Origin of the sequence: Clostridium boliviensis (assembly GCF_033342255.1) — a bacterium.
GTDB lineage: Bacteria > Bacillota > Clostridia > Lachnospirales > Lachnospiraceae > Lacrimispora > Lacrimispora boliviensis.
Genome location: NZ_JAWONS010000278.1, coordinates 57,672 through 111,273, shown reverse-complemented (window position 1 = coordinate 111,273; position 53,602 = coordinate 57,672). Strand labels below are relative to the sequence as shown.

The 53,602-nt window shown below is 43.5% G+C and carries 50 protein-coding genes (1 of these 50 running past the window's edge); 49 read left to right on the top strand and 1 reads right to left on the bottom strand.

Annotated features, from left to right (window positions below):
- Nucleotides 1-112: 112 nt before the first annotated feature.
- A complete protein-coding gene (gene pgeF / locus RZO55_RS18665; protein WP_318065765.1) occupies nt 113-967 on the top strand; it encodes a peptidoglycan editing factor PgeF in 855 nt (284 codons plus the stop codon).
- A gap of 62 nt (nt 968-1,029) precedes the next feature.
- Here the strand turns inward: pgeF and RZO55_RS18660 are convergent, their stop codons facing one another.
- Nucleotides 1,030-2,208 carry a ribose-phosphate pyrophosphokinase gene (locus RZO55_RS18660; protein WP_318065764.1) on the bottom strand — a complete coding sequence of 393 codons (1,179 nt, stop codon included), beginning with the start codon at nt 2,206-2,208 and terminating at the stop codon, nt 1,030-1,032.
- 202 nt (nt 2,209-2,410) lie between these two features.
- On the opposite strand from RZO55_RS18660, the gene RZO55_RS18655 reads away from it, so the two are divergent.
- The 48 genes from RZO55_RS18655 to RZO55_RS18420 all read left to right on the top strand — a co-directional run.
- Complete coding sequence (locus RZO55_RS18655) at nt 2,411-3,769, top strand: DUF512 domain-containing protein (protein ID WP_318065763.1); 1,359 nt, start codon at nt 2,411-2,413, stop codon at nt 3,767-3,769.
- Nucleotides 3,770-3,772: 3 nt separating this feature from the next.
- A complete protein-coding gene (der, locus tag RZO55_RS18650; RefSeq protein ID WP_318065762.1) occupies nt 3,773-5,101 on the top strand; it encodes a ribosome biogenesis GTPase Der in 1,329 nt (442 codons plus the stop codon).
- 2 nt (nt 5,102-5,103) lie between these two features.
- Nucleotides 5,104-5,748, top strand: coding sequence for a glycerol-3-phosphate 1-O-acyltransferase PlsY (plsY, locus tag RZO55_RS18645; RefSeq protein WP_318065761.1), 645 nt, complete (start codon nt 5,104-5,106; stop codon nt 5,746-5,748).
- 10 nt (nt 5,749-5,758) lie between these two features.
- A complete protein-coding gene (locus tag RZO55_RS18640; RefSeq protein WP_318065760.1) occupies nt 5,759-6,766 on the top strand; it encodes an NAD(P)H-dependent glycerol-3-phosphate dehydrogenase in 1,008 nt (335 codons plus the stop codon).
- Nucleotides 6,767-6,905: 139 nt separating this feature from the next.
- Complete coding sequence (locus RZO55_RS18635; RefSeq protein WP_318065759.1) at nt 6,906-8,132, top strand: ABC transporter substrate-binding protein; 1,227 nt, start codon at nt 6,906-6,908, stop codon at nt 8,130-8,132.
- Between the two features lie 87 nt (nt 8,133-8,219).
- On the top strand, nt 8,220-9,101 hold the full coding sequence (locus tag RZO55_RS18630) for a branched-chain amino acid ABC transporter permease (protein ID WP_318065772.1): 882 nt from the start codon (nt 8,220-8,222) through the stop codon (nt 9,099-9,101).
- Nucleotides 9,102-9,110: 9 nt separating this feature from the next.
- On the top strand, nt 9,111-10,187 hold the full coding sequence (locus tag RZO55_RS18625) for a branched-chain amino acid ABC transporter permease (RefSeq protein WP_318065758.1): 1,077 nt from the start codon (nt 9,111-9,113) through the stop codon (nt 10,185-10,187).
- Nucleotides 10,188-10,189: 2 nt separating this feature from the next.
- Nucleotides 10,190-10,948 (top strand): ABC transporter ATP-binding protein, encoded by a 759-nt coding sequence (locus RZO55_RS18620; protein WP_318065757.1) that lies wholly within the window; start codon nt 10,190-10,192, stop codon nt 10,946-10,948.
- Nucleotides 10,949-10,961: 13 nt separating this feature from the next.
- Nucleotides 10,962-11,672, top strand: a complete 711-nt coding sequence (locus tag RZO55_RS18615) for an ABC transporter ATP-binding protein (protein ID WP_318065756.1) — start codon at nt 10,962-10,964, stop codon at nt 11,670-11,672.
- A gap of 166 nt (nt 11,673-11,838) precedes the next feature.
- Nucleotides 11,839-13,314 (top strand): stage IV sporulation protein A, encoded by a 1,476-nt coding sequence (spoIVA, locus tag RZO55_RS18610; protein WP_318065755.1) that lies wholly within the window; start codon nt 11,839-11,841, stop codon nt 13,312-13,314.
- 44 nt (nt 13,315-13,358) lie between these two features.
- A complete protein-coding gene (locus RZO55_RS18605; protein WP_318065754.1) occupies nt 13,359-14,960 on the top strand; it encodes an MBL fold metallo-hydrolase RNA specificity domain-containing protein in 1,602 nt (533 codons plus the stop codon).
- Nucleotides 14,961-14,981: 21 nt separating this feature from the next.
- A complete protein-coding gene (rnhA, locus tag RZO55_RS18600) occupies nt 14,982-15,461 on the top strand; it encodes a ribonuclease HI (RefSeq protein ID WP_318065753.1) in 480 nt (159 codons plus the stop codon).
- A gap of 125 nt (nt 15,462-15,586) precedes the next feature.
- Nucleotides 15,587-16,423, top strand: a complete 837-nt coding sequence (locus RZO55_RS18595) for a lysozyme inhibitor LprI family protein (RefSeq protein ID WP_318065752.1) — start codon at nt 15,587-15,589, stop codon at nt 16,421-16,423.
- A gap of 141 nt (nt 16,424-16,564) precedes the next feature.
- Nucleotides 16,565-16,714 (top strand): hypothetical protein, encoded by a 150-nt coding sequence (locus RZO55_RS18590; protein ID WP_318065751.1) that lies wholly within the window; start codon nt 16,565-16,567, stop codon nt 16,712-16,714.
- A 51-nt stretch (nt 16,715-16,765) separates the two neighbouring features.
- Nucleotides 16,766-19,372, top strand: a complete 2,607-nt coding sequence (alaS, locus tag RZO55_RS18585; protein WP_318065771.1) for an alanine--tRNA ligase — start codon at nt 16,766-16,768, stop codon at nt 19,370-19,372.
- A 139-nt stretch (nt 19,373-19,511) separates the two neighbouring features.
- Entirely contained in the window at nt 19,512-19,688 is a 177-nt protein-coding gene (gene rpsU / locus RZO55_RS18580; RefSeq protein WP_003504099.1) for a 30S ribosomal protein S21, read from the top strand.
- 131 nt (nt 19,689-19,819) lie between these two features.
- Complete coding sequence (locus tag RZO55_RS18575) at nt 19,820-20,086, top strand: YabP/YqfC family sporulation protein (protein WP_318065748.1); 267 nt, start codon at nt 19,820-19,822, stop codon at nt 20,084-20,086.
- A 26-nt stretch (nt 20,087-20,112) separates the two neighbouring features.
- Nucleotides 20,113-21,357, top strand: a complete 1,245-nt coding sequence (gene yqfD, locus RZO55_RS18570) for a sporulation protein YqfD (protein ID WP_318065747.1) — start codon at nt 20,113-20,115, stop codon at nt 21,355-21,357.
- Nucleotides 21,344-22,342: a PhoH family protein gene (locus tag RZO55_RS18565; RefSeq protein ID WP_318065746.1), complete on the top strand. Its 999-nt coding sequence runs from the start codon at nt 21,344-21,346 to the stop codon at nt 22,340-22,342. Before yqfD ends, RZO55_RS18565 begins: the two co-directional genes overlap by 14 nt.
- Nucleotides 22,332-22,829: an rRNA maturation RNase YbeY gene (gene ybeY / locus RZO55_RS18560; protein WP_318065745.1), complete on the top strand. Its 498-nt coding sequence runs from the start codon at nt 22,332-22,334 to the stop codon at nt 22,827-22,829. Before RZO55_RS18565 ends, ybeY begins: the two co-directional genes overlap by 11 nt.
- Nucleotides 22,826-23,980, top strand: a complete 1,155-nt coding sequence (locus RZO55_RS18555; RefSeq protein ID WP_318065744.1) for a DUF3048 domain-containing protein — start codon at nt 22,826-22,828, stop codon at nt 23,978-23,980. Before ybeY ends, RZO55_RS18555 begins: the two co-directional genes overlap by 4 nt.
- Nucleotides 23,967-25,643, top strand: a complete 1,677-nt coding sequence (locus tag RZO55_RS18550) for a putative polysaccharide biosynthesis protein (RefSeq protein WP_318065743.1) — start codon at nt 23,967-23,969, stop codon at nt 25,641-25,643. The genes RZO55_RS18555 and RZO55_RS18550 overlap by 14 nt, the downstream gene beginning before the upstream one ends.
- 54 nt (nt 25,644-25,697) lie before the next feature.
- Nucleotides 25,698-26,084 carry a hypothetical protein gene (locus tag RZO55_RS18545; protein ID WP_318065742.1) on the top strand — a complete coding sequence of 129 codons (387 nt, stop codon included), beginning with the start codon at nt 25,698-25,700 and terminating at the stop codon, nt 26,082-26,084.
- Nucleotides 26,085-26,126: 42 nt separating this feature from the next.
- Nucleotides 26,127-27,347 carry a BaiN/RdsA family NAD(P)/FAD-dependent oxidoreductase gene (locus RZO55_RS18540; protein WP_318065741.1) on the top strand — a complete coding sequence of 407 codons (1,221 nt, stop codon included), beginning with the start codon at nt 26,127-26,129 and terminating at the stop codon, nt 27,345-27,347.
- Entirely contained in the window at nt 27,344-28,939 is a 1,596-nt protein-coding gene (locus RZO55_RS18535) for an NAD(P)/FAD-dependent oxidoreductase (RefSeq protein WP_318065740.1), read from the top strand. Before RZO55_RS18540 ends, RZO55_RS18535 begins: the two co-directional genes overlap by 4 nt.
- 59 nt (nt 28,940-28,998) lie before the next feature.
- Nucleotides 28,999-29,871 (top strand): glutamate 5-kinase, encoded by an 873-nt coding sequence (proB, locus tag RZO55_RS18530; RefSeq protein WP_439100062.1) that lies wholly within the window; start codon nt 28,999-29,001, stop codon nt 29,869-29,871.
- A 10-nt stretch (nt 29,872-29,881) separates the two neighbouring features.
- On the top strand, nt 29,882-30,103 hold the full coding sequence (locus RZO55_RS18525; protein WP_318065739.1) for a DUF896 domain-containing protein: 222 nt from the start codon (nt 29,882-29,884) through the stop codon (nt 30,101-30,103).
- On the top strand, nt 30,081-30,623 hold the full coding sequence (locus RZO55_RS18520; RefSeq protein WP_318065738.1) for a 5-formyltetrahydrofolate cyclo-ligase: 543 nt from the start codon (nt 30,081-30,083) through the stop codon (nt 30,621-30,623). Before RZO55_RS18525 ends, RZO55_RS18520 begins: the two co-directional genes overlap by 23 nt.
- 16 nt (nt 30,624-30,639) lie before the next feature.
- On the top strand, nt 30,640-31,884 hold the full coding sequence (locus RZO55_RS18515; protein WP_318065737.1) for a glutamate-5-semialdehyde dehydrogenase: 1,245 nt from the start codon (nt 30,640-30,642) through the stop codon (nt 31,882-31,884).
- 295 nt (nt 31,885-32,179) lie between these two features.
- Nucleotides 32,180-33,694: a ribosomal protection-like ABC-F family protein gene (gene abc-f / locus RZO55_RS18510; RefSeq protein ID WP_318065736.1), complete on the top strand. Its 1,515-nt coding sequence runs from the start codon at nt 32,180-32,182 to the stop codon at nt 33,692-33,694.
- Between the two features lie 76 nt (nt 33,695-33,770).
- Entirely contained in the window at nt 33,771-35,213 is a 1,443-nt protein-coding gene (gene miaB, locus RZO55_RS18505; RefSeq protein ID WP_318065735.1) for a tRNA (N6-isopentenyl adenosine(37)-C2)-methylthiotransferase MiaB, read from the top strand.
- A 27-nt stretch (nt 35,214-35,240) separates the two neighbouring features.
- The gene (gene mutS / locus RZO55_RS18500; RefSeq protein ID WP_318065734.1) at nt 35,241-37,895 is read left to right on the top strand and encodes a DNA mismatch repair protein MutS; all 2,655 of its coding nucleotides are present in this window, start codon (nt 35,241-35,243) and stop codon (nt 37,893-37,895) included.
- An 18-nt stretch (nt 37,896-37,913) separates the two neighbouring features.
- A complete protein-coding gene (gene mutL / locus RZO55_RS18495; protein WP_318065733.1) occupies nt 37,914-39,860 on the top strand; it encodes a DNA mismatch repair endonuclease MutL in 1,947 nt (648 codons plus the stop codon).
- Nucleotides 39,860-40,807: a tRNA (adenosine(37)-N6)-dimethylallyltransferase MiaA gene (gene miaA / locus RZO55_RS18490; protein ID WP_369293232.1), complete on the top strand. Its 948-nt coding sequence runs from the start codon at nt 39,860-39,862 to the stop codon at nt 40,805-40,807. Before mutL ends, miaA begins: the two co-directional genes overlap by 1 nt.
- 5 nt (nt 40,808-40,812) lie before the next feature.
- Entirely contained in the window at nt 40,813-42,093 is a 1,281-nt protein-coding gene (locus RZO55_RS18485; protein ID WP_318065732.1) for a methionine gamma-lyase family protein, read from the top strand.
- 90 nt (nt 42,094-42,183) lie between these two features.
- Nucleotides 42,184-42,435, top strand: coding sequence for a DUF4321 domain-containing protein (locus RZO55_RS18480; protein WP_318065731.1), 252 nt, complete (start codon nt 42,184-42,186; stop codon nt 42,433-42,435).
- A gap of 50 nt (nt 42,436-42,485) precedes the next feature.
- Nucleotides 42,486-43,181: a RadC family protein gene (gene radC / locus RZO55_RS18475; protein WP_318065730.1), complete on the top strand. Its 696-nt coding sequence runs from the start codon at nt 42,486-42,488 to the stop codon at nt 43,179-43,181.
- Nucleotides 43,182-44,066 carry a rod shape-determining protein MreC gene (gene mreC, locus RZO55_RS18470; RefSeq protein WP_318065729.1) on the top strand — a complete coding sequence of 295 codons (885 nt, stop codon included), beginning with the start codon at nt 43,182-43,184 and terminating at the stop codon, nt 44,064-44,066.
- An 11-nt stretch (nt 44,067-44,077) separates the two neighbouring features.
- Entirely contained in the window at nt 44,078-44,596 is a 519-nt protein-coding gene (mreD, locus tag RZO55_RS18465; protein ID WP_318065728.1) for a rod shape-determining protein MreD, read from the top strand.
- Complete coding sequence (locus RZO55_RS18460; protein ID WP_336624334.1) at nt 44,577-47,429, top strand: penicillin-binding transpeptidase domain-containing protein; 2,853 nt, start codon at nt 44,577-44,579, stop codon at nt 47,427-47,429. The genes mreD and RZO55_RS18460 overlap by 20 nt, the downstream gene beginning before the upstream one ends.
- 17 nt (nt 47,430-47,446) lie before the next feature.
- Nucleotides 47,447-48,115, top strand: coding sequence for a septum site-determining protein MinC (locus tag RZO55_RS18455; RefSeq protein ID WP_336624333.1), 669 nt, complete (start codon nt 47,447-47,449; stop codon nt 48,113-48,115).
- A gap of 34 nt (nt 48,116-48,149) precedes the next feature.
- The gene (minD, locus tag RZO55_RS18450; protein WP_318065727.1) at nt 48,150-48,941 is read left to right on the top strand and encodes a septum site-determining protein MinD; all 792 of its coding nucleotides are present in this window, start codon (nt 48,150-48,152) and stop codon (nt 48,939-48,941) included.
- An 11-nt stretch (nt 48,942-48,952) separates the two neighbouring features.
- On the top strand, nt 48,953-49,231 hold the full coding sequence (gene minE / locus RZO55_RS18445) for a cell division topological specificity factor MinE (protein ID WP_117415488.1): 279 nt from the start codon (nt 48,953-48,955) through the stop codon (nt 49,229-49,231).
- Between the two features lie 2 nt (nt 49,232-49,233).
- Nucleotides 49,234-50,358, top strand: a complete 1,125-nt coding sequence (locus RZO55_RS18440; protein WP_318065726.1) for an FtsW/RodA/SpoVE family cell cycle protein — start codon at nt 49,234-49,236, stop codon at nt 50,356-50,358.
- A 16-nt stretch (nt 50,359-50,374) separates the two neighbouring features.
- Nucleotides 50,375-50,770: a methylglyoxal synthase gene (gene mgsA / locus RZO55_RS18435; protein ID WP_097004165.1), complete on the top strand. Its 396-nt coding sequence runs from the start codon at nt 50,375-50,377 to the stop codon at nt 50,768-50,770.
- A 15-nt stretch (nt 50,771-50,785) separates the two neighbouring features.
- On the top strand, nt 50,786-51,754 hold the full coding sequence (locus RZO55_RS18430) for a D-alanyl-D-alanine carboxypeptidase family protein (protein ID WP_318065725.1): 969 nt from the start codon (nt 50,786-50,788) through the stop codon (nt 51,752-51,754).
- An 89-nt stretch (nt 51,755-51,843) separates the two neighbouring features.
- Nucleotides 51,844-52,263, top strand: a complete 420-nt coding sequence (locus RZO55_RS18425; protein ID WP_104437445.1) for a twitching motility protein PilT — start codon at nt 51,844-51,846, stop codon at nt 52,261-52,263.
- 141 nt (nt 52,264-52,404) lie between these two features.
- A protein-coding gene (locus tag RZO55_RS18420; protein ID WP_336624332.1) for a biotin/lipoyl attachment domain-containing protein crosses the window boundary here: on the top strand, nt 52,405-53,602 show its 5' portion. 242 nt of this gene lie beyond the right edge of the window; the window shows 1,198 of its 1,440 coding nt (coding positions 1-1,198); it begins with the start codon at nt 52,405-52,407; its stop codon lies off the right edge, out of view.

Genomic DNA, 53,602 nt, shown 5'->3' with positions numbered 1-53,602 from the left:
ATTTATACAGACACCGGCTGGGGGAGTCAGTTCCATGCAGGTTTGATGTGGTTGCCATTTTAGGTCAGCAAATCCGGCTGATTTCGGATGCATTTTAAAAGGAGGTACTGCAATGAGTGTTATATGGAATCGCAAAAATAAAGAGCAGGGTATGGATTATATTGAGACAGCTCCGGTGCCTTATTTATCCTTTCCGCTGCTTGAAAAGACAGGACTGGTAGCCCAGGGATTTTCTACAAAGCTTGGAGGAGTCAGCCAGGGTAAATTTGCAACGCTTAATTTTACATTTACCAGAGGGGACAATCCGGATCATGTATTAGAAAATTACAAAAGAATGGCTGCTGTTCTGGGAGTAGAAAAGAAACGCATGGTGCTGTCTTATCAGACGCATACGACCAATGTCCGGCTGGTAACAGAGGATGATGCAGGCAAGGGAATTGTAAAGGAAAGAGATTTTAAGGATATTGATGGGCTCATTACTAATGTTCCCGGAATCACCCTGGTTACCTTTTATGCAGACTGTGTTCCCTTATATTTTCTGGACCCGGTGCACAAAGCCATCGGACTAAGCCATTCGGGCTGGAGAGGCACAGTAAAACGAATGGGAGCAGTCACAGTCCAGAAAATGAAGGAAGCATATAATACCAAAGCAGAAGATTTAATCGCCTGCATTGGCCCCAGTATCTGTAAGGACTGTTATGAAGTCGGGGAAGAAGTGGCCCTGGAATTTAAAAAAGCCTTTGCCTGGAAAGACTGGAATAAGATTTTACAGGAGAAAGATAATGGAAAGTTTCAGTTGGATTTATGGAAAGCGAATGAGATCATACTGGCAGATGCCGGAATAAGACCGGAGAACATACAGACAACAGATATCTGTACCCACTGCAATTCCGATTATCTTTTCTCCCACCGCACCTGCGGCAATGAAAGGGGCAATCTGGCAGCATTTCTGGGATTAAAAGAATAAGGCAGAAAAAAGGTCCGGAAGAATGATTTAGATTCTTCCGGACCTTTTTATCAGGCAGGTGGTTATGCTTTGTATTTTTTCAGTAACTGCTGAATCTTGTCCGTTGAGGAAAGTGCCGTACTGATGGAGACATCATGATTTAAGGAATTTACGATTGCAGCAATATATTTGCTGATATCGGCTTCCACATACCACTCTCTGCTAAAAATTTCATTGGGGCGGTAATTTAAGTTTGTAGTCACAACTCTGTCAATGTATCCTTTGCTGTAAAAGTCGTCAAACTTTTCGAGACCATTGGTAAACAGTCCGAACGTACAGCATACAATGACCTTGTCCGCCTTGCGTTCTTTTAATTCTCTGGCGGTATCAAGCATGCTTTCCCCAGAAGAAATCATGTCGTCTACGATCAGAACCGTTTTACCTTCTACGGAAGCACCGAGAAACTCATGAGCTACGATGGGGTTGCGTCCGCCTACAATCTTGGAATAATCTCTTCTTTTGTAGAACATACCCATATCCACACTTAAGTTATTGGCAAGGTAAACGGCACGGTCCATGGCACCTTCGTCAGGGCTGATGACCATCATGTGTTCTTTGTCAATCTTCAAATCAGGAAATTGTCTTAGGACTGCTTTAGTAAACTGGTAAGTCGGCATAAAATTGTCAAAACCGTTTAATGGGATTGCATTCTGTACTCTGGGATCATGGGCATCAAAGGTAATAATATTGCTTACTCCCATATTCACCAGTTCTTCCAAAGCCATAGCACAGTCAAGGGATTCCCGCTTGGTTCTCTTGTGCTGGCGGCTTTCATATAGAAATGGCATAATCACGCTGACCCTGTGTGCTGTGGCTGTACATGCACCGAGAATACGTTTTAAATCCTGAAAGTGATCGTCTGGAGACATGTGGTTTGTATATCCGTTCACTGTATAGGATATGCTGTAATTCGTAACATCTACCATTGCGAAAACATCGGTGCCCCGGACAGATTCCTTGACGATTCCTTTTGCTTCGCCGCTTCCAAAGCGAGGACACTCGCACTTAAGAAGATAAGAGTCGATATCATAACCGCGGTAGTGAAGATCTGCCTCACGACGTTTTAACTCCTCGATATCGTTTCTGCGAAAACCGACAATATGGTCATTTACCTTTCTGGCCAGTTGCCCGCAGCTTTCCAGTGCTGCGATCTTAAGGGGCGCAACAGGTAGCTGGTCGTTAAATACATAATCATTTGCCATGACAAAGATTCCTCCATAATAAATGAACAGCCAGTCGTAAGACTGCCTGTTTTATAATCTTACATCTTTTTATACCATTGAAAGACAGAATGCGTCAATAGTCTTTCCTGTATTTCAGTGAAAAAAACAAAAAAGGCTTCCTTTACAAAGAGTAACAATCTTGTTATTATATAAAAGATAGTTGCAGAAAGGTAAAATAGAAATGAGCAAAAGAGGACATGTTATTAAAGCGGTAGACAGTGGTTCGATTGCAGAAGAACTGGAACTGGAACCAGGAGATGAAGTCCTTTCCATTGACGGACATGAACTGGAAGACATCTTTGATTATGAGTATTACGTAAACAGTGAATCCATTCTTATGGTCGTAAAGAAAAAAAACGGAGAAGAATGGGAATTAGAAATAGAGAATCAATATGAAGATTTGGGGCTTACCTTTGAAAACGGACTGATGAGTGAGTACAGGACCTGCAGGAATAACTGTATTTTCTGTTTTATCGATCAGATGCCGCCTGGAATGAGAGAAACCCTCTACTTTAAAGATGATGATTCCAGACTCTCTTTTTTACAGGGAAACTATGTCACTTTAACCAATATGAGTGAGCATGATATTGAGCGGATTATTGAGTTTAAGCTGGCTCCTATTAATATCTCTGTTCATACCACAAATCCTGAATTGAGATGTGATATGCTTCACAACCGGTTTGCCGGTGAATCTCTTAAAAAGATAGACCGTCTATACGAGGCGGGGATATCCATGAACGGGCAGATTGTCCTCTGTAAAGGTGTGAATGATAAAGAAGAACTGGAGCGGACCATCAGGGATTTATCTAAGTATCTGCCTTATATGGAAAGCGTATCAGTGGTACCTGTAGGTGTATCGAAGTACCGGAACGGCTTATATCCGTTAAGCCCTGTAACAAAAGAGGATGCCATATCGGTTCTCGAGATTGTGGAACGGTGGCAGAATACGCTTTTTAAAGAGCACGGCTGTCATTTTATCCATGCCAGTGATGAGTTTTATATTTTGGCTGAGAGATCTATGCCGGAGGAAACACGCTATGACGGTTATATTCAGCTGGAAAACGGCGTGGGAATGCTGCGTCTTTTAGATACTGAGATAGAGACGGCGTTGAAAGAAGAAGAGGGAAATGATGCCGTTGAGGAGATTTCCATTGCTACCGGAACGCTTGCGGCACCATTTATTGAGAACAATGCAAAGCTGGTTCATGATAAATTCCCGGGCCGTACTATTCACGTTTATCCAATTGTAAATCATTTTTTTGGCGAACAGATAACGGTTGCCGGTCTGATTACCGGACAGGATTTAATAGCCCAGTTAAAAGAAAAGCCTCTTGGAAAGAGACTTCTGCTTCCTGAGTGCATGTTTCGGAGCGGGGAAGAGGTATTTCTTGACGACTTGACCCGGCAGGATGTACAAAATGCTTTACAAGTACAGGTAGATATTGTAAAATCAAGCGGTCAGGATTTCGTTAACACAGTTTTAGGACACGTAAAAGAAAAGAAACCTTCTTATGACGGATATGAATTAAAGGAGATATAATATATGAGTAAACCAGTAGTTGCCATCGTAGGCCGCCCCAATGTGGGGAAGTCTACGCTGTTTAATGTTTTGGCCGGTGAAACTATTTCGATTGTTAAGGATACACCGGGAGTAACAAGAGACCGTATTTATGCTGACTGTTCCTGGCTGGATATGAATTTCACCCTGATTGATACAGGCGGAATTGAGCCGGACAGCAGCGATGTTATTCTTTCCCAGATGAGGGAACAAGCGGAGATTGCCATTGCTACCGCAGATGTCATTGTATTTATTGTAGACGTCCGCCAGGGACTGGTAGATGCCGATTCAAAAGTTGCCGACATGCTGCGCAAGTCGAAAAAACCAGTTGTTCTTGCAGTGAATAAGGTAGACAGCTTCCAGAAATTCGGCAATGATGTATATGAATTTTATAATCTGGGAATTGGAGATCCCGTTCCGGTTTCAGCAGCTTCCAGACTGGGGCTGGGTGATCTGTTAGATGAAGTTGCCAAACATTTCGGAAATTTCCAGACAGATGAGGAAGAGGATGACCGTCCAAGAATTGCAATTGTAGGAAAACCCAATGTGGGAAAATCTTCCATTATAAATCAGCTTCTGGGTGAAAACCGCGTAATTGTATCCAATATAGCAGGAACCACCAGAGATGCGGTAGATACGGAAATTGTTCATGACGGTACAGAATATGTATTTATTGATACAGCCGGACTCAGAAGAAAGAGTAAAATTAAAGAAGAACTGGAGCGATACAGCATTATCCGTACAGTCACTGCCGTAGAACGGGCCGATGTGGTAGTAGTGGTAATTGATGCGGAAGAAGGCGTAACTGAGCAGGATGCCAAGATTGCAGGAATTGCCCATGAACGGGGCAAGGGGATTATTGTGGCTGTGAATAAGTGGGATGCCATTGAAAAAAATGACAAAACCATTTATGAATACACAAAGAAGATAAAAGATACCTTATCCTTTATGTCATATGCGGAATTTATATTTATATCCGCAAAGACCGGACAGAGAATGAATAAGCTGTTTGAATTGATTGATATGGTACGTGAGAATCAGACACTTCGTGTTGCAACCGGAGTCTTGAACGAAATCATGACAGAAGCAGTTGCTCTTCAGCAGCCGCCGTCAGATAAGGGTAAGCGGCTGCGCCTTTATTATATCACTCAGGTGGCTGTGAAACCGCCTACCTTTGTTATCTTTATCAATGACAAAGAACTCACACATTTTTCTTACACAAGGTATATTGAGAATAAAATCAGGGATGCATTTGGTTTTAAGGGAACTTCCTTAAAGTTTATTTACAGAGAACGGAGCGGAAAGGAACAATAATTATGGAAAGAATCATCTGTCTTATTGCAGGATATCTTTGCGGACTGTTGCAATCTGGTTATTTTTACGGTAAAACACACCATATTGACATCAGAAACCACGGAAGCGGTAATTCAGGAACAACCAATGCACTTCGGGTCATGGGACCGAAGGCCGGAGCTATCGTTTTCTTTGGCGATTTCTTAAAGTCCCTTCTGCCCTGCCTGGCAGTCCGCCTGGTGTTTCAAAATCAGCCTGGGATGATTTATCTGCTGATTCTCTATACCGGCTTTGGTGTGATTCTTGGACATAATTATCCATTTTATCTGCAGTTTAAGGGCGGTAAGGGAATTGCCGCAACTGCAGGTCTTATTATGGCGGCAGATTTACGAATGACACTGTTATGCCTGGCATCATTTGTTCTAATCGTAGCGGTGACAAGATATGTATCCCTGGGATCACTGATTGTGGCTACTATATTCGTTGTCTGGATGGTTATATTTGGAACTATGGGAGCATATGGGCTGAACCCGAATCTTCTGCCGGAATTTTACATAGTTGCGGCTCTGATCAGCGGTCAGGCATTCTGGCGCCACCGCGCGAATATCGGCAGACTGATCCATGGGAAAGAAAACAAAATATCCTTTGGATCTGGAAAAACAAAATGAGGTGAGTTAGATGGCTAAAATTGGAATCATCGGATCAGGAAGCTGGGGTATGGCATTATCTGTACTTCTATATAATAATGGACATGAGGTGACGGTCTGGTCCGCCCTGCCGGAGGAAGTGATGGAGATGAAGGAAACTCATCGCCATCATACACTTCCGGAACTGGTACTTCCGGAAAATCTGGTCTTTACGGAAGATCTGGAAGAAACCATGACAGGGAAAGACCTTTTAGTCACTGCAGTTCCTTCTGTTTATGTCAGATCAACAGCGAAGCGGATGAAACCGTTCTGCCGTTATGGACAGGTAGTTGTCAATGTGGCAAAGGGAATTGAAGAAGCCAGTCTTATGACGTTATCTGAGATATTGGAAGAAGAGCTTCCCATGGCAGATGTTGCGGTTTTATCCGGTCCCAGTCATGCAGAGGAAGTGAGCAGAGGGCTCCCAACCACTTGTGTGGCAGGTGCTTCCTCCAGAAAGACTGCCGAATACATTCAGAGTATTTTCATGAGTGAGGCGTTCCGGGTCTATACAAGCCCAGATATGCTGGGGATTGAGCTTGGCGGATCTTTAAAGAATGTAATCGCACTGGCTGCAGGAATTGCAGACGGGCTGGGATATGGAGATAATACAAAAGCTGCTTTAGTTACCAGAGGAATTGCTGAGATATCAAGGCTGGGCACTGCTATGGGAGGCAAAATCCAGACCTTCAGCGGCCTGTCCGGGATCGGAGACTTAATTGTTACCTGCGCCAGTATGCACAGCCGCAACAGAAGAGCAGGCATACTCCTGGGTCAAGGGAAATCCATGGAAGAGGCAACGAAAGAAGTAAAGATGGTGGTGGAAGGAATTTATTCTGCCAAAGCCGCTCTTGCTTTATCACAGAAATATCAAGTTTCCATGCCCCTTGTAGAACAGGTAAATGCAGTGCTGTTTGACGGCAAGTCTGCTTCTGATGCAGTAAGGGATTTAATGCTGCGGGATAAGACAATTGAGAGTTCTGATATTCCGTGGGAATAATCCAAAAGATGACTTTATTTTTTTATTTTAGACCAAAATTAGTTGACATTTTAGAAAAGCCATTCTATTATAAAGACTATGTATACGTTACAACGTTAATGCGGCGTATATAAAATCGGTTCAAGAGGAGGAATGGATTATGAAAAAATCTATGAAAAAATTACTGAGCCTTGGTTTGGCAATTGCCATGGCAGCATCTTTAACCGCATGTGGAAGCGGCAAAGCTTCAGAGGGCACGACTGCAGCTGGAACAGATACCAAAGGGGAAGCTCAGACCACAGCCGCCGGCGGGGCCTCAGGAGAAGGTACCTTTAAGATTGGCGGAATCGGTCCCATCAGCGGAAGCACTGCAATTTACGGACAAGCTGTAAAAAATGGTGCGGAGCTGGCAGTGGAAGAGATTAACGCAAACGGCGGTATTAACGGAACAAAGATTGAATTTAATTTTCAGGATGACGAAAATGATACGGAGAAGTCAGTAAATGCTTACAATACCTTAAAAGACTGGGGTATGCAGATGCTGGTAGGAACCGTTACTTCTGCTCCATGTATAGCAGTTGGCGCAGAATCAACCAATGATAATATGTTCCAGCTCACACCATCCGGATCTGCTGTAGACTGTACCAAGTTTGAGAATCAGTTCCGTGTATGCTTCTCAGATCCGAATCAGGGTGCCGCTTCAGCGCAGTATATCGGTGAAAACAAGCTGGCTACCAAAGTGGCAGTTATTTATGACAGCTCTGATGTTTATTCTTCTGGTATCCATGACAAGTTTATATCCGAAGCAGCAAATCAGGGAATTGAAATTACAGCTGATGAAGCATTTACAGCAGACAACAACACAAACTTCTCTGTACAGCTTCAGAAAGCACAGGATTCAGGCGCTGAGCTTGTTTTCCTTCCTATTTACTATTCACAGGCAGCTTTAATTCTTGCCCAGGCAAAGCAGATGGGATATGCACCTGCATTCTTTGGCTGTGATGGTCTTGACGGAATTCTTACAGTAGAGAATTTTGATACTGCACTTGCAGAGAATTTAATGCTTTTAACACCTTTTGCAGCAGATGCCGAGGATGAGCTCACTCAGAAATTCGTAACCTCTTTTAAAGAGAAATACGGCGAGACTCCCAACCAGTTTGCAGCAGATGCTTACGATGCAGTTTATGCAGTGAAAGCAGCAGCTGAAAAATCAGGTATCACAGCAGATATGGATGCATCTGCAATCTGCGATAAATTAAAAACCGCAATGACTGAGATTTCCATCAATGGTCTGACTGGAGAAAACATGAAGTGGACTGCAGACGGAGAACCTGATAAGGCTCCTAAGGCAATTAAGATTGTAAACGGCGCATATACAGCAATGTAACATGACCCGCTGGAGGGCCGTCCAAGGGACGACCCTCTTATTTAATATAATTTTCTTTAAAAAAGACGAATGAGGTGCGTTGGTATGATGAGTTTCATATCCTATTTTATTAATGGTTTAAGCCTGGGCAGTGTATATGCAATCATTGCTCTTGGATATACCATGGTATATGGCATTGCCAAGATGCTTAATTTTGCTCATGGCGATGTTATTATGATTGGAGGATACGTGGTGTTCACAGTTGTCAGCACAATGGGCTTAGGTCCTGTTGCGGGCATTCTCCTTGCGGTTATTCTATGTACTGTACTGGGCGTGGTCATTGAGGGCGTCGCTTATCGTCCTTTACGTATGGCAAGTCCTCTGGCAGTTCTGATTACGGCAATCGGTGTGAGCTACCTGCTTCAAAACATCGCACTGCTTGTCTTTGGCTCAAATCCAAAGTCCTTTACTTCCGTGGTAACAATTCCGGCATTAAAGCTGGCAGGAGGAAAGCTTACGATCTCGGGAGAGACGATTGTTACAATTATAAGCTGTGTAATTATTATGATTGGACTGACTACATTTATTAAGAAGACAAGAGCAGGACAGGCGATGCTTGCTGTGTCAGAAGATAAAGGAGCGGCTCAGTTAATGGGAATTAACGTAGATGGCACCATTGCACTTACCTTTGCAATTGGTTCTGCACTGGCAGCGATTGCAGGAGCACTTCTTTGCTCTGCCTATCCGACTCTTACCCCATACACTGGTTCCATGCCTGGTATTAAGGCATTCGTAGCAGCTGTATTCGGCGGGATAGGTTCCATTCCAGGTGCGTTAATCGGCGGTCTGCTTCTGGGTGTTATTGAAAACCTGAGCAAGGCCTATATTTCCTCCCAGCTGTCTGATGCCATTGTTTTTGCAGTTCTCATCGTTGTACTTCTTGTAAAGCCTACCGGAATTCTCGGCAAGAAGATCAATGAGAAAGTGTAGGAGGACAAAATGGGAAAAAGTACAGCAAAAAAATTTCATATTAATAAAACGTTAAGAACAAATTTAATTACTTACAGTATTGTAATTGCAGCATTTATTATTGTACAGATATTAATCTCTGCAGGTCAGATCAGCAGTCTGATGAAGGGACTTTTAGTACCTCTTTGTATTTACAGTATTATGGCTATATCCTTAAATCTGACTGTGGGTATTCTGGGAGAATTGAGCCTTGGCCATGCTGGATTTATGTGCGTGGGAGCGTTTGCAAGTTCCGTTTTCTCTATTTCTATGTTGGAATCCATACCAAACACAGGAATTCGTTTTTTCCTTGCCATTCTTGTAGGAGCAGCCTCAGCAGCAGCAGCTGGTATTGTTGTGGGAATTCCTGTTTTAAGGCTCAGGGGAGATTATCTTGCAATCGTAACGCTTGCTTTTGGCGAGATCATTAAGAATGTTGTGAATGTTATTTATCTAGGCAAGGATTCAGCCGGCTTTCACTTCTCTATGAAGAACAGCATGGCACTTAACATGGCTAAGGATGGTACAGTGATTTTAAATGGTGCCCAGGGTATAACAGGTACACCAAAGAACTCTACCTTTGTAATTGGTGTAATATTGACCCTGATTACTCTGCTTATTGTCCTCAATCTGATTAATTCCAGATCCGGCCGTGCCATTATGTCAGTACGTGATAACAGAATTGCAGCAGAATCCATTGGTATCAATATAACTAAGTATAAACTTATGGCATTTACCATCTCTGCCTCCCTTGCAGGAGTTGCGGGTGTTTTATATTCCCATAATTTATCTTCCCTGACTGCGACACAGAAGAATTTTGGATATAACCAGTCCATTATGATTCTGGTATTCGTAGTACTTGGAGGAATCGGGAATATGAGGGGATCCATGATAGCAGCAGTCCTTCTTACGCTGCTTCCTGAGCTGTTAAGAGGTCTGAATGCCTATCGTATGCTGATTTATGCCATTATCCTGATTGTCATGATGATATTTAACTGGAGTCCAAAACTGATTGATTTCAGAAAACGTTATTTTCATAAGAACCTGGCTAAGAAGGAGAGGGTATAATCATGGCTTTACTGGAAATTAATAACCTTGGAATATCATTTGGCGGTCTTCGTGCCGTGGATAATTTCAGCATCAGCATTGAAAAAGGACAGCTTTACGGTCTGATTGGTCCCAACGGTGCGGGAAAAACCACGATTTTTAACCTTTTAACCGGAGTTTATAAACCAAATAACGGAACTGTATTGCTGGATGGAATGAATATTACAGGGAAGAAAACGGTGGACATTAACCGTGCAGGAATCGCGAGAACATTTCAGAATATCCGTCTTTTTAAAGATTTAACAGTTCTGGACAATGTAAAAACCGGTCTTCACAACAGCCATTCTTATTCTACCGTTGCCGGAATTTTACGGCTTCCCCAATATTATAAAGTTGAAAAGGTAATGGATGAGAAAGCGGTTGAGCTTTTAAAGGTCTTTGACCTGGATAAAGAAAAGGATACCCTTGCGTCCAATCTTCCTTATGGAAAACAGCGGAAACTGGAAATAGCAAGAGCACTGGCAACGGGACCGAAGCTTCTGCTTCTTGATGAGCCGGCGGCTGGTATGAACCCCAATGAGACAACTGAGCTTATGAATACCATACGTTTCGTGCGGGATAATTTTGATATGACCATTCTGTTAATAGAACACGATATGAAGCTTGTCTCCGGGATTTGTGAGCATTTGACGGTGCTGAATTTCGGTCAGGTGCTTACCCAGGGTAAAACAGCGGATGTGCTTAACGATCCGGAAGTCATCAAGGCATATCTGGGAGAATAAGGAGGCTTTCAACATGGCAATACTTGAAGTAAAAAATCTGGAAGTATACTATGGCGTCATCAAGGCGTTAAAGGATATTTCCTTTGAAGTTAAGGAAGGAGAGATTGTCGCACTGATCGGTGCCAATGGTGCCGGCAAGACAACAACTCTTCACACCATTACCGGTCTGATTAAGGCAGCATCCGGAAATATACAGTTTGACGGTCATGATATAACTAAAATCCGGGGTGATAAAATTGTTGGTATGGGAATGGCCCACGTTCCGGAAGGAAGAAGGGTTTTCGCAGCTTTAAGTGTTTATGAAAATTTAAGGCTGGGTGCCTATACAAGAAAAGACAAAAATGAGATTGAGGAAACCCTGCAGATGATTTATAAGCGTTTCCCCAGGCTATTAGAAAGAAAGAATCAGCCTGCAGGTACATTAAGCGGAGGCGAACAGCAGATGCTTGCAATGGGGCGCGCGCTCATGAGCCACCCCAAAGTAATCGTTCTTGATGAACCGTCCATGGGACTTTCTCCTATTTATGTGAATGAAATCTTTGATATTATTCAGGAAATCAACAAGACCGGAACAACGGTTCTTCTGGTGGAACAGAATGCAAAGAAGGCTTTATCCATTGCGAACCGGGCTTATGTTTTAGAAACTGGATCCATTGTATTAAGCGGTGATGCCAAAGAACTGATGAATGATGATTCTGTAAAGAAGGCATATTTAAGCGAATAGAGACAGATAAAACAGATACTGCAGCATGGCAATGCCATGGTACAGTATCTGTTTTTATTCCACGGAGAATATTTGTGCATAAACCATCCTTAACCGGATTAAAAAGAAAAGGGAATAATCTTTTCACCCCCGCATATAGTGTAACAGCACAGAAGGGGGAATCTTTATGGACAATTATAACGTATACAATGATATCAAAGCCCGGACCAACGGAGAAATCTACATTGGAGTGGTTGGCCCCGTCAGAACAGGAAAGTCCACCTTTATCAAGCGTTTTATGGAACTGATGGTACTGCCGGGCATGGAAGACGAACACCAGAAAACTCAGACAAGGGACGAACTGCCACAGAGTGCAGCCGGAAAGACCATTATGACGACGGAACCTAAATTTATTCCTAAAGAAGCCGCAACCATCCGTCTGGGAGATGAGATTGAGACCAAGGTCCGCCTCATTGACTGCGTGGGCTTTATGGTAGACGGTGCAGCTGGGCATATTGAGAATGAGGAAGAACGTCTGGTTAAAACACCCTGGTTTGATTATGAGATTCCATTTACTAAAGCTGCAGAAATCGGTACCAGAAAAGTAATTAATGATCATTCCACCATTGGGGTCGTTATTACAACAGACGGTTCTATTGGTGAACTGAAGCGCCCCAACTACATAGCTGCAGAAGAACGTACCGTGAACGAGCTTAAGAATCTTGGAAAACCATTTATCATACTCCTGAATTCTTCAAAACCATATTCAGATGAAACGGTTGCCCTGGCAAATGATATGAATCAGAAATATGGTGTTACAGTTATGCCGATTAATTGTGAGCAGCTGAAAAAAGAAGATGTGGGAATCATTCTGGAGCGGGTACTGAAAGAATTCCCTGTAACGGAAATGGATTTTTACATTCCAAAGTGGCTTGAAATTCTGCCTGCCTCTCACTGGCTGAAGGCCCAGGTGATCCAGGCGGCGAAGGATATGGTGAAAAAGGTTGCACAGATGAAGGATGTATCTGCCGGCCTGTTTAACGGAGAGACTGAAAGCATTCGGGGTGTGAAGGTTCAGAATATGAACATGGCAGACGGAAGTGTAGCCGTTGACATGGATGTAGATGACAGCTTTTATTATCAGATTTTAAGTGATTATGTAGGCATCCCCATTGAAGGGGAATATCAGCTGATGCAGACCTTAAGCGAGCTTGCAAAGATGAAGAAGGAATATGAAAAAGTCAATCAGGCCATGACCCAGGTGAGGCTGAAAGGTTACGGAGTTGTGACACCGGAACGTTCCGAGATCATGCTTGATGAGCCGGAAGTGATTAAACACGGAAATAAGTACGGTGTGAAAATGCGTGCAGAGGCTCCCTCCATCAACTTAATCAAAGCGCATATTCAGACAGAGATTGCGCCTATCGTGGGAAGTGAACAGCAGGCAGAGGATTTAATCGCTTATATCAAAGAAAATGCAAGAGAAAGTGAAGAAGGTATCTGGAATACAAATATCTTCGGAAAATCCATTGAGCAGATTGTGGAAGACGGAATTCAGACGAAAGTATCACAGCTTACGGAAGACTGCCAGATGAAGCTGCAGGACACCCTCCAAAAAATAATTAATGATAGTAATGGCGGTATGATTTGCATTATTATCTAAATTAATGGTATAATAGGAAAAACAAATACAAAAGGAGGGCTTTTATGAGATTGACGTTCATCGGCGCAGCCCACGAGGTAACCGGAAGCTGTCATTATCTGGAAGCAGCAGGCTTAAGGACTCTTGTGGACTGCGGAATGGAGCAGGGAATTGATAAATTTGAGAATGTGAGTCTGCCTGTCAGCTATGCGCAGATTAATTATGTACTTCTGACTCATGCCCATATAGACCATGCTGGTTTGCTTCCTTTTATTTATGCCAGAGGCTTCAGGGGAAAGGTGATTTCCACGAATGCAACCGCAGATCTTTGTTCAATTATGCTCAAAGACAGCGCCCACATTCAGGAATCCGAAGCAGAATGGAAAAACCGGAAAGCCAGGCGCGCAGGTCTTCCGGAAGAAGAGCCCCTCTACGGAATGAATGATGCCGTGGGTGTATTGGAACTGTTCCGGTCCTATGACTATAATGAAAAAGTGGAACTGGGAGATGGCCTCACGATTCAATTTACTGATGTGGGTCATCTTCTTGGTTCTGCCTCCATTGAAACCTGGATCAGGGAAGAAGGCTGCTCCAGGAAAATTGTTTTCTCAGGCGATATCGGCAACAAGAACAAGCCATTGATCCGTGATCCCCAATATATAAATGAAGCGGATTATGTAGTGATGGAATGTACCTATGGGGATCGTCTGCATGGAAAAATACCGGATCATGTAAGCGTTCTTGCGGACATTGTTCAAAGGACACTGGACCGGGGAGGTAACGTAGTGATTCCTGCCTTTGCAGTAGGAAGGACCCAGGAACTGCTTTATATGTTCCGCCGGATTAAGTCTGAGAACCGGATTACCGGCCATGATGGATTTGAAGTATACGTTGACAGTCCTCTGGCTGTAGAGGCGACCCAGGTTTTTAAAGACAATCTGGTAGATTGTTATGATGAGGAGACCAGGGAACTGGTTATGAAGGGGATTAACCCCATTTCTTTCCCTGGACTAAAACTTTCCGTAACAAGCGAAGAATCAAGAAACATCAATTTCAATTCAAAGCCCAAAGTAATTATTTCGGCTGCAGGAATGTGCGACGCCGGGCGTATCCGGCATCATTTAAAGCATAATCTGTGGCGCCCGGAGTGCACCATAGTCTTTACGGGCTATCAGTCCATAGGGACGCTTGGCAGAAGCCTGATCGATGGAAGCACCGATGTAAGGCTTTTTGGTGAAACCATTCAGGTGGAAGCTCATATTGAAAAAATGGATGGGATGAGTTCCCACGCCGATATGGAAGGATTGATTGCCTGGTTGAATGCATTTGAAGAAAAACCGAGGCAGGTATTTTTAGTTCATGGCGATGATCTGGTCTGCAGTTCCTTTGAACAGCTATTAAAGAAGGAATATGGGTACGAGGTTCATGCGCCTTATTCCGGTTCCATTTATGATCTTGCTCTCGGCAAATGGGTGGATGAGACCGAAGGAATCGCAGTTGTCAGGACACCGGAAACGGCTAAAAAACCTGTTGGTGTTTACGCCAGATTATTTGCAGCAGGAGAACGTCTCCTGCAGGTGATCCGCCATAATGAGGGCGGAGCCAATAAAGATCTTGCTAAATTTGCAGATCAGATTAATTCTTTGTGTGATAAATGGGACAGATGAGAATAAGGAGAACGTGAGAAATTGACAAAAGTACTTTTATTTACGGATGGAGCTGCGAGAGGAAATCCTGACGGACCGGGAGGTTACGGAGCGATCCTGCAGTTTACAGATTCCAAAGGGCAGCTCCATGAGAAATCAATGTCTGCAGGATATGTGAAGACAACAAATAACCGGATGGAGCTTATGGCAGCTATTGCAGGTCTGGAGGCTTTAACAAGACCCTGCCAGGTGGAGCTTTATTCGGATTCCAAATATCTGGTTGATGCATTTAACCAGCACTGGATTGATAATTGGGTGAAGAATGACTGGAAAAGGGGAAAGAGCGGCCCTGTAAAGAATGTGGATTTATGGGAGCGTATGCTGAGAGCCAAAGAGATTCATCAGGTGACATTTCACTGGGTAAAAGGACATGCAGGTCATCCAATGAATGAAAGGTGTGATGTCCTGGCAACCAGCGCGGCTGACGGACAGGATCTTCTTACCGATGAAGGTGTTTCCTAGAGTGGAAAGAGTATGGTTAAAACTTACATATCTCTTACAAACTCTTACTAAATCCAGAATCCTATTTTCTTTCTTTTTTATTTGTGATATGGTAATTTCATTAAATCATGTTAGGATGAAAGATCATGAATAGAAACAGAGGAATTTGGATTGTTATAGGAAGTATACTGGTCATAGGTATCTTAATGACCCTTGCTACCGTCAGCTTTGTAAAGGGAAAAGACAGCACAACGAATTCTTCCGTAGTTTCGGGATATTCCGAAGACAGCCAGCCATTAGAAGAAAAAGGAGGAAGTAATTCAGTCCCGCAGATCACTGCAGATATTATGATGCCAGAAGAGACACGGGAAAAATCAGTTCCCGATGTGACAGAGTCTCCTTTTGGTGCCGCACAGGCAGAAGACAGAAGTGACAGCGGACAGCAGGATAACCATGAACCGCAGATGAAGCGCGCACGTTTACCGGAACCGGCTAAAGACGATACGGCTCCAATGGAAGAAAGTGAATTCCAGTCACCTGACTCAGAGCCGGTAATTACCCCAATCACTCCGGATTCCAAAGCCAGAACGGCTCAGGCAGCTGTTCCCGCCGAAGGGGCGGATTATTACAGAAAGCAGTTAAAGGAGCTGGACACCCAGATTAAAAAGATGCGGGACGATTCTGCAGATTCCAACACATATTCCATGAAAGCTCTTGCGGACAAAGAACTGAAGCTTTGGAACCGGGAGCAGAATACGATATATGAAGCAGTTGCTGAAAACATGTCTGATGATTCCAGAAGACAATTAGAGACTTCTCAGCAGGTCTGGATTAAAGAAAGGGACATTAAAGCTGAGGAAGCGGCCCAAAAATACAGTGGAGGAACCATGGAAGAACTGGAATATACGGCCTCTCTGGCTGAATCTACAAGAATAAGGGCCTACCAGCTGATCGATGATAACGAGGAATTTCTTAATCCATAAAATGATTGAAAAGTACGGTTTTTTACCGTACTTTTTCTTATGCAACAAAAAAATTACAAATGAATATCTTGCTAAATAAAATCCCTTGTGATAGGATAATAAAATGAGCAATATTATAATAACTTTCGGGAGGAAAAAATTATGACTGCAGTATTTTCAAGTTTCCTGGGAACCGCTATAAAATTCCTGTTTTTCCTGCTTGTTTCATGGGGTGGAATTGTTTGCGGTAAGAAGTATAGAGATCATAAAGACGCCGCCAGTGCCGCAGCTGGTGGAAATGAGACAAAATAATAAACGGAGGACAGTAACGTGAACAACTACGGTGTGAATGAGCTAAGGAGAATGTACCTTGAATTCTTTGAGAGCAAAGGGCATTTAGCGATGAAAAGCTTCTCCCTGGTTCCACATAATGATAACAGCTTGTTATTGATCAACTCGGGTATGGCACCTCTGAAACCGTATTTTACAGGTCAGGAGATTCCTCCAAGTAAAAGGGTAACAACCTGCCAGAAGTGTATTAGAACTGGTGATATTGAGAATGTAGGCAAAACAGCCCGCCATGGCACATTTTTTGAAATGCTCGGCAATTTTTCATTTGGAGATTATTTTAAGGTTGAAGCAATTCATTGGTCATGGGAATTTTTAACTGAGGTGATCGGGCTGGATCCGGACAGACTATATCCTTCCGTTTATCAGGATGATGATGAGGCCTTCGAAATCTGGAATAAGGAAATAGGGATTGCCCCGGAGCGCATATTCCGGCTTGGCAAGGAGGACAACTTCTGGGAGCACGGAGCAGGTCCATGCGGTCCATGTTCTGAGATTTATTACGACCGTGGTGAGAAATATGGCTGTAAAAAACCAGGCTGCACCGTAGGCTGTGACTGTGACCGTTACATGGAAATATGGAATAACGTATTTACACAGTTTGAGAACGACGGTCATGGCAACTATGAAGAATTAAAACAGAAGAATATAGATACAGGTATGGGGCTGGAACGTCTTGCAGTGGTTGTACAGGACGTGGATTCCCTTTTCGATGTGGATACCATTAAGGCACTATTAAACCGTGTTGCAAAAATGGCTGATACGGAATATAAAAAAGATTCAGGGGTAGATGTATCCCTCCGTCTCATCGCCGATCATATCCGCTCCTGCACCTTTATGATTTCCGATGGAATTATGCCATCCAATGAAGGCAGAGGATACGTTTTGCGCAGGCTTTTAAGAAGAGCTGCCCGTCATGGAAGGCTGCTTGGGATTGAAGGAAAATTCCTTTCAGATTTATCCACAACCGTCATTGAACTGTCAAAGGATGGATATCCGGAGCTGGAAGAAAAGAAGGCTATGATTTTAAAGGTCCTCACTCAGGAAGAGGACAAGTTTGATAAGACCATTGATCAGGGACTTGCTATTTTAAGTGAGCTGGAAGAGGATATGGTGAAAAAGGGCAGTCGGATTCTGCCTGGCGAGGATGCATTTAAGCTGTATGATACCTACGGATTTCCTCTGGATTTAACTTTGGAAATTCTGGAAGAAAAACAGTTCGGTGTAGACGAAGAGGGCTTTAAGGCAGCCATGCAAAAACAGCGTGAGACAGCCAGAAATGCCAGAAAGACTACCAATTATATGGGTGCAGATGTTACCGTATATCAGTCCATTGATCCTGCGCTTACTACAGAATTTACCGGCTATGACATTTTAATCTGTGATACGGTAATCACTGCACTTACCAGCGAAACTGAGCTGGTTGAAGCACTGGCAGACGGAGAGACCGGAACGATTGTTACGGAAAAAACCTCCTTCTATGCAACCATGGGCGGTCAGCAGGGCGATACCGGTATCATTATCTGTGAAAACGGAGAATTTAAAGTGGAAGATACCATTCACCTTCAGGGCGGTAAGACCGGCCATGTGGGAAGAGTTGTAAAAGGTATGCTAAAGACCGGTGATCAGGTGACCTGCAAGGTTTGCGAAAAGAACCGCCAGAATACAGGTAAAAACCACAGTGCTACCCATCTTCTCCAGAAGGCGTTAAGATCTGTACTTGGAAACCATGTGGAGCAGGCAGGATCTTTCGTGGATGGAGACAGACTGCGTTTCGATTTCACCCATTTTTCAGCATTAACTCCGGAAGAGATTGCCAGGGTTGAGAATCTTGTCAATGATAAAATCAAAGAATCACTCCCGGTTCAGACAGAGATCATGTCTCTGGAAGAGGCGAAAAAGTCCGGAGCTATGGCATTATTCGGCGAGAAATATGGTGACAGTGTACGTGTGGTCCGGATGGGTGACTTTTCCACAGAGCTTTGCGGCGGTACTCATATTTCCAATACCGGAGTAATCGGATTCTTTAAGATCTTATCTGAAACCGGCATTGCCGCAGGTGTCCGCAGAATTGAGGCATTAACCGGTGACGGCTTAATGAATTATTATAAAGAGACAGAAGAAACTCTCCATGAGGCGGCAAAGATTGCAAAAACAACACCTGCTTCCCTGAATGCTAAGATAGAATCTCTTCTTGAAGAGATAAAGGCACTTCATTCAGAAAATGAGAAGTTAAAGAGTAAACTGGCCAAAGACTCTCTTGGGAATGTTATGGACCAGGTGGTGGAAATAAAAGGCACAAAAGTTCTGGCTGTAAAAGTCATGGATGTGGATATGAATGGTCTGAGAAACTTAGGCGATCAGCTGAAAGAAAAACTGAAAGAGGGAGTGATTGTAATCGCTTCTGTTCAGGATGGAAAGGTCAATTTAATGGCTGCCGTAACAGATGAAGCTCAGAAAAAAGGAGCTCATGCAGGCAACTTAATTAAAGCGATTGCTTCCCTTGTTGGAGGAGGAGGCGGCGGACGTCCAAACATGGCTCAGGCAGGAGGCAAGAATCCGGCAGGAGTAGACGCATGTTTATCAAAAGTCGCTGAAGTAGTTGAGGAACAACTGATCTAATTGGTGGAAAAATTGAAAAATAATATAATTTTTTCTTGACGTATGGCAAAATTATGCTATAATCATATCAGTGCTATAAAATACCCAAACAGTTGTATTATGCACAAGTACACAACTGGAGGGAGGTTAGGTGTGAGCTATGTCAAATGTAATCGTTAAAGACAACGAGAGCTTAGATAGCGCTTTACGCAGATTCAAAAGAAACTGTGCAAAAGCAGGTATCCAGCAGGAAATTCGTAAGAGAGAGCATTACGAAAAGCCAAGCGTAAGACGTAAGAAAAAGTCCGAAGCTGCAAGAAAACGTAAATATAACTAATTCTTAAAAGATGAATCCCTGGTCTCATTTTGCGGCCAGGGGTTTTTTCGCCTTTTTATATGCTGTAGAATTTTCCATGTATTAATTGCATATAGTAGAAAAGAAGAAATCATAGAGGGGCGAAAAAAGTTATGCTGGAGGAAACAAAAGTAAAAGCAGCTTCCGCCTTAAAGCTTCCAAAGGATGTGGTCCTTGGAGAAGTGCTTGTATCGTTTCTGGGCCGTCACAGCGTAGTAATTGAAAATTACAGAAGTATTATTCTATATACAGACTGTTTAATTAAACTCCAGGCAAAAAATTGCCGGGTTATTATTGGGGGCAGCCGTCTGATGATTGAGTATTACACCAATGAAGAAATGAAAATCAACGGTTACATTAAATCTCTGGAATTTGATTGAGCAGGGAATAATGGAGGTGTAATAACGTGCTTACATGGCTGAATCATCGTTTTTTCGGATATCTTTTTGTTGAAATGACCGGTTTTTCTCCGGAACGTTTTTTGAATATGTGCAGTGTGCATGAGATTGAAGTCTGGGAAGTCTTTCATTCCGGACATACATATCGATTTTTTATGACTGTGCCGGGATTTCGTAAAATCAAACCCCTTGTCCGTAAATCGAAGGTCAGACTTAGAATTTTAAAAAAGTTTGGACTTCCTTTTTTTTTATACCGAAACAGAAAAAGAAAATACTATGCAGCTGGATTTTTGTGTTTTCTGATGATGCTTTATGCTCTTTCCCTGTTTATATGGGATATTCAATTTGATGGGAATCAGATGTATACATATGACACTCTCCTGAAATTCTGTGAATCAGAGGAGATTCGTTATGGCATGAAAAAGTCAAAAATTAACTGTGATGTACTGGAGGAATCTTTAAGAACCCGTTTTCCGGAAATAACCTGGGTTTCGGCAAGAGTATCGGGAACCAGACTTCTGGTTAAGATAAAAGAGAATGAAGTGCTTTTCGAAATTCCGGTAAAGGATGAGACTCCCTGTGATTTAATCGCCCAAAAGGATGGAACGATCACTTCTATGATTGTCCGAAGCGGAGTTCCCATGGTAAAGGTGGGAGATGAAGTGAGCGCAGGTCAGGTTCTGGTCAGTGGGACACTTCCTGTTATTGGAGATAGTGAAGAAATTATGAATACCCATTACGTTCACTCAGACGGGGATATTACTGCCAGAACAGAGTATCACTATAATAGAAAGATTCCTCTGTTTAAAACCATTGATGTGGAAACCGGAAAAGTGAGAAGAGGGCGGTATATAAAAGCATTTCAGTTTTCTTTTCTATTCATGAGACCCAGACCGGATGGAACTGCATGGAAACAGACAATGGAAGAAAAGCAGCTTCATTTGTTTGAAAACTTTTATCTGCCAATCTATGTTGGGAAGATAACCGGGAACGAATATATTTCTTATGAACGTCCTTATACGGAAGAAGAAAAGAAAGAACTGGCAGATCAGATGAATCAAAGCTTCCAAAAAAAATTATTGGAAAAGGGGGTTCAAATTCTGGAAAATCATGTTAAAATACTAGATAATGAATCTTTGTGCCAGATTTCCATGGATTATGTGACGGAGGAGCCCTTAGGCAGACAGGAAGCGCTGAAGATGCAGACAACAGAGGAACCGGAGGAGACAAATAATTCAAATGAGCGTAATTGAAACAATCATAGACATTCCAGTTGAACACGAGAAAAATGTATGCGGACAGTTTGACAACTACTTAAAAAAAATAGAACGTACCCTGCATGTTACCATGATTGCAAGGGATGGAGCGATTAAGATCATTGGTCCGGATCAGATGGTACAGAGAGCAAAAAGTGTATTCAGCAATCTGATTGAACTTTCCAGACGGGGGAATGTAATTGCAGAGCAGAATGTGGATTATGCTTTATCACTTTCCTTTACAGAAAGTGACAGTCAGATTCTTGAGATAGACAAGGATATTATCTGCAGAACAATTAATGGAAAGCCGGTTAAGCCAAAGACACTGGGACAGAAGCAGTATGTTGACCAGATCAGGAAGAAGATGGTGGTATTCGGGATCGGCCCAGCAGGAACCGGCAAGACTTATCTTGCTATGGCGATGGCAATTCAGGCGTTTAAAAACGGGGAAGTGAACCGGATTATTCTTACAAGACCTGCAATTGAAGCGGGAGAGAAGCTGGGTTTTTTGCCCGGCGATCTGCAAAGTAAGATTGATCCATATTTGAGACCGCTCTATGATGCACTTTATCAGATTATGGGAGCTGAAAGCTACCTGCATAATGCGGAAAAAGGTCTGATTGAAGTGGCACCCCTGGCATATATGCGCGGAAGAACGCTGGACAACGCATTTATTATTCTGGATGAAGCCCAGAACACCACACCTGCCCAGATGAAGATGTTTTTAACCAGAATCGGGTTTGGTTCCAAGGTGATTGTTACCGGAGATATGACTCAGAAGGATCTTCCTTCCGGGGCGGTATCGGGACTTGATATGGCAATGAGAATCTTGAAGAAGATTGATGATATCAGCTTTTGCCAGCTGACCAGCAGTGACGTTGTCCGTCATCCGCTGGTTCAAAAAATTGTACAGGCTTATGATGAATTTGAGTCGAAGAAAAAACCCACTGATCGGAAAAGAAAGGCACATTATGACGATTAATATAGAATATGAAGCGGTAAAAAAACTGGAAATCCCCTATGAAGAGATAATAACCAGTGTGGCAGAGGAAGCGCTTGATTATGAAGACTGTCCCTATGAGGCAGAGATTAATGTGCTTCTTACCGATAATGAGGATATCCGCCAGATCAATCAGGAATACAGAAAAATAGACAGCCCGACGGATGTGCTCTCCTTCCCGATGGTTGAATATGAAACACCATCCGATTTTGATCATCTGGAAGAGGAGGAGTACGATTCCTTTAACCCGGAGACAGGAGAGCTTCTTTTGGGAGATATTGTAGTTTCCGTAGATAAGGTGGAGGAACAGGCAGAAAAATATGGTCATTCCATGGAACGGGAACTGGCCTTTTTAGTCGCTCACAGTATGCTGCATTTATGCGGCTATGATCATATGGAAGAGGAAGAGCGCCTTGTTATGGAGCGAAAGCAGGAAGAAATTTTAAGTCGGAGGGGATACGTAAGATGAAAAAAAGGGTATGGTTTGGTTTTGCTGTAGGAATGCTGTCTGCCGCCTTAATGGCTGGCTGCGGTAAAAAATACGAGGAAGTGGCTGTTACGAATCTTGAAACAGAGTCTCAGAAAGAATCATCGACAGAAGAAATCCGCATAAACAGCAGTGCAGAAGAATCAACCGGTGAGGATCAGGAATCCGGAGAATACTATACCAGTGAAGAACGTATCGAAAAAGACGGCAAAATACGCAGCTATTTAACAGGTGAGATGGTGGAGGCTTCCATCGGAAACCGGAGGCCGGCAGCTGTGATGATGAGTAATGATAAGGAGGCGCAGCCGCAGTACGGAATCAACCGTGCGGGAGTGGTATATGAAGCACCGGTAGAAGGCGGAATGAACCGTTATATGGCAATCATTGAAGATTATGATGACCTTTCAAGAATTGGTTCTGTCAGAAGCTGTCGTACATATTATACATACTTTGCCCGTGAATTTAATGCTGTCTATGCTCATTTCGGGCAAAGCACCTTTGCAAAGCCTTATTTGTCCAATTTAGATCATATCAATGGCTTAGAGGGCATTGGTACGGTGGCTTATTATCGGTCCTCTGACCGCAAATCTCCTCATAATGCCTACACCAGCGGGGAACGTTTAAACAAGTCCATAGAAAAGCTGGGATTTAAAAAGGAGTATAATCCGGATTACAAGGGGCATTATCTATTTGCCAGAACCGGACATGAGGTTACTTTAAAGGATGCGGACAGTGCTAAAGATGCTTATAAAGTTTACCCTGGCTACGTATATAACAAACCATGGTTTGAGTATCATGAGGATGACGGGCTGTATTACAGATTTCAGTACGGAAAGGCTCATAAGGGAGATGAAGGACAGATCAGAGTAAAGAATATCATTTTACAGTATTGTCCTTCTGCTCATTATGCTACCACGGATTATTTAAACATCAATGTGCACGATGATTCTTACGGAATGTATGTGACAGAGGGGCGTGCAATTCCGGTGAAATGGTCTAAGGAGGGAGAATTCGGTCCCACACATTATTACGATATGGAGAATAACGAGATCGTCCTGAACCAGGGGAAAACCTGGGTTTGTATCATATCAGCACAGGACTCTCCCAAAGTAGAAATATATGGAAAACAGTAGGACAAGCAGAAAATCAAAAAAAAGGGGGTCTTCTAACTTCCTTGTTCAGGGGATTATTCTTGCGGCTGCAGGTATTATTGTCCGCGTGATCGGAATGTTTTACCGCATCCCCCTTGCAGATATCTTAGGAGACGAAGGAAATGGATATTATAGTTCTGCCTTCTCAATTTACTCCATTTTATTGATTGTTTCTTCCTACAGCCTTCCCACTGCAGTTTCCAAGATGGTTGCTGTTAGGATGGCGAGGAGGGAATATATCAATTCCATGAAGGTACTGAAAGTATCGCTGTTTTATGGAACGGTAGTTGGAGGTCTGGGGGCCGCAGTGCTGTGGTTTGGGGCTGATATATTTGCAAATCAGTTTTTAAAGATGCCTTATACCAGCTACGCCTTAAAGACTCTGGCACCAACTGTCTGGATCATCGCTTATCTGGGGGTCTTTCGAGGTTACTTCCAGGGACTTGGGACGATGCTTCCAACGGCGGTATCCCAGATTTTCGAACAGATCATCAATGCGGTAATCAGCATTTATGCAGCTGCAATGCTGTTTCAGGAAGGGCTGCGTTCCAATGCACTTTACGGAGCAACCCAGTACTCCTATGCGTTTGGTGCAGCCGGAGGTACCATAGGAACAGGTGCAGGAGCATTTGCAGGACTTTTGTTTCTTCTGTTTCTCATGTTCAGTTATCGTCCGATTATGAAAAGACAGGCAAGAAGAGACCGTTCCGAATATTTTGAAACGTACCAGAGTCTGTCGGCAGTTTTAATCATGACTGTTCTGCCCATTGTGTTCAGCAGTGTTGCATATAATATCAGCATTGTGATTGATAACAGTATTTACGGAATCGGTATGTCTTCCATGGGAATGAGTGCCTCGGATATTGCAGCTAACTGGGGAATCTATTCTGGTAAATACCGGCTTCTTTTTAATATTCCGGTAGCAATTGCCAATTCCCTGTCCTCTGCTTTAATCCCTTCGTTGTCCCAGGCAGTGGCAGAAAGAAGCAGAACACGGATCAGCAGAAAAATATCCATGGTGATTCGGTTTTCCATGATAATAGCAATTCCAGCCACGGTTGGGCTTACAGTACTTGCAGGACCGATTTGTAATCTGCTGTTTAGCAGAAGTGATAATCTGTCTCTTATTAAGATGATGATATATGGCTCCTCGGCAGTCGTGTTTTTCTCTCTGTCAACCGTGACCAATGCAGTGCTTCAGGGGATTAACCATATGAAGACGCCTTTGAAGAATGCAATTATCTCCCTGGTGATTCATGTGGGGATACTTTGGGTTATGCTGTTTCCGCTTAAGATGGGGATATATGGAGTTTTATATTCCAATATTTTGTTTGCGTTAACCATGTGTCTGCTCAACGGCCTCTCCATCAGGAGATTTTTAAATTATCGTCAGGAGATTAAAAAGACATTCTTTCTGCCCACATTTGCAGCAGGAATCATGGGTGCCGTTTCTTATGGAGTCTATTTCCTGGTACATTTTGTCTTAAAGCATAATGCAGCAGGTGTTTTGGCAGCTGTCGCAGCAGCAGTCCTTGTCTACGGCGTTTTACTGTTAAAATTCCGGTGCGTTGATGAAACGGAGTTAAACAGCTTCCCAGGAGGCAGAAAATTGGCAGGTTTTGCAAGAAAATACCATCTTTTGTGATTAAAATGTAAGAAGAAAGCAGATACTATACTTACGTGAAGGAGGTATCAACTCATGAAGAAGTATATGTTCTGCTTTCTGTTGTTTGTTGCTGCATCTGCGATTTGTCTTGGAATTGGCTTTGCCATAACAAAGGACAGTGTAAGACCAGAGGAAGCCCTTCCAGGGGCAACTATTGAAACCGAGACTGTTACAGAAGCGCAGATTGTCATAAATCAGGTAGAGGCAAAGCCTGCAAATGCTGAGAGCAAGGATAAATATTATCTGGTTTCAGAGGATGGGTATCTGCTCGTCCTCTACCAGGATAAAGCTACTATTTGCCTGTATACTCATATGCCGGTTACTGACTTTCCAGAGGAAGAAAGGGGAAAACTGATGGATGGCATCTGGTTTTCTTCTATGGTGGAAGTGTTTAATTATTTAGAATCTTATACAAGTTGAAAATATAATACAATTAGTCTGACTGAATGTAAGGAGGACAGGATGAAACAACAGATCATAATTATAGGGGCTGGAGCTTCTGGTCTGGCGGCGGGGATTTTTGCAGCCAGAGAGGGAGCTTCTGTTACAATTATGGAACATACAGCAAGACCGGGGAAAAAGCTTCTTTCAACCGGCAATGGAAAGTGCAATATTACCAATCTGCAGCTCCCGTCAGGGGCTTACAGAGGAAATCAGCCGGATTTTGCATATCCGGCACTGAATGCATTTACGGTCACCCAGACGATGGAGTTTTTCAGAGAGCTGGGAATCGTCTTGACAGACAGGAACGGATATGTGTATCCGAATACCGGACAGGCTGCTACTGTTTTGGAGGCAATGCTTTTTGAGCTGGAGCGTCTGGGTGTCCGGATCATAACAGACTGCCATGTGGAAGCGATAAAAAAAGATCTGACGGTAATTACGGAGAATGGGAAACAAAAAGGAGACAGGATCATTCTTGCAGCTGGCTCCATGGCGGCTCCGAAAACAGGTTCAGATGGAAGTGGTTACGTCCTGGCCGAAAGGCTTGGGCATCATATTGTAAAACCTCTGCCTGCCCTGGTTCAGCTTCGGTGCAGGGAGAAATGGTATAAACAGGCTGCAGGAGTACGGACCGATGCTTTGGTAACACTTAAAATAGATGGAAAGGAAGTAACCTCAGACAGGGGAGAACTTCAGATTACTGATTATGGAATTTCTGGTATTCCGGTTTTTCAAATCAGCAGGTATGCAGCCAGAGCGTTGGATGAAGGACAGTCTGTTTTGGCACAGCTGGATTTTTTACCTGAACTGCCGTTTACTGAGTTAGAAACACTTCTCTTTGAGAGGAGCAAAAGGTTTGGATACAGACCTGCAGATGGTATTTTACATGGGGTAATCAATTCTAAACTGGTAAAGATTCTTTTAGAAGAAGCAGGTATTAACAGGGCTGTCCGGGTAAAGGATATCAAAGCCCATGAGATTAAAAATCTAACCCGTTGCATGAAAGACTTAAAAACGGTAATCATATCTACCAATGCTTTTGACCAGGCGCAGGTGTGCAGCGGCGGTGTGGATACAAGAGAGGTGGATCCCGTTACAATGGAATCCAGACTGATAAAGGGACTTTATTTTTCTGGGGAGATCCTTGATGTAGACGGAATCTGCGGAGGTTATAATTTACAGTGGGCATGGTCAAGCGGAATCATAGCAGGAATCCATGCAGGAAGAGGATTATCATGATCAGAATCAATCAATTAAAGCTGGCAGTAGATCATACGCAGGAAGATCTTCTGGCAAAAGCGGCTAAAACATTACGTATCCCGGTGACTGCAATACAATCCGTTAAGATCATCAAACAATCGGTTGACGCCCGCAAAAAAGAGGAGATTCATTTCACCTATTCAGTTGATGTTGAGACGAACAATGAAGAATCAATTTTACATAAAGCGAAAAACCCCAATGTTATATTGGCAGTAAAAAAGGAATATCAATTTCCAGTCTCCGGTACGGTTCCAATGACAAATCGTCCTGTTATTGTGGGTACAGGGCCTGCAGGACTTTTTTGCGGAATCATGCTTGCCAGAAGCGGATACCGTCCGCTCCTTCTGGAACGCGGAGAGGATGTAGACAGCAGGCAGTCGGCAGTGGAGGAATTCTGGAACGGCGGACCCTTAAAAACAGACAGCAATGTGCAGTTTGGAGAAGGAGGAGCAGGTACTTTCTCTGATGGAAAATTAAATACACTTGTCAAGGACCCACTGATGCGTAACCGCAAGGTATTGGAGCTATTTGTGGAGTTCGGAGCTGATCCCTCGATTTTATATGTGAACAAGCCACATATTGGTACCGATGTACTAAGCGGAATTGTGAAAAATATGAGACAGGAGATCATACGTCTGGGAGGTGAGGTCCGATTTAACAGTCTTGTGACTGATGTTTTGATCAAAGACTACAGCATCTGGGGAATCCGGGTAAATGATGAGGAAGAGATCCCTGCGGACGCTCTGATTCTGGCAATCGGGCACAGCGCAAGAGATACATTTCAGGTACTGGAACGAAAAGGGGTTCCTATGGAGGCCAAGGCGTTTGCCGTTGGACTTAGAATCCAGCACCCACAGGAAGAGATCAACCGTTCCCAGTATGGACTCAGTGATCACCAGGTACTTGGAGCAGCGGACTACAAGCTTACCCATCAATGTAAAAACGGCAGGGGAGTCTATACGTTTTGTATGTGCCCGGGCGGTTACGTTGTAAATGCTTCCTCAGAAGCAAATCGGCTGGCTGTCAACGGGATGAGCTATCAGAAGCGGGATGGGATCAATGCAAACAGCGCGCTGATTGTTACGGTAACTCCAGAAGATTTTGGCGGCAATTCCCCGCTTGCTGGGATTGCTTATCAAAGAAAGCTGGAAGAGGCCGCATATACACAGGGGAAGGGACGTATCCCCATACAGCTTTACGGGGATTTTAAGAACAACTGCAGTTCAGGCTCGTTTGGAGACGTAATGCCGGCTTTAAAAGGCGGATATGAATTTACGAATCTCAGGGGAATAGTTCCTGATTATATATCGGACTCCATCATCGAAGGCGTCGAGGCTTTTGAAGGAAAAATACGTGGTTTTCGCAGGAAGGATGCCATACTGGCAGGTGTGGAAAGCAGAACTTCATCCCCAGTCAGGATAACCAGAGATGAATCATTGGAAAGCCGGATAAAAAGACTTTATCCCTGTGGAGAAGGTGCAGGCTATGCAGGAGGCATTACTTCAGCCGCCATGGATGGGATAAAAGTTGCGGAGGCCATTGCCAGCCGCTATAAAAGCTTTTCTTTCTAAAATTGACGTATTTTTAAAAATGTTGTAATATATGAGATAAAAAGTAGTTTAGAAAGCGGATGAAGAAGATGAACACAGAGGAACGCATGAAACTGAAGGATAAAAAACGAATTGTGATCAAAATCGGCTCCTCTTCCTTAACCCATTTGCACACCGGCGACTTGAATCTGATGAAGATAGAAAAGCTGATCCGGGTAATCTGTGATTTAAAAGGACAGGGAAAGGAAGTGGTATTGGTTTCTTCCGGCGCGATTGCAGCAGGCCGGCAGGCACTTGGCCGTCACACAAGGCCGGTTACCATATCGGAGAAACAGGCCTTTGCTGCAGTAGGCCAGGCCAGGCTCATGATGGTGTATCAGAAGCTGTTTGCAGAATACAACCAGATAGCGGCCCAGGTGCTTCTTACGAAGAATACAATGGTAAGTGAAAACAGCCGGTTTAACGCACAGAACACCTTTGATGAGCTTTTAAAACTGGGAACTATTCCAGTTGTCAATGAAAACGATACTGTTTCTACTTCAGAGATTCCCCTGGTTGACAATTTCGGTGACAATGACAGGCTTTCCGCAGTAGTAGCTGCCTTAATCGGAGCAGACCTGCTCATCCTTTTATCAGATATTGACGGTTTGTATTCAGACGACCCAAAGCGGAACTCAGATGCCAGGTTTATCAGTCTGGTGAAAGAAATCACACCGGAACTGATGGAGATGGGGAAATCCACATCTGGCAGTGATGTGGGAACCGGAGGTATGTCAGCCAAGCTGGCAGCTGCGAGGATCGCAACGGACGGCGGATCTGATATGGTGATCGCCAACGGTGACCATGTAGAGATTATCAGCCAGATTTTAGAGGGACAGGAAAAGGGAACGTTGTTTCTGGCTCATCCCAATCACGATTTCGATTTAATGACCTATATTAATTACGAGTATTAAGGAGACAGATATGAATCAGGATAAGATCGACCGGATTAACACACTTTATCATAAGTCAAAAGCCACCGGACTTTCAGAAGAAGAGAAGGCGGAACAGGCGGCTTTAAGAAAAGAGTACATTGAATCCATACGAAACAGCTTAAGAGGAAACCTAAACAATATATCCATTCAGGAAGACGACGGAACGGTTACGGATCTGGGGAAAAAGTATGGAAACGTCAAAGAAGAGTGAGATCCGTAAATGGGTAAAGGAACAAAGACGCATGCTTTCCGTATCATCAGAGGCACAATGGGATGAGGCGATCTGTGAAAAGCTCCTGGAGCTTGAGGAGATAAAAAAGGCTTATTGCATTTACTGTTATGCCTCCATGCGTCATGAAGCCGGAACCTGGAGATTTATAGAACTGCTGTTTAAACTGGGCAAATGGATTGCTGTTCCAAAAGTATCAGGAGAAGAGATGGATTTTTATGTTATTAAGGGGAGATCCGATCTGGAAGAAGGTACTATGGGGATTATGGAACCAAAGGCCTCCTGCTTAAAAATCCATGATACGGATGCTCCTGTCATCGTGCCAGGCATTGCTTTTGATAAAAAAAATAACCGGCTTGGGTATGGCGGCGGATATTATGACCGGTTCTTTGAACAGGAACCCCGTCACCGAAGGATTGCCATTGCCTATGGTTTTCAGATTTTTGACCGGATACCTGCAGACCCTCATGACAGGGCAGTGGATATGATTATTGTTCCTTAAAGAAAGGATGGCTCTTATGACGATAACTGAGATAGGCAAAAAGGCGAAAGAAATAACAGGATTATTGGGAACCCTTGGTTCTGCAAAAAAAGAGGAAGGACTCAACGCAGCAGCAGCAGCCCTGCTTGACGGAGAAGCGGAAATACTCTCTGCCAATCAGGATGATGTAATTAAAGCAACTGCAGCAGGAATGAGCCAGGGACTGATTGACAGGCTGGAGCTGACTCCAAAGCGGATTGAGGACATGGCGCAGGGACTATTGGCGGTAGCTGCTTTAGAGGATCCGGTAGGAGAAGTGCTTTCCATGAAGGTGCGGCCAAACGGTCTTACCATCGGGCAGAAAAGGGTTCCTCTTGGCGTGGTAGGGATTATATACGAGGCCAGACCCAATGTGACGGCTGATGCCTTCGGCTTATGCTTCAAATCCGGTAATGCAGTGATTCTAAAAGGTGGAAGCGATGCACTGGAGTCCAATAAGGCGATTGTCAAATGGTTAAGAACTGGGCTTTCCCGTGCAGGCCTGCCGGAAGACGCCCTTTTACTAATTACAGATACAGACAGAGAAAAGACAAAGGAATTTATGCGTCTTCGTGAATATGTGGATGTATTGATTCCAAGAGGCGGGGCAGGACTTATAAAGAGTGTGGTTGATAACAGTACCATACCGGTCATTGAGACTGGTACGGGTAACTGCCATATCTTTGTAGATGAATCGGCAGACTTTGATATGGCACTGGATATCATCTTTAATGCCAAAACCCAGAGAATCGGTGTATGTAACGCCTGTGAATCCATTGTGGTACATCGGGCTGTTGCAGCCAGCTTCCTTCCGCTTTTGCATCAGCGCCTCTTAACAAAATCCGTTGAGGTACGTGCTGATGAAGAAGCATGCGGGTTTGTACCGGCTTTTGTACCGGCGGCGGAGGAAGACTGGGGTACGGAGTACTTAGATTATATTGTATCATTAAAGCTGGTTGATTCGCTAGAGGAAGCCATTGCCCACATTAACCGTTATAATACCGGGCATTCGGAAGCAATCATCACAACCGATTATAACCATGCACAGAAATTTCTCAATGAGATCGATGCAGCCGCTGTTTATGTGAATGCATCTACCCGGTTTACGGATGGTTTTGAGTTTGGATTTGGAGCTGAGATCGGAATCAGCACGCAGAAGCTCCACGCCAGAGGTCCTATGGGTTTAAAGGAACTGACTACGACAAAATATATCATCTATGGAAACGGGCAGATTCGTCCGTAATTATAGTGTCATTGTTTGACAATTGTCTCATTGTATGATAAAATACCGCCATATGAAAAGAAAGGGGTGAAAGGATGAAGAAATAATTCTTGTAAAGTAACTGCATAATGAAATGAGGATATTTTTACCTTTTTTTATTGTGCCTGTTTTTGCAAGAATATTACTTCATTCTCAAGCCCTTTTTTTGTGTCCGGAAGGCAAACTCCATTTGCAAAGAGCGCGGCTGTGAGAATTATGATTCTTGCAGCCGTTTTATATGCAGAAATTTATTTTTGCAGGATATGGAGGTATGACTATGTCATTAATTCAGGTTACAGATCTTTCGTTCACTTACGAAGGCAGCAGTGATCCGGTATTTGAACACGTTACGTTTCAGCTGGATACAGACTGGAAGCTTGGTTTTACAGGAAGAAATGGACGGGGAAAGACTACATTTTTAAATCTTCTCAGAAACCTGATGGAATATACGGGAAGTATTATATCCAGCGTAACCTTTGATTACTTTCCCTATGAAGTGGAAGATCAGGAAGCGCAGACCCTTGATATTATCAATTCGATTCTTGGCGACTGCCCATATTGGGAATTAAAAAGAGAACTGACGAAACTGCAGGTTTCCGAGGAGGCGCTTTACCGGCCTTACAATACTCTGTCTAACGGGGAGCGGACAAAGGTTTTACTGGCTGCTTTATTTTTGCGTGAGGGCAGTTTCCTTCTCATTGATGAGCCAACCAATCATCTGGACAGAGAAGGAAGAAAATTGGTCAGTCAGTATTTAAACAGCAAAAAGGGCTTTATACTGGTATCTCATGACCGTAAATTTTTAGATGATTCGGTAGATCACATATTGTCCATTAACCGTGCTGATATTGAAGTTCAAAAAGGGAATTTTTCTGCCTGGTATGAAAACCGGCAAAAAAAGGATCAGTATGAACAATCGGAAAATCAACGATTAAAAAAGGATATCCGTCATTTGGAAGCTGCAGCCAGACAATCCGGGGAATGGGCCGATAAAGTAGAAGCAACGAAGATCGGCAAAAAATCCATGATATACGAAACGTCCATTGATACCCGGGCTTATGTGGGGGAGAAGTCAAGACGTATGCAGATGCGCAGAAAAAATTTAGAGCGCAGACAGAATCAGGCAATTGAAGATAAAAGAGGACTGTTAAAAAATATAGAAGAAGCAGAAGATTTAAAGCTGTATCCATTAAAGCATCATTCCGACAGACTTCTTGCATTAAAGGATGTTGTGCCGTATTACGGTAGTCCGGTGTGCGGTCCGGTCAGTTTAATTCTGGAGCAGGGACAGCGGGTATCCCTGCAGGGACAGAACGGAAGCGGAAAAACAACCATTCTTAAATTGATATTAGGGGATAAAGACCCGGATAGTCCCATTGCTTACCATGGGACCATCGAGCTGGCAAGCGGGCTTAAGATCTCCTACGTTTCCCAGGATACATCTTTTTTAAAGGGGAGTCTGACAGAATACGGGATGCAGTGCGGCGTGGATGATTCCTTGTTTAAAGCACTGTTAAGGAAACTGGATTTTTCCAGGGCGCAGTTTCAAAAACCTCTGGAAACATACAGTGAGGGACAAAAGAAAAAAATTCTCATTGCGCGCAGTTTGTGTGAGCAGGCTCATCTGTATATTTGGGATGAACCTTTAAACTTTATCGATATCTACTCCAGAATCCAGATTGAAAACCTGATTCGGAAGTTCCAGCCCTCCATGCTGTTCGTGGAGCATGATGAGTTCTTCACACAGAATGCAGGAGCCAGGATCGTTACAGTCCGCACACTGCAAAGTTGACATTTTATGGTGTTTCATGTAAAATGCTTTTGATAAAGGGAATAAAAAAACAGATTGAGTGAAAGGGATTTTTCAGATGCAGATTGATATAGATCAGATTGATATAACAGGGGATGTTCCGGTAAGTGAACCTGAGAGACAATATTATTTTATGGCAAAAGTAAGCAGGTACGTAAAACACCGGAGTGAAGCTCTCGGACGCCCTATGACCTTTTGCACTCAGACATTCGGCTGTCAGATGAATTCCAGAGATTCCGAAAAGCTCCAGGGAATTTTAGAAGCTGTGGGATTTGTACAGACAGATACGGAAGAAGCAGATTTTGTACTTTATAATACCTGTACAGTGAGAGAGAATGCCAATCAGAAGGTTTATGGAAGACTTGGAGTTTTAAACAGTTTGAAAAAGAAAAATCCTGATATGATCATCGCTCTTTGCGGCTGTATGATGCAGGAAGAAGATGTTGTGGAGAAGATAAAAAAGAGCTACCGGTTTGTAGATGTGATTTTTGGTACTCATAATATTTATAAGCTGGCAGAGCTTTTATATCAGCGTCTGGAAGTTAAAAAGATGGTGGTTGATATCTGGAAGGGGACTGACCAGGTGGTGGAAGACCTTCCGGCTGACCGGAAATATTCGTTTAAGTCCGGTGTGAATATCATGTTCGGATGTGACAATTTCTGCAGCTATTGCATTGTCCCCTATGTAAGAGGAAGGGAACGCAGCCGAAGTCCTAAGGATATTATCGGTGAGATCAAAGAACTTGCAGATGACGGCGTGGTTGAGGTGATGCTGTTGGGACAGAATGTAAATTCCTATGGAAAAACCCTGGAAGAACCGATCAGCTTTGCAGATCTTCTTACCCAGGCAGATGAGGTTGAGGGATTGGAACGTATCCGTTTTATGACATCTCATCCCAAGGATTTATCCGATGAACTGATTGAGGCTATGAAAAACTCCAAAAAAGTATGCCGCCATCTTCATCTTCCGCTTCAGTCAGGAAGCAGCCGGATCTTAAAGCTGATGAACCGTAAATATACAAAAGAGAAATATTTAGAGCTGGTTGAAAAAATACGTGCTGCCATGCCGGATATTTCTCTGACCACAGATATAATTGTAGGTTTTCCTGGAGAGACAGAGGAAGACTTTGAAGAAACTCTTGACGTTGTAAGAAAGGTACGCTTTGACAGCGCGTTTACTTTTATTTACTCCAAGCGTACAGGAACGCCGGCTGCGAAAATGGAAGATCAGGTATCGGATGAAGTCATAAAGAATCGTTTCGACCGGCTGCTTTCTTTAGTCCAGCAGATTTCAGCTGAGGTTTGCGGCAGGGAAGTGCATACTGTTCAAAAGGTTCTGGCAGAGGAAGTGAACGATCATGGAGAGGGCTATTTGACCGGACGGTTAAGTAACAACACGACGGTGCATTTTAAGGGCGATAAATCTCTGATCGGAAAAATCGTGGATGTGTACCTGGATGAATCCAAAGGATTTTATTATATGGGAACCTTAAGAGCATAAACAAAAGAAAAGAGGATACAAAAGAGAATGGCTGGATTATCGCCAATGATGGCTCATTATTTAGAAACAAAAAAAGAATACCCGGACTGTCTTTTATTTTATAGGCTGGGTGACTTTTATGAAATGTTTTTTGAAGATGCGATTACGGTATCCAGAGAACTGGAAATAACTTTAACAGGCAAAGAATGCGGATTAGAGGAACGGGCACCGATGTGCGGCGTTCCTCATCATGCTGTAGAAAACTATTTAAACCGTCTGGTGCAAAAAGGCTATAAAGTTGCAATCGCCGAGCAGATGGAAGATCCAAGGCAGGCGAAGGGGCTTGTAAAACGGGAAGTGATCCGTGTAGTAACACCAGGTACCATAACCAGCGCACAGGCTCTTGACGAAACAAGAAATAATTATCTGATGGGTGTTGTTTACATCGGAGAAGCTTATGGTATCGCAGTTGCGGATATCAGTACAGGCGACTTTCTGGTGACTGAGGTGGAGTCAGACCGGGAACTGACCGATGAGATCAATAAATTTTCGCCTTCTGAAATCATATGCAACGAAGCTTTCTATGTGTCAGGTGTGGATATAGAAGAAATAAAAAATCGGTATCATACAGTTGTTTCATCTCTGGACCATCATTATTTTTCCGACGAAGTCTGCAGAAGAATTTTAAGAGAACATTATCAGGTAGGTGCTCTTTCCGGGCTTGGGCTGGATGATTATGATATGGGTGTGATTGCGGCAGGCGCAGTTATGCAGTATATGTATGAAACCCAGAAAAGCAGCCTTTCCCATATCACCACCATTACTCCTTACTCCACCGGGCAGTACATGATCATCGATACGTCCACAAGAAGAAACTTAGAGCTTCTTGAAACATTAAGGGAGAAGCAGAAAAGAGGAAGTCTTCTCTGGGTCCTGGACCGAACCAAGACGGCCATGGGTGCCAGAATGCTGCGCACCTATGTGGAACAGCCTCTTATTCATAGATCGGAAATTATAAAGCGTCAGAATGCTATTGAAGAACTGAATATGAATTACATATCCAGAGAAGAGATCTGTGAGTATTTAAATCCCATCTATGATCTGGAACGTCTGATTGCGAGAATCAGCTATAAGACTGCCAATCCAAGGGATTTGATTTCCTTTAAAAATTCTCTGGAGATGCTTCCGTTTATTAAAAACCTGCTAAAGGAATTTACCACTGAGCTTTTAGCTGATCTGCATAACGATCTGGATCCCCTTGAGGATATCAAGGATTACATTGAACAGGCAATTATTGAAGACCCGCCCGTAACCATCCGGGAAGGTGGAATTATCAGGGAAGGCTTTCATGAAGAGGCGGATAAGCTTCGCAGTGCGAAAACGGAAGGCAAGACCTGGCTGGCAGAATTAGAGGCAAAGGAAAAAGAAAAGACCGGAATCAAGAATCTGAAAGTCAAGTTTAATAAAGTGTTTGGTTATTATTTTGAGGTAACCAATTCCTTTAAAGATCTTGTACCGGATTATTTCATCCGTAAGCAGACACTGGCCAATGCGGAACGTTATACCACCAGCGAGTTAAAGGAACTGGAAGACATTATTCTGGGAGCCGAGGACAAGCTTTATTCCCTTGAATACGACCTGTTTTGTGAAGTCAGGGACATGGTGGCTTCCAAGGTGCTGAGAATTCAGAAAACAGCAAGAGCCATTGCAGGAATAGATGTACTGGTTTCTCTTTCTGCGGTAGCAACGAGAAATAACTATGTTAAACCACAGATGAATGAAAAAGGGGTTATTGATATTAAAAACGGACGTCATCCGGTCGTGGAAAAGATGCTTCGGGATGATCTGTTTGTAGCCAATGATGTTTATTTAGACAGCGGAAAGAACCGGCTTTCCATCATAACCGGTCCCAATATGGCTGGAAAATCAACTTATATGAGACAGACTGCGCTGATTGTTCTGATGGCACAGATCGGCTGTTTTGTTCCTGCTGACGAAGCGAACATAGGGATCTGCGACCGGATTTTCACACGTGTGGGCGCTTCTGATGATCTGGCTTCCGGTCAGAGTACCTTTATGGTGGAGATGACAGAGGTTGCCAATATTCTCCGCAATGCAACGAAAAACAGTCTGATCGTTTTAGATGAAATCGGAAGAGGAACCAGTACCTTTGACGGACTGAGTATTGCCTGGGCAGTTGTGGAACATATCAGTAATTTAAAGCTCCTGGGAGCAAAAACTTTATTTGCCACCCATTATCATGAACTTACCGAGCTGGAAGGGACCATGAACGGAGTCAATAATTATTGCATCGCTGTAAAAGAACAGGGAGATGACATTGTATTTTTAAGGAAAATTATTAAAGGCGGAGCAGATAAAAGCTATGGAATTCAGGTCGCAAAGCTTGCAGGCGTCCCGGATACAGTCATATCCAGAGCGAAGGAACTGCTATCAGAGTTAAGCGATGCTGATATTACGGCTAAAGCGAAAGAAATAGCAGAAGCAAACGGTAGTATAACCCAGCATAAGGCCGTTCCAAAGCCCGATGAAGTTGACTTGCAGCAGATGTCTCTTTTTGATACTGTAAAGGATGACGATATTATCCGGGAGTTAGGGGATCTTGAGCTTGGCGATATGACTCCCATTGATGCGCTTAATATGTTATACCGACTGCAGACCAAACTGAAAAACCGCTGGCAATAGGAAGAAGGAGCAGGTGCCATGGCAAATATAACCGTACTGGATCAAAATACGATTAACAAGATAGCAGCAGGAGAGGTTGTGGAACGTCCTGCTTCTGTGGTAAAGGAGCTTTTGGAAAATGCAATTGATGCAAAAGCTACAGCTGTTACGGTGGAAATTAAAGAAGGCGGAACATCATTTATCCGGGTTACGGATAATGGATGCGGGATTCCAAAGGAAGAAGTTCCCCTTGCTTTCCTGCGCCACTCCACCAGCAAGATCAAATCAGTAGAAGATCTGTTTACCGTATCATCCTTAGGGTTTCGCGGTGAGGCTCTTGCCAGTATTGCATCGGTCTCACAGGTGGAGATTATAACAAAGACCAGTGTGGGGTTAACGGGAACCAGATATCAGATTGAGGGCGGTATCGAGCGGTCCATTGAGGAAATCGGTGCACCAGAAGGAACAACCTTTATTGCGCGGAACTTGTTTTTTAATACTCCGGCAAGGAAAAAGTTTTTGAAGACGCCGGTTACAGAAGGAGCACATGTGGCTGATCTGGTGGAAAAGCTGGCATTGTCCCATCCGGAAGTATCCATTCGTTTTATACAGAATAATCAAAATAAGCTTCATACAGCAGGCAATCATAACCTGAAAGATATTATTTACACGGTGTTTGGCAGGGAGATTGCCTCTAACCTCCTGGAGGTTACGGCAAAAAAAGCGGAAGTTACGGTACATGGGTTTATCGGAAAGCCAGTGATAGCCCGCGGCAACCGGAATTACGAGAACTATTTCATCAACGGCAGATTTATTAAAAGCAGTATCATTTCACGAGCCATTGAAGAAGCATACCGGCCGTTTATGATGCAGCATAAATATCCGTTTACAATGCTTCATTTCAACATCGAACCTGAGCTTTTGGATGTGAATGTTCACCCGACCAAGATGGAACTCCGCTTCCGTGACGGAGAACTGGTTTATCATATGGTTTATCAGGCAGTAGCTAATGCTCTTGCCCATAAGGAGCTGATTCCCGAGGTCAGTCTGATGAAAGGCGGGGAAGACAAAAAAGAGCCGATGCCTGGTAAAAAGCTTCAGCCATCACCGGAACCCTTTGAAAGCCACCGGCTGATGGCGATGAATCAAACGGCTGTTACCAGTGAAAAAAAACCAGTGGAAGGAACTGCCTTCCCCAAACGGCTGATTCCCCCTATGCCTGATATTGTCAAAGAGCCGGATGAACTGAAAGAGAACTGGCTGGCACCTTCTGCCCCTGTTTCCAACGATACGACTGCAGCGAAACAGCCGGAACCGGTAAAACAGGAAGCGGCACAGGAAGCGGTACCGGCACAAAAGCCTGAACAGCTGGATTTGTTTGATGGCAGGCTGTTGGAGCCCCAGTCAAGGATCAGGCATAAACTAATCGGTCAGTTGTTTGAAACCTACTGGCTGGTGGAATTTTCTGACCAGCTCTATATTATTGACCAGCATGCTGCTCATGAAAAGGTTTTATATGAGAAAACCATGGCAACACTTAAAACCAGGGAATATACATCCCAGATGCTTAATCCGCCTGTCATTCTTACCTTAAACCGGAATGAAGAGATTTTGTTAAAACGGCATCTGTCTGTTTTTACAGATATGGGCTTTGAAATTGAGCCATTTGGCGGCAGAGAGTTTGCCGTAAGGGGAGTTCCGGCTAATTTGTTCTCCATTGCCAAAAAGGAACTGCTGATTGAAATGATTGACAGTTTATCCGAGGATTCATCGTTTAGCAATCCCGGGATTATTTACGAAAAAGTGGCGTCTATGTCCTGTAAAGCGGCAGTGAAGGGCGGAAATGCGTTGTCGGCAGCAGAAGCCAACGAACTGATCGACCAGCTTCTGAAACTGGAAAACCCCTATGCATGCCCCCACGGAAGGCCAACCATCATTTCCATGAGCCGGTATGAACTAGAAAAGAAATTTAAGAGGATTGTCTGATGAAACCATTGATTATTATTACAGGTCCTACAGCTGCGGGCAAAACAGATCTGTCGGTCCGTCTTGCCCGGACAATCGGAGGAGAAATTATCAGTGCTGATTCCATGCAGGTATACCGGCATATGGATATTGGATCTGCCAAGATCACACAAGAGGAGAAAAAAGGGGTTCCCCATTACTTAATAGACGTCTTAAATCCAGATGAAGAATTTAATGTTGCTGTATTTCAGAAAATGGCAAAGGATGCAGTGAATACAATTTATTCTCACGGTAATATTCCTATTGTGACAGGAGGAACCGGATTCTACATCCAGGCACTTCTCTATGACATTGATTTTACGGAAACAGGGGAAGATTCTTCTATTCGGGAAGAACTGGAATTGCTTCGAAGGGAAAAAGGCGGAGAATATCTTCATGAGATCCTTTGCGGGATTGATCCGGTTTCGGCCAGAGAGATTCATCCCAACAATCAGAAACGGGTGATCCGGGCAATCGAATATTTCAGACAGACCGGGGAGATGATTTCAGAACACAACCGGCGGGAAAGGGAAAAATCTTCCCCCTACGATTTCCTTTACTATACAATCAATATGGACAGGTCTGTCCTGTATCAGAGAATTGACCAGCGTGCGGATCTGATGATGGAACAGGGGCTGGTTCACGAAGTAAAACGGTTAAAGGAAATGGGCTGCACCAGAAATATGGTATCCATGCAGGGACTGGGATATAAAGAGATACTGGATTATCTGCAGGGAGACTGTACACTTGAGGAAGCTGTTTATATCCTGAAGCGGGATACCAGACATTTTGCAAAAAGACAGATTACCTGGTTCAAACGGGAACGGGAGGTCCGGGATTTATATCTTCCTGATTTTGATTATGATCTGGACCGGGTTTTAGATAAAATAGTACAGGATACAAAAGAGATCACTGGATTGGAGAAATAAGGATCATGGAAATAGAACGTATGTATGAGGAACTGGGAATCAGCCGGAAGGTGCTTGATTTTGGAGAGCAGATCGAGGCAGATTTAAAATCCAGATTTGAAGAAATTGACAAGAACGCTGAATATAATCAAATGAAAGTCATTAAAGCCATGCAGGATAACCGGGTCAGTGACATTCATTTTGCAGGGACTACAGGTTACGGTTACAATGATCTGGGCCGCGATACACTGGAAGCAGTCTATGCCAGTGTTTTCCATACAGAAAGCGCACTTGTAAGGCCCAATTTAATCAGCGGTACCCATGCACTTTCCGTTGCATTATCCGGGAACCTGCGTCCTGGGGATGAACTTCTGTCCCCAGCCGGCAAACCCTATGACACGCTTGAGGAAGTAATCGGAATCAGGGAGAGCACCGGATCACTGAAAGAATACGGAGTCGTTTACCGTCAGGTTGATCTTCTGGCTGACGGAACCTTTGATTATGATTCTATTGCAAAAGCGGTAAGTGAAAAAACCCGCCTGGTTACTATACAGCGCTCAAAAGGTTATGATACCCGCCCTACATTTTCTGTTGCACAGATTGGTGAACTGATTGCATTTATTAAGAAGATCAAACCTGAGGTCATCTGCATGGTAGATAACTGCTACGGTGAGTTTGTGGAACGGATCGAGCCTTCTGATGTTGGTGCCGATATGATTGTGGGATCTCTGATCAAAAATCCGGGGGGTGGTCTTGCTCCAATCGGCGGATATATTGCGGGGAAAGCAGAATGCATTGACCGTGCTTCGTACCGCCTTAGTGCCCCCGGACTGGGAAAAGAAGTGGGAGCAAGCCTGGGACTCAACCAGTCTTTCTATCAGGGACTTTTTCTTTCCCCCACTGTTGTGGCAGGTGCATTAAAGGGAGCTGTATTTGCAGCAAATATTTATGAAAAGCTGGGCTTTCCGGTTGTTCCTGACGCAACCCAGTCCCGTCATGATATCATACAGGCTGTAACCTTCGGAAATCCAGAGGGCGTGATTGCCTTCTGTCAGGGAATACAGGCTGCGGCACCAGTGGACAGCTTTGTTGCTCCTGAGCCATGGGATATGCCCGGCTACGACGCTCCTGTTATCATGGCTGCCGGTGCGTTTGTACAGGGATCTTCCATCGAATTAAGCGCAGATGCTCCGATTAAGCCTCCATATGCGGTTTATTTTCAGGGAGGTCTTACCTGGTACCATGCGAAGCTTGGAATTTTAATGTCACTCCAGAAACTCCTGGAAGCAGGATTGGTTGTATTGTAAAAAAAGGTATACACAACTGTAAAATTATGCTAAAATATTTTGATAGGTATGGACAATCCAGCCAGGAATCAAAAAGGAGTATCGTAACAAATGAGAGGTAAAAATTACTGGGTATTGCTTCTTCTTATGCTTTGCGGTGTTGTTATTGGTGGCTTTGTCGGAGATTTGACCAAGACAATCTCATGGCTGTCATGGCTAAATACTGGTCAGTCATTTGGCTTTGATACTCCGGTGATTGTCAATTTGGGGATTCTTGTTATCACCTTCGGCATTCATATTAAAATCACCATGGCTGGCATCATAGGAATGGCTGCAGCCCTTATCACGTATCGATTGATTTGATTTTTTCGTATATGTCTAATACGTACCTGGAGAGTAACAGTAGGAGGCATATGGAACGTATAACGATGAAAGACATCCCAAAGGATGAAAGGCCCTGTGAAAAGTGCTTGAGAGAAGGAACAGAAGGTTTAAGTGATGCGGAACTTCTGTCCATTATCATCCGTACAGGCTCCAGAGAGGATAATTCTCTGGCACTGGCACAAAAAATTCTGGCCTTAAACTATCCGAGAGAGGGTATTTTAGGGCTTTTGCATCTTTCCATGCAGGAACTGATGCAGGTCAAAGGAATCGGCCGTGTAAAAGGTGCACAGCTTTTATGCATTGGAGAACTTTCCCGGAGAATCTGGAAACGGACGGCCTGTCCCAGTGGGATTGATTTTCACAATCCTAAGGACATCGTCAATTACTTTGTGGAGGATATGCGTCACAGAGAACAGGAGCAGGTTTTTGTCATGCTCTTAAACACAAAGGGTGCCCTTATAAAGGACATTATGATCTCTCAGGGAACGGTGAATGCTTCCGTAGTTTCTCCCAGGGAGATTTTCATTGAAGCAGTCAGGCATCATGCAGTCAGCCTGGTTCTGGTTCACAACCACCCCAGCGGAGATCCGGCTCCCAGCAGGGAGGATCTTTCAATCACCCGCAGGGTGAAGGAAGCAGGGGAATTAATTGGGATCAGACTGCTGGATCATATTATTATAGGAGATAATTCCTATATCAGTTTAAAAGAACGGGGAATCATATAGATGGAACCAAAGCGCAGTAAATATATTCTGATTGCATTAACAGTTTTTTGTGTCCTGCTCATAGGACTGACTTCAATTCACGATGAGTGGCTTACACCTCTGCGGACCGGAGTGGGTTATTTTCTGATTCCGGTACAGACGGGAGTCAATTCGGTGGGGTCTGCTATATATGATGAGATTACGGATTATGCCAAGTTAAAGGATGCAATGGTTGAGAATAAGGATATGAAGGATCTCATTACCCAGCTGACGGAGGAAAATACCAGACTGCAGTCAGAAGAATTTGAATTAAAACGATTAAGAGAACTGTACAGCCTGGATCAGGAATACGGTCAGTATACGAAAGTGGGAGCCAGAGTAATCGCCAATGATTCAAGCAACTGGTTTAAGGTGTTTCGTATTGACAAAGGCTCCAAAGACGGTATTGCAACCGATATGAATGTGGTGGCTGGCGGAGGACTTGTGGGAATAGTCACAGATGTAGGTGCCAATTATGCCACCGTTCGTTCGATTATTGATGATTCCAGCCGGGTCAGCGGCATGGCTATGCAGTCCGGCGACAGTTGTATCGTTGCAGGTGACTTAACCTTGTTTAAAGACGGCAGGTTAAGGATTACCAATATACTAAAGGACAGCGATTTAAAAGACGGAGATAAGATTGTTACATCCAATATCAGTTCTGTGTTTTTACCCGGTATTCTGGTAGGATATGCGTCAGATATCACCAATGATACGAATAATGTTACGAAATCCGGATATTTAATTCCGGCAGCAGAATTTGACAGCCTTCAGGAAGTACTTGTGATTACCCAGTTGAAGGCCGATATGATGAAGGAAGGGGAATCTGCCCCGGCTTCAGAAAGTGAAAGCACTTCTGAGCAGTGAAAAGGAGTAACATGAGACGGATTATATTTAACGTACTGCTGATTATACTGGCATTTACCATACAAAACTGCATATTTCCCCTGCTTCCGTTTCTTTCGGCTGCGCCCAATCTGCTGTTGATTCTGACGTTTTCTTTTGGGTTCATATATGGGAAGGAAGCCGGGATGTACTACGGACTGTTATCCGGCCTTCTTATGGATCTGTTTTACAGCGGTCCCTTTGGCTTTTATACCCTGATTTTTATTTTTATGGGTTATATGAATGGAATATGCACCAGGTACTATTATGAAGACTATATTACGCTGCCGTTAATTTTAAGCGTATTAAACGAGCTGGCGTATAACTTATATATCTATGTATTCCGTTTTTTAATCCGTCAGAAGTTGAGAATTGGATTCTACTTTATCAATCTGGTGCTTCCGGAGATAATTTTTACAGTTGTGACCACACTTCTTCTTTACCGGTTATTCCTGATTATGAACCGCCGCCTGGAGGAGATAGAAAAAAGAGGTGATTCGACTATTGTTTAGGGATTTATTGGAGATCATAAGAGAATTAATCAGGAAAACGGCGTCATCCCGCCTTTTTATATTAGGAATTATCTGCTTTATCATGTACACCGGACTGGTTCACAAGCTGTTCAATATGCAGATTATTAATGGGGAAAAAGCTCTGAGTGATTACCTGCAGCTTACAGAGCAGACCATTACGACTGCCGGTACCAGAGGGAATATCTATGACAGGAACGGAAAAGTGCTGGCATACAATAAACTGGCATATTCCGTCATGCTGCAGGATACTGGTGCCTATAAGAAATCCGACGATAAAAACCGTATGTACTTAAGGCTGGTAAAGATTCTTCAAAGACATGGAGAAACCGTTCAGGGGAAATTTGAGGTGGCTCTTGATTCCAATGGAGATATGGTTTATACTTCTTCCTCTGAATCTGCAAGAAAGCGGTTCCTCCGTGATTACTACGGATTAAAGAGAGTTGAAGATTTAGACGATGAAAAGGGTCGTTATCCTTCAAACTTAAGTGCCAGAGAACTGTTCGAACGCGTCCGGGAGAATAACGGATTAAATGATTTATCTGTCACGGATCAGGAAGCACTGGACATTATTAATATCAAATATGCACTTCGTCTGATGCTGTACCGGAAATATGAGTCGACTGCAGTGGCGACAGAAGTATCTGACGAGACAGTGGCCGATATTCTGGAGCATGTCGGGGATATGCAGGGAGTAACGGTGGAGGAGTCTACCATCCGTGCGTATAATGACAGCATTCCATTCGCCCCTGTAATCGGATATACCAGCAAAGTTCCGGAGGAACAGCTGGAAGATCTGCAGAGCCGTAAAAGTGATTATGATATCAATGATATTGTAGGACGGACAGGTATTGAGTATACAATGGAGAATGAGCTGCAGGGTACAAAAGGGAAGAAGACGATTTATAAAGACAGCGTGGGCAGAATCCGGGAAACCAAAGATGAAACCGATGCCTCTGCCGGCAATGATGTATATTTAACACTGAATGCTGATCTTCAAAAGGGGATTTATCATCTGATTGAACAATCTCTGGCCGGTGTCCTGATTAAGACCATAGTAAACGGAGATTATCAGACCGGCAGTACCACAGACGGATCGAATATGAAGATTCCGGTAAAAGATGCTTATTTTCAGCTGATTAATAACAATGTCCTGTCTCTGAAGGAAATTGAGTCAGAGGATGCATCTGATACCGAGAAAAATATTTACCGGAAGTATGAAGCATCCCAAAGACAGATATTTGACGGGCTTAAGAATGAACTGATGAGTCCTCATGCAACGGTGATGAAGGATCTTCCGGATGATACGAAGGCCTATCTGTTTTACATTTACAGCTATCTTTCCGAACCAACAGTAGGAATTATTAAAGAAGAGGCAATGGATAAAGGCAGTGACGCATATAAGGCATGGAAAACAGATGAAATCAGTCTGAGGGAATTCCTTTATTATGGAATTGCCAATGGTTGGATTGATTCAACAAAACTGGAAACAGACACCAAATACTCCAGTGCTGACGATACCTTTAAAGCACTGGTGGACTATGTGTTAGACCGACTTAAGGAAGACAGAAACTTTACCAAGAAGATCTACCGGTACTTAATTAATAGCGATACCATTACCGGGCAGGAACTCTGCCTGGCTTTATACGACCAGGGGGTGCTGAAAGAAAACCCGCAGGATATGGCTGAATTAAAAGCAACCGGAGACGCTTATAGTTTTCTGTTGAAAAAATTGTCTGCTCTTGAGATTACTCCAGCACAGCTGGCTCTGTCTCCCTGCAATGCCGGAGTGGTAGTGACCAATGATAAAACAGGTGAGGTACTTGCACTGGTTTCTTATCCGGGATACGATAACAACCGGATTGGTGACGGCTCCTATTTCAGCCAGCTTCAGGCGGATTTATCCCTGCCCTTGTATAACAATGCCACTCAGACGAGAAAAGCGCCGGGATCCACATTTAAGCCGATTACAGCAGTGGCTGCTTTAGAGGAGCATGCAATCACTGCTGATGAAACCATTGACTGTACAGGAATTTATACAGATGTAGAGCCTCCAATCAAATGCTGGATCTATTCGGGACAGCATGGACCGCTTAACATCGTGGGAGGAATTGAAAACTCCTGCAACTATTTCTTTGCAGACTTAGGCCACCGTCTTTCCACTGATGGAAGCGGAGTCTATTCTCCTGATGCAGGACTGGAAGTTTTGCGCAGATATGCATCAAAATTCGGACTGGATCACAAATCCGGCGTGGAGATTGGAGAACTCGATCCGCAGATTTCAAAAGAGGCACCGGAACGTTCTGCCATGGGGCAGGGAAGCCATGCCTATACCAATGTACAGCTGTCCAGGTATGTGGCGGCAATAGCAAACAGGGGAACTGTTTTCGAACTGAGTTTACTTGACAAAACAACAGATTCTGAAGGTAATCTGATTGAAGATTATACCCCTGAGATTTCTTCTCATATTGACGCGGCGGACTCAACGTGGGATACTGTACAACAGGGAATGAGAGAAGTGATTGCTAACGGTTCAACTAAGAGATTGTTTGCTGACCTTGAAGTGGAGATTGCCGGTAAGACTGGAACTGCCCAGGAGGCCCGCAACAAACCGAATCATGCATTTTTCATTTCTTATGCGCCATATGACAATCCGGAAATCTGTGTAACAGTGAATATTCCGTATGGCTATTCATCATCGAATGCCGCTAACATTGCGAAGAACGTCTATAAGTATTATTATGGTTATATAGACTTAGAATCCATTGTAAACGCAGGCGCCCTGGATGCAGCAAAGGTCAACATTCGCGACTAACGAGGATAAGAGGTGATATGATGCATGATACCGTAGTAATAAAAAGCAACAAAGCTGGTATGACTGTTATCCTGGATCCGGATATCCCCTTCCCTCAGCTTCTGTCTGACATAGGGAAAAAATTCGGAGATCATGCCAAATTCTGGGGATCTGCACAAATGACTCTGACCATAGAGGGCAGAGAAGTTACAGCTGAAGAAGAATTTGCTGTCATTAACCAGATTACAGAGAATTCCAATGTGGAAATCATCTGTCTGGTTGATACAGATGCAAACCGCATCAGACGATGCGAAAAAGCACTGAACGAAAAACTGATGGAACTTTCCTGTCAGACAGGGCAGTTTTTTAAAGGCAATTTACAAAATGGAGAGACTTTAGAATCAGAAGCAAGCATTGTGGTCATCGGGGATGTCCTAAAGGGTGCAAAAGTCATGGCAAAGGGAAATGTGGTGGTCCTTGGGAAAATTTCCGGTACCGTTTGTGCAGGAGTAGCGGGAAATAAGGGCGCACTGATTACGGCTCTTGAGATGGCACCCACCCAGCTTAGGATTGCTGACTGCAGCAGCGGACTTGACGGCAGAGGCCGGCGCCTTGGACGCGGACCGATGAAGGCATATCTGGAAAATAATAAAGTCCTTATAAAACCAATGAAAAAAAGTGTGGAAATATTCCGAAAATTAAGGTAAAATAGAATGAGGTATAAAAACAGGAGGATATGGTATGAGCGAGATCATCGTAATCACTTCTGGAAAAGGCGGGGTAGGCAAGACGACAACTTCTGCCAATGTTGGTACCGGACTGGCAATTCTGGGTAAGAAAGTAGTCCTGATCGATACAGATATCGGACTTCGGAACCTGGATGTTGTAATGGGTCTGGAAAACCGCATTGTCTACAATCTTGTAGACGTGGTAGAAGGGAACTGCCGTATGAAGCAGGCCCTGATTAAAGACAAAAGATACCCAAATTTATTTTTACTGCCATCTGCACAGACACGGGATAAGACTGCAGTAACCCCAGGTCAGATGGTGAAGCTGGTCGACGATTTAAGAGAAGATTTTGATTATATTCTGCTAGATTGTCCGGCCGGGATTGAACAGGGCTTTCAGAATGCAATTGCAGGAGCTGACAGAGCCATTGTTGTAACAACTCCGGAGGTGTCCGCAATCCGGGATGCAGACCGGATTATTGGTCTTTTGGAAGCTGCTGATATGGGCAGCATAGAACTGATTGTTAACAGGATCCGGGCCGATATGGTGAAACGGGGAGATATGATGTCTCTTGATGATGTCATGGACATTCTGGCCATTGATATTATCGGTGCTGTTCCAGATGACGAGGATATCGTCATTTCCACCAACCAGGGGGAGCCTCTCGTAGGCATGGGGACTCCAGCCGGACAGGCTTATATGGACGTATGCAGAAGGATTATCGGTGAGAACATTCCGATTCAGAATCCGGCAATACGGGAAGGTCTGTTCTTTCGACTCTCGCATCTCTTAAGAAGAGCATAGGGGGGTCTGACATGAGCCTGTTTCCTGTATTCCGTAAGAAGAATTCAGGAGAAATTGCAAGAAATCGTCTGAAACTTTTGCTGGTTGCGGACAAGGCTGACTGTTCTCCTGAGATCATGCAGATGATAAAAGACGATATGATCCGTGTCGTTTCACGTTACATGGATATTGATTCCGACAGAATAGAGATACAGATGAAAAAATTAAAGCAACCGGATTGTGAACGGTTTACACCGGTGCTTTATGCAAACATCCCTATTCGCGATGTACCTGATAAGGGGATATACTGACTATGTTTTTTGACTACAATTTTAAATATTATAATTACCGATTAGTTTTGTACATGCTGTCACTGGCTGTGATTGGGATTTTAGTGGTGGCAAGCGCCTCCAACCAGGATTCTGGTATCGTAACAAAACAGATTATCGGAGTAATGGTGGGTTTTGCACTGGCGATCGGGCTATCCATCATTGATTACCGTAAATTAGTTAAACTTTATCTTCTGGTTTATGGTCTTTGCATTCTGCTGCTGGGAGCCGTTCTTGTAATGGGGCATACGGCAGGAGGTGCAACCAGGTGGATTCACATTCCCGGCATCGGGAGAATCCAGCCTTCTGAATTTGTAAAAATAGGTTTAATTGTATTCTTTTCCTGGTATTGGAACAAATACCAGGAAAAGATGAATACGCCTGTCATGGTGGGACTGGCTGCGCTTTTGGCAGTAATACCCATAGGTCTTATTTTTGCAGAACCCAATTTATCTACCAGTCTGGTTGTTATTGTCATCATACTATGTATGGTGTATTCAGCCGGAATCAGTTACCGATGGATCGGCGGTGTTTTGGCAATTGCTGTGCCGGCAGGCTTTTTGTTTATATTTCTGCTGACGAAAGGCTTAATTCCGTTTATACACGATTATCAGGCACGACGTATCCTTGCGTGGATTTATCCTCATGCGGAACAGTATGCGGAAAACTTATACCAGCAAAAGAATTCAATTATGGCAATCAGTTCCGGACAGCTTCAGGGAAAGGGACTTTTTAATACAACCATTGCGTCTGTGAAAGACGGAAACTTTTTATCCGCCGGTGAAACGGATTTTATCTTCGCGATTATAGGCGAAGAAATGGGATTTCGAGGCAGTGTGATTGTCATTGCTCTTATTGGACTGGTTGTATTTGAATGTCTTTATACTGCATCCAAAGCAAAAGACATGTCCGGCAAACTGATTTGTACCGGTATGGCAGCCCTGATCGGCTTCCAGGCTTTTTCCAACATCGCGGTTGCGACACAGATCTTTCCCAATACAGGTCTGCCGCTGCCATTCGTCAGTTCGGGAGTGAGCTCCCTGATTAGTATTTTTATGGGAATGGGTCTGGTGCTGAACGTTGGACTGCAACGCAAAATCGGTAATTAAAAGGAGGTATATCGTTATGAATATAGGATTAGTTGCCCATGATTCAAAGAAAAAACTGATGCAGAATTTCTGCATTGCGTACAGAGGTATTTTAAGTAAGCATATGTTATATGCTACAGGAACTACAGGACGTTTGATTGAAGAAGTTACAAATTTAAATGTTCATAAATATTTGGCAGGTCATCTGGGCGGAGAGCAGCAGTTAGGTTCTCAGATTGAACACAATGAGATTGATCTTGTGATTTTTTTAAGGGATCCTCTGACACAGAAGTCCCATGAACCGGACATTGTAAATATCATGAGAACCTGTGATATGCACAACATACCTCTTGCTACCAATCTCGCCACAGCAGAATTATTAATTAAATCTCTGGAGCGCGGCGATCTGGAATGGCGAGAGATGTATAAATAACAGAGGTAGAGATAAGTGAAACGAAAAGTTTTTGTGACATCAGGCTGCATCATCTTAAGCGCACTTTTCCTCACGGGCTGCGCCGGTCTTCATAAACTTGACAATCCTTATGAATTTTCTGAAAGGACCGCCCTTTACCAGTCTGCTTCTGTGGCTGGTAAATCGGAACCCTTTGCTCATGATCTCTGTGTGGTATCAGAGGATACTGCTGATTCGGATGACGCAGTGACAGCAGAAGCTGCCGCTGTCTTTGATTTATCTGATAATACTGTATTATTTGCAAAAAATCCTTTTGAAAAATTATATCCAGCCAGTATAACCAAGATTATGACTGCACTTTTAGTCATTAAGAATGGGAGTTTGCCGGATGAGGTGACAGTGCCCAAGGAAGCTGTGATTAAAGAATCAGGAGCCAGCTTGTGCGGTATAAAGCCGGGAGATGAGCTGACGATGGAACAGTTGCTGTATGGTCTCTTGATTCCTTCCGGGAATGATGCAGGTGCTGCCATTGCTGTGAATATGGCAGGAAGTATTGACCAGTTTGCCCAGATGATGAATGATGAGGCGAAGGAGCTTGGAGCAACAGGGACACATTTTGTTAACCCGCATGGTCTAAGTGATGAAGATCACTATACGACAGCTTATGACCTTTATCTCATTTTCAATGAGGCTCTGAAATATCCTGAGTTCCGTAAAATTATTGGTACGGCTGAGTATAGAACATCCTATCAGGGAAGCAATGGGAAAACAGTGAACGCTGTCTGGAAGGGAACCAACTGGTATATGACAGGGGAACGCAGTACTCCTGACGGTCTTACTGTTCTGGGTGGAAAAACCGGAACTACACTTTCTGCAGGAAGCTGTCTGATTATGGGAAGTTCTGATCCTTCAAATAAAGAGTATATTTCAGTCGTTTTAAAAGCTACGGATCATGCCGGTCTTTATGATAATATGTCAAATATCCTGAACAAAATTGTGGAATAGTGATTGCCTTTCTTATGAATTTGTACTATAATTATATTAATTCGAATAGACTTTTTATACAAATCATATAACACAAGGAGGAGAGTGCTATGGTGCAGATAATAGCAGGAAAAAAGGGTAAGGGGAAAACAAAGCATCTGTTAGACAGAGCTAATTCCGCTGTAAAAGACTCAAAGGGCTCAATTGTATATTTGGACAAAAGTTCGAAGCATATGTACGAGTTAAGCAACAAGATCCGCCTCATTAATGTGAATGAGTATCCAATTACATCAAGCGAAGGATTTATTGGTTTTATCTGTGGTATCATATCTCAGGACCATGATTTGGAGATGATGTTTTTTGACAGCTTTTTAAAGCTGGCCTGCCTGGAGGGGGAAGACATATCAGAGACCATAGCAACTTTGGAAAAGATTGGTGAAAAGTATCATATTACCTTTGTTCTCAGCGTTTCTGTTGATGCAGAGAATATACCGGGGAACACCAGGGCTAATGTGGTTGTTTCATTATAATCATAGATAGGAATTGGGGACTGCGTGCCAGTCCCCTTTATTATTTCGTAAGCACATGGGAACTGATATGCCGCTTCCATGTTTTGCTTGAATTTTTTTATGTTTCCTTTTATAATAGCTAAAAGGAAAGGAGGCGTCAGGTTGGCTAAACAAAAGGCAATGCAGCCGTCAAAGAAGGCTGCTCATCCCAAAAAAAGCAAAAAGATCATCCGTTATCGGCGGCCTCTGAATATCAATGTCGGTATGATTATTTTTGCTCTGATTTTCGTATATATGGTCTTTAGTGTAGTTACCTATGCACGAAGAGACAAGGTACAGTTTTACGAAGTACAGGAAGGCGGAATTGTTAACAGTAATGATTATACTGGAATTATACTGAGACAGGAAGAAGTGAAGAATGCAGACCGTTCCGGATATGTGAATTATTACGTTCGGGAAGGGAAACGTGCAGCTGCAGGAACAAGGGTTTATTCCATTGATGAAACCGGAAGCATCACTTCATTTCTGACGGAGCATTCCCAGGACAGCGTAACATTGACTTCGGAGAATCTGACTGAATTAAAAAAACAGCTGACCGCATTCAGCCTTACTTATGACAATAACCAGTTTCACTCCGTATATGATACAAAATACACTCTGGAAGCTGAAGTAATGGAATATATGAATTTTAATGCCCTGGATAATCTTGAAAATAAGATGGATGAGGCAGGGATTAGTTTTGAACAGGTAAAAGCTGATCAGGCAGGGATAATATCTTATGGTGTTGATTCTTATGAAGGCCTGCAGCCGCCGGCTGTTTCAGAAGCCGTTTTTGACCGCAGCAGCTATGCAAAAAGTAAGACTCAGTCAGGAAAGCTGATTGAAAAGGGATCTCCTGTTTATAAGACAATTAATTCTGACCAGTGGTCAATTCTTTTTCCAATGTCGGATGATGACATAAAGGCTTATGGAGATAAAAAAGATCTGACAGTAGTATTTTCCGGCCGTGACTTAAAGGCCACAGGAAGTTTTTCTGTTATTACCGGTACAGATGGGAAAAGTTTTGGAGAGATAGACTTAGACAAATATATGGTACAGTTTGTTACAGACCGGTACGTGGATTTTGAAATCGTTTCGGACCGTGTGGATGGGCTTAAAATCCCTGCGACAGCCGTAACCAAGAAGGACTTTTTTCTGGTCCCTATGGACTATATGACTCAGGGCGGAGACAGCTCTGATGCTGGATTTAACAAAGAGGTATATTCTGAATCAGGTACCTCAGTGGTATTTGTTCCCACAGAGATCTATTATTCGGAGGGGAATAATTATTACATAGAGATGGATCAGGCTGATGGATTTA

Bases quoted from the DNA above. Each gene is read 5' to 3' on its own strand.
- RZO55_RS18555 (WP_318065744.1), top strand. From the start codon at position 22,826: ATGAAAAAAAGGGTATGGTTTGGTTTTGCTGTAGGAATGCTGTCTGCC.
- RZO55_RS18440 (WP_318065726.1), top strand. From the start codon at position 49,234: ATGTTTTTTGACTACAATTTTAAATATTATAATTACCGATTAGTTTTG.
- minD (WP_318065727.1), top strand. From the start codon at position 48,150: ATGAGCGAGATCATCGTAATCACTTCTGGAAAAGGCGGGGTAGGCAAG.
- RZO55_RS18630 (WP_318065772.1), top strand. From the start codon at position 8,220: ATGAGTTTCATATCCTATTTTATTAATGGTTTAAGCCTGGGCAGTGTA.
- RZO55_RS18485 (WP_318065732.1), top strand. From the start codon at position 40,813: ATGGAAATAGAACGTATGTATGAGGAACTGGGAATCAGCCGGAAGGTG.
- RZO55_RS18640 (WP_318065760.1), top strand. From the start codon at position 5,759: ATGGCTAAAATTGGAATCATCGGATCAGGAAGCTGGGGTATGGCATTA.
- alaS (WP_318065771.1), top strand. From the start codon at position 16,766: ATGTACCTTGAATTCTTTGAGAGCAAAGGGCATTTAGCGATGAAAAGC.
- RZO55_RS18590 (WP_318065751.1), top strand. From the start codon at position 16,565: ATGACTGCAGTATTTTCAAGTTTCCTGGGAACCGCTATAAAATTCCTG.
- der (WP_318065762.1), top strand. From the start codon at position 3,773: ATGAGTAAACCAGTAGTTGCCATCGTAGGCCGCCCCAATGTGGGGAAG.
- minE (WP_117415488.1), top strand. From the start codon at position 48,953: ATGAGCCTGTTTCCTGTATTCCGTAAGAAGAATTCAGGAGAAATTGCA.
- plsY (WP_318065761.1), top strand. From the start codon at position 5,104: ATGGAAAGAATCATCTGTCTTATTGCAGGATATCTTTGCGGACTGTTG.
- RZO55_RS18605 (WP_318065754.1), top strand. From the start codon at position 13,359: ATGAGATTGACGTTCATCGGCGCAGCCCACGAGGTAACCGGAAGCTGT.
- abc-f (WP_318065736.1), top strand. From the start codon at position 32,180: ATGTCATTAATTCAGGTTACAGATCTTTCGTTCACTTACGAAGGCAGC.
- mreD (WP_318065728.1), top strand. From the start codon at position 44,078: ATGAGACGGATTATATTTAACGTACTGCTGATTATACTGGCATTTACC.
- miaB (WP_318065735.1), top strand. From the start codon at position 33,771: ATGCAGATTGATATAGATCAGATTGATATAACAGGGGATGTTCCGGTA.
- RZO55_RS18455 (WP_336624333.1), top strand. From the start codon at position 47,447: ATGATGCATGATACCGTAGTAATAAAAAGCAACAAAGCTGGTATGACT.
- RZO55_RS18535 (WP_318065740.1), top strand. From the start codon at position 27,344: ATGATCAGAATCAATCAATTAAAGCTGGCAGTAGATCATACGCAGGAA.
- RZO55_RS18540 (WP_318065741.1), top strand. From the start codon at position 26,127: ATGAAACAACAGATCATAATTATAGGGGCTGGAGCTTCTGGTCTGGCG.
- RZO55_RS18615 (WP_318065756.1), top strand. From the start codon at position 10,962: ATGGCAATACTTGAAGTAAAAAATCTGGAAGTATACTATGGCGTCATC.
- spoIVA (WP_318065755.1), top strand. From the start codon at position 11,839: ATGGACAATTATAACGTATACAATGATATCAAAGCCCGGACCAACGGA.
- RZO55_RS18565 (WP_318065746.1), top strand. From the start codon at position 21,344: ATGAGCGTAATTGAAACAATCATAGACATTCCAGTTGAACACGAGAAA.
- RZO55_RS18655 (WP_318065763.1), top strand. From the start codon at position 2,411: ATGAGCAAAAGAGGACATGTTATTAAAGCGGTAGACAGTGGTTCGATT.
- RZO55_RS18425 (WP_104437445.1), top strand. From the start codon at position 51,844: ATGGTGCAGATAATAGCAGGAAAAAAGGGTAAGGGGAAAACAAAGCAT.
- RZO55_RS18620 (WP_318065757.1), top strand. From the start codon at position 10,190: ATGGCTTTACTGGAAATTAATAACCTTGGAATATCATTTGGCGGTCTT.
- RZO55_RS18575 (WP_318065748.1), top strand. From the start codon at position 19,820: ATGCTGGAGGAAACAAAAGTAAAAGCAGCTTCCGCCTTAAAGCTTCCA.
- RZO55_RS18520 (WP_318065738.1), top strand. From the start codon at position 30,081: ATGGAAACGTCAAAGAAGAGTGAGATCCGTAAATGGGTAAAGGAACAA.
- mgsA (WP_097004165.1), top strand. From the start codon at position 50,375: ATGAATATAGGATTAGTTGCCCATGATTCAAAGAAAAAACTGATGCAG.
- RZO55_RS18515 (WP_318065737.1), top strand. From the start codon at position 30,640: ATGACGATAACTGAGATAGGCAAAAAGGCGAAAGAAATAACAGGATTA.
- radC (WP_318065730.1), top strand. From the start codon at position 42,486: ATGGAACGTATAACGATGAAAGACATCCCAAAGGATGAAAGGCCCTGT.
- RZO55_RS18480 (WP_318065731.1), top strand. From the start codon at position 42,184: ATGAGAGGTAAAAATTACTGGGTATTGCTTCTTCTTATGCTTTGCGGT.
- pgeF (WP_318065765.1), top strand. From the start codon at position 113: ATGAGTGTTATATGGAATCGCAAAAATAAAGAGCAGGGTATGGATTAT.
- rpsU (WP_003504099.1), top strand. From the start codon at position 19,512: ATGTCAAATGTAATCGTTAAAGACAACGAGAGCTTAGATAGCGCTTTA.
- ybeY (WP_318065745.1), top strand. From the start codon at position 22,332: ATGACGATTAATATAGAATATGAAGCGGTAAAAAAACTGGAAATCCCC.
- miaA (WP_369293232.1), top strand. From the start codon at position 39,860: ATGAAACCATTGATTATTATTACAGGTCCTACAGCTGCGGGCAAAACA.
- RZO55_RS18525 (WP_318065739.1), top strand. From the start codon at position 29,882: ATGAATCAGGATAAGATCGACCGGATTAACACACTTTATCATAAGTCA.
- mreC (WP_318065729.1), top strand. From the start codon at position 43,182: ATGGAACCAAAGCGCAGTAAATATATTCTGATTGCATTAACAGTTTTT.
- mutS (WP_318065734.1), top strand. From the start codon at position 35,241: ATGGCTGGATTATCGCCAATGATGGCTCATTATTTAGAAACAAAAAAA.
- RZO55_RS18635 (WP_318065759.1), top strand. From the start codon at position 6,906: ATGAAAAAATCTATGAAAAAATTACTGAGCCTTGGTTTGGCAATTGCC.
- RZO55_RS18545 (WP_318065742.1), top strand. From the start codon at position 25,698: ATGAAGAAGTATATGTTCTGCTTTCTGTTGTTTGTTGCTGCATCTGCG.
- RZO55_RS18660 (WP_318065764.1), bottom strand. From the start codon at position 2,208: ATGGCAAATGATTATGTATTTAACGACCAGCTACCTGTTGCGCCCCTT.
- RZO55_RS18595 (WP_318065752.1), top strand. From the start codon at position 15,587: ATGAATAGAAACAGAGGAATTTGGATTGTTATAGGAAGTATACTGGTC.
- proB (WP_439100062.1), top strand. From the start codon at position 28,999: ATGAAGAAGATGAACACAGAGGAACGCATGAAACTGAAGGATAAAAAA.
- RZO55_RS18550 (WP_318065743.1), top strand. From the start codon at position 23,967: ATGGAAAACAGTAGGACAAGCAGAAAATCAAAAAAAAGGGGGTCTTCT.
- mutL (WP_318065733.1), top strand. From the start codon at position 37,914: ATGGCAAATATAACCGTACTGGATCAAAATACGATTAACAAGATAGCA.
- RZO55_RS18625 (WP_318065758.1), top strand. From the start codon at position 9,111: ATGGGAAAAAGTACAGCAAAAAAATTTCATATTAATAAAACGTTAAGA.